This is a genomic window from Phytopseudomonas daroniae (assembly GCF_004327285.1).
GTDB classification, from domain to species: domain Bacteria; phylum Pseudomonadota; class Gammaproteobacteria; order Pseudomonadales; family Pseudomonadaceae; genus Aquipseudomonas; species Aquipseudomonas daroniae.
In genome coordinates this window covers 286,446-341,975 of the sequence record NZ_QJUI01000001.1, presented here as the reverse complement: position 1 = coordinate 341,975, position 55,530 = coordinate 286,446, and the positions used below count along the sequence as shown (strand labels likewise).

The 55,530-nt window shown below is 62.8% G+C and carries 55 protein-coding genes (2 of these 55 running past the window's edge); 27 read left to right on the top strand and 28 right to left on the bottom strand.

From position 1 onward, the window contains the following. Window positions 1–111 carry the 3' end of an ABC transporter permease subunit gene (locus tag DNK06_RS01520; protein ID WP_131178278.1) on the top strand. 765 nt of this gene lie to the left of the window's left edge, so the window shows 111 of its 876 coding nt (coding positions 766–876); its start codon lies beyond the left edge, outside the window; its stop codon occupies window positions 109–111. A gap of 229 nt (window positions 112–340) precedes the next feature. Here DNK06_RS01520 and DNK06_RS01515 read toward each other — a convergent pair whose 3' ends face one another. From DNK06_RS01515 to DNK06_RS01505, 3 genes are all read right to left on the bottom strand, one after another. After that, window positions 341–2,314 carry a BCCT family transporter gene (locus DNK06_RS01515; protein WP_131178277.1) on the bottom strand — a complete coding sequence of 658 codons (1,974 nt, stop codon included), beginning with the start codon at window positions 2,312–2,314 and terminating at the stop codon, window positions 341–343. A 224-nt stretch (window positions 2,315–2,538) separates the two neighbouring features. Continuing rightward, window positions 2,539–4,029 carry a YifB family Mg chelatase-like AAA ATPase gene (locus DNK06_RS01510; RefSeq protein ID WP_131178276.1) on the bottom strand — a complete coding sequence of 497 codons (1,491 nt, stop codon included), beginning with the start codon at window positions 4,027–4,029 and terminating at the stop codon, window positions 2,539–2,541. Window positions 4,030–4,057: 28 nt separating this feature from the next. Beyond that, the gene (locus DNK06_RS01505) at window positions 4,058–4,330 is read right to left on the bottom strand and encodes an accessory factor UbiK family protein (RefSeq protein WP_131178275.1); all 273 of its coding nucleotides are present in this window, start codon (window positions 4,328–4,330) and stop codon (window positions 4,058–4,060) included. A 400-nt stretch (window positions 4,331–4,730) separates the two neighbouring features. Here DNK06_RS01505 and glnK point away from each other — a divergent pair, with 400 nt between their 5' ends. The 5 genes from glnK to sutA all read left to right on the top strand — a co-directional run bounded on the left by glnK (window position 4,731) and on the right by sutA (window position 8,770). Beyond that, entirely contained in the window at window positions 4,731–5,069 is a 339-nt protein-coding gene (glnK, locus tag DNK06_RS01500) for a P-II family nitrogen regulator (RefSeq protein WP_003096476.1), read from the top strand. A gap of 38 nt (window positions 5,070–5,107) precedes the next feature. Next, window positions 5,108–6,424, top strand: a complete 1,317-nt coding sequence (locus tag DNK06_RS01495; protein ID WP_131178274.1) for an ammonium transporter — start codon at window positions 5,108–5,110, stop codon at window positions 6,422–6,424. A gap of 115 nt (window positions 6,425–6,539) precedes the next feature. Then, window positions 6,540–7,787 carry an ammonium transporter gene (locus tag DNK06_RS01490; protein ID WP_131178273.1) on the top strand — a complete coding sequence of 416 codons (1,248 nt, stop codon included), beginning with the start codon at window positions 6,540–6,542 and terminating at the stop codon, window positions 7,785–7,787. A 157-nt stretch (window positions 7,788–7,944) separates the two neighbouring features. Beyond that, a complete protein-coding gene (locus DNK06_RS01485) occupies window positions 7,945–8,370 on the top strand; it encodes a secondary thiamine-phosphate synthase enzyme YjbQ (RefSeq protein ID WP_131178272.1) in 426 nt (141 codons plus the stop codon). A 76-nt stretch (window positions 8,371–8,446) separates the two neighbouring features. Beyond that, complete coding sequence (gene sutA / locus DNK06_RS01480) at window positions 8,447–8,770, top strand: transcriptional regulator SutA (protein WP_131178271.1); 324 nt, start codon at window positions 8,447–8,449, stop codon at window positions 8,768–8,770. Window positions 8,771–9,005: 235 nt separating this feature from the next. Here sutA and DNK06_RS01475 read toward each other — a convergent pair whose 3' ends face one another. From DNK06_RS01475 to lptM, 6 genes are all read right to left on the bottom strand, one after another. Then, complete coding sequence (locus DNK06_RS01475; protein WP_131178270.1) at window positions 9,006–9,701, bottom strand: HAD family hydrolase; 696 nt, start codon at window positions 9,699–9,701, stop codon at window positions 9,006–9,008. Beyond that, window positions 9,698–10,603: a tyrosine recombinase XerC gene (xerC, locus tag DNK06_RS01470; protein WP_131178269.1), complete on the bottom strand. Its 906-nt coding sequence runs from the start codon at window positions 10,601–10,603 to the stop codon at window positions 9,698–9,700. Before xerC ends, DNK06_RS01475 begins: the two co-directional genes overlap by 4 nt. A gap of 72 nt (window positions 10,604–10,675) precedes the next feature. Then, entirely contained in the window at window positions 10,676–11,371 is a 696-nt protein-coding gene (locus DNK06_RS01465) for a DUF484 family protein (RefSeq protein ID WP_131178268.1), read from the bottom strand. Then, window positions 11,368–12,198 carry a diaminopimelate epimerase gene (gene dapF, locus DNK06_RS01460; protein ID WP_131178267.1) on the bottom strand — a complete coding sequence of 277 codons (831 nt, stop codon included), beginning with the start codon at window positions 12,196–12,198 and terminating at the stop codon, window positions 11,368–11,370. Before dapF ends, DNK06_RS01465 begins: the two co-directional genes overlap by 4 nt. Window positions 12,199–12,203: 5 nt before the next feature. After that, window positions 12,204–13,451 carry a diaminopimelate decarboxylase gene (gene lysA, locus DNK06_RS01455; protein WP_131178266.1) on the bottom strand — a complete coding sequence of 416 codons (1,248 nt, stop codon included), beginning with the start codon at window positions 13,449–13,451 and terminating at the stop codon, window positions 12,204–12,206. A 9-nt stretch (window positions 13,452–13,460) separates the two neighbouring features. Then, window positions 13,461–13,586, bottom strand: a complete 126-nt coding sequence (lptM, locus tag DNK06_RS01450) for an LPS translocon maturation chaperone LptM (protein WP_082045717.1) — start codon at window positions 13,584–13,586, stop codon at window positions 13,461–13,463. Between the two features lie 182 nt (window positions 13,587–13,768). Here lptM and cyaY point away from each other — a divergent pair, with 182 nt between their 5' ends. Together cyaY and rnk are read left to right on the top strand one after the other, a co-directional pair. Then, entirely contained in the window at window positions 13,769–14,101 is a 333-nt protein-coding gene (gene cyaY, locus DNK06_RS01445; RefSeq protein WP_131178265.1) for an iron donor protein CyaY, read from the top strand. A 205-nt stretch (window positions 14,102–14,306) separates the two neighbouring features. Next, window positions 14,307–14,714 (top strand): nucleoside diphosphate kinase regulator, encoded by a 408-nt coding sequence (gene rnk, locus DNK06_RS01440; protein WP_131178264.1) that lies wholly within the window; start codon window positions 14,307–14,309, stop codon window positions 14,712–14,714. 81 nt (window positions 14,715–14,795) lie between these two features. On the opposite strand, the gene DNK06_RS01435 is transcribed toward rnk, so the two are convergent. From DNK06_RS01435 to DNK06_RS01400, 8 genes are all read right to left on the bottom strand, one after another. Beyond that, window positions 14,796–16,487 carry an ABC transporter ATP-binding protein/permease gene (locus tag DNK06_RS01435; protein WP_131178263.1) on the bottom strand — a complete coding sequence of 564 codons (1,692 nt, stop codon included), beginning with the start codon at window positions 16,485–16,487 and terminating at the stop codon, window positions 14,796–14,798. After that, entirely contained in the window at window positions 16,484–19,270 is a 2,787-nt protein-coding gene (locus tag DNK06_RS01430; RefSeq protein WP_131178262.1) for a M16 family metallopeptidase, read from the bottom strand. Before DNK06_RS01430 ends, DNK06_RS01435 begins: the two co-directional genes overlap by 4 nt. Window positions 19,271–19,281: 11 nt before the next feature. After that, a complete protein-coding gene (locus DNK06_RS01425; RefSeq protein ID WP_131178261.1) occupies window positions 19,282–22,173 on the bottom strand; it encodes a TonB-dependent receptor in 2,892 nt (963 codons plus the stop codon). Window positions 22,174–22,323: 150 nt separating this feature from the next. Next, entirely contained in the window at window positions 22,324–23,310 is a 987-nt protein-coding gene (locus DNK06_RS01420) for a FecR family protein (protein ID WP_131178260.1), read from the bottom strand. Window positions 23,311–23,400: 90 nt separating this feature from the next. Then, the gene (locus tag DNK06_RS01415) at window positions 23,401–23,913 is read right to left on the bottom strand and encodes a sigma-70 family RNA polymerase sigma factor (RefSeq protein ID WP_207390014.1); all 513 of its coding nucleotides are present in this window, start codon (window positions 23,911–23,913) and stop codon (window positions 23,401–23,403) included. An 87-nt stretch (window positions 23,914–24,000) separates the two neighbouring features. Further along, complete coding sequence (locus DNK06_RS01410) at window positions 24,001–26,841, bottom strand: class I adenylate cyclase (protein ID WP_131178259.1); 2,841 nt, start codon at window positions 26,839–26,841, stop codon at window positions 24,001–24,003. Between the two features lie 110 nt (window positions 26,842–26,951). After that, window positions 26,952–27,197, bottom strand: a complete 246-nt coding sequence (locus DNK06_RS01405) for a TIGR02647 family protein (RefSeq protein ID WP_131178258.1) — start codon at window positions 27,195–27,197, stop codon at window positions 26,952–26,954. 160 nt (window positions 27,198–27,357) lie between these two features. Beyond that, the gene (locus DNK06_RS01400; protein ID WP_131178257.1) at window positions 27,358–27,633 is read right to left on the bottom strand and encodes a hypothetical protein; all 276 of its coding nucleotides are present in this window, start codon (window positions 27,631–27,633) and stop codon (window positions 27,358–27,360) included. Window positions 27,634–27,798: 165 nt separating this feature from the next. On the opposite strand from DNK06_RS01400, the gene DNK06_RS01395 reads away from it, so the two are divergent. The 8 genes from DNK06_RS01395 to DNK06_RS01360 all read left to right on the top strand — a co-directional run bounded on the left by DNK06_RS01395 (window position 27,799) and on the right by DNK06_RS01360 (window position 34,576). Further along, complete coding sequence (locus tag DNK06_RS01395; RefSeq protein ID WP_131178256.1) at window positions 27,799–28,596, top strand: IclR family transcriptional regulator; 798 nt, start codon at window positions 27,799–27,801, stop codon at window positions 28,594–28,596. Next, window positions 28,593–29,570 (top strand): 2-dehydro-3-deoxygalactonokinase, encoded by a 978-nt coding sequence (locus DNK06_RS01390; protein WP_131178255.1) that lies wholly within the window; start codon window positions 28,593–28,595, stop codon window positions 29,568–29,570. Before DNK06_RS01395 ends, DNK06_RS01390 begins: the two co-directional genes overlap by 4 nt. Further along, window positions 29,563–30,186: a 2-dehydro-3-deoxy-6-phosphogalactonate aldolase gene (locus DNK06_RS01385; RefSeq protein WP_131178254.1), complete on the top strand. Its 624-nt coding sequence runs from the start codon at window positions 29,563–29,565 to the stop codon at window positions 30,184–30,186. Before DNK06_RS01390 ends, DNK06_RS01385 begins: the two co-directional genes overlap by 8 nt. Before the next feature lie 61 nt (window positions 30,187–30,247). Continuing rightward, entirely contained in the window at window positions 30,248–31,264 is a 1,017-nt protein-coding gene (locus DNK06_RS01380) for a Bug family tripartite tricarboxylate transporter substrate binding protein (RefSeq protein ID WP_131178253.1), read from the top strand. A 66-nt stretch (window positions 31,265–31,330) separates the two neighbouring features. Next, entirely contained in the window at window positions 31,331–31,822 is a 492-nt protein-coding gene (locus DNK06_RS01375) for a tripartite tricarboxylate transporter TctB family protein (protein WP_131178252.1), read from the top strand. Window positions 31,823–31,824: 2 nt separating this feature from the next. Further along, window positions 31,825–33,363: a tripartite tricarboxylate transporter permease gene (locus DNK06_RS01370; RefSeq protein ID WP_207391058.1), complete on the top strand. Its 1,539-nt coding sequence runs from the start codon at window positions 31,825–31,827 to the stop codon at window positions 33,361–33,363. Beyond that, window positions 33,360–34,139: an SDR family NAD(P)-dependent oxidoreductase gene (locus tag DNK06_RS01365; RefSeq protein WP_131178251.1), complete on the top strand. Its 780-nt coding sequence runs from the start codon at window positions 33,360–33,362 to the stop codon at window positions 34,137–34,139. The genes DNK06_RS01370 and DNK06_RS01365 overlap by 4 nt, the downstream gene beginning before the upstream one ends. Next, complete coding sequence (locus tag DNK06_RS01360; protein WP_131178250.1) at window positions 34,136–34,576, top strand: GlcG/HbpS family heme-binding protein; 441 nt, start codon at window positions 34,136–34,138, stop codon at window positions 34,574–34,576. Before DNK06_RS01365 ends, DNK06_RS01360 begins: the two co-directional genes overlap by 4 nt. Before the next feature lie 53 nt (window positions 34,577–34,629). On the opposite strand, the gene DNK06_RS01355 is transcribed toward DNK06_RS01360, so the two are convergent. Beyond that, window positions 34,630–34,872 carry a DUF4282 domain-containing protein gene (locus tag DNK06_RS01355; RefSeq protein WP_131178249.1) on the bottom strand — a complete coding sequence of 81 codons (243 nt, stop codon included), beginning with the start codon at window positions 34,870–34,872 and terminating at the stop codon, window positions 34,630–34,632. Between the two features lie 189 nt (window positions 34,873–35,061). On the opposite strand from DNK06_RS01355, the gene DNK06_RS01350 reads away from it, so the two are divergent. Beyond that, window positions 35,062–35,727 carry a glutathione S-transferase family protein gene (locus DNK06_RS01350; protein ID WP_131178248.1) on the top strand — a complete coding sequence of 222 codons (666 nt, stop codon included), beginning with the start codon at window positions 35,062–35,064 and terminating at the stop codon, window positions 35,725–35,727. Here DNK06_RS01350 and DNK06_RS01345 read toward each other — a convergent pair whose 3' ends face one another. The 3 genes from DNK06_RS01345 to argH are packed head-to-tail and all read right to left on the bottom strand — an operon-like array spanning window position 35,728 to window position 38,193. Next, window positions 35,728–36,207, bottom strand: coding sequence for a GNAT family N-acetyltransferase (locus DNK06_RS01345; protein ID WP_131178247.1), 480 nt, complete (start codon window positions 36,205–36,207; stop codon window positions 35,728–35,730). A gap of 27 nt (window positions 36,208–36,234) precedes the next feature. Further along, a complete protein-coding gene (locus tag DNK06_RS01340) occupies window positions 36,235–36,798 on the bottom strand; it encodes a P-loop NTPase family protein (protein ID WP_131178246.1) in 564 nt (187 codons plus the stop codon). Then, a complete protein-coding gene (argH, locus tag DNK06_RS01335; protein WP_131178245.1) occupies window positions 36,799–38,193 on the bottom strand; it encodes an argininosuccinate lyase in 1,395 nt (464 codons plus the stop codon). A gap of 217 nt (window positions 38,194–38,410) precedes the next feature. Between argH and DNK06_RS01330 the strand changes: the two genes are divergently transcribed. The 10 genes from DNK06_RS01330 to DNK06_RS01285 all read left to right on the top strand — a co-directional run bounded on the left by DNK06_RS01330 (window position 38,411) and on the right by DNK06_RS01285 (window position 48,191). Further along, window positions 38,411–39,487: a sensor histidine kinase gene (locus DNK06_RS01330; protein ID WP_131178244.1), complete on the top strand. Its 1,077-nt coding sequence runs from the start codon at window positions 38,411–38,413 to the stop codon at window positions 39,485–39,487. Further along, window positions 39,484–40,230 (top strand): LytR/AlgR family response regulator transcription factor, encoded by a 747-nt coding sequence (locus tag DNK06_RS01325; protein WP_131178243.1) that lies wholly within the window; start codon window positions 39,484–39,486, stop codon window positions 40,228–40,230. Before DNK06_RS01330 ends, DNK06_RS01325 begins: the two co-directional genes overlap by 4 nt. Before the next feature lie 87 nt (window positions 40,231–40,317). Then, a complete protein-coding gene (gene hemC, locus DNK06_RS01320; protein WP_131178242.1) occupies window positions 40,318–41,256 on the top strand; it encodes a hydroxymethylbilane synthase in 939 nt (312 codons plus the stop codon). Next, window positions 41,253–42,026: a uroporphyrinogen-III synthase gene (locus DNK06_RS01315; RefSeq protein ID WP_131178241.1), complete on the top strand. Its 774-nt coding sequence runs from the start codon at window positions 41,253–41,255 to the stop codon at window positions 42,024–42,026. Before hemC ends, DNK06_RS01315 begins: the two co-directional genes overlap by 4 nt. 16 nt (window positions 42,027–42,042) lie before the next feature. Then, a complete protein-coding gene (locus tag DNK06_RS01310; protein WP_131178240.1) occupies window positions 42,043–43,188 on the top strand; it encodes a uroporphyrinogen-III C-methyltransferase in 1,146 nt (381 codons plus the stop codon). Continuing rightward, complete coding sequence (locus DNK06_RS01305) at window positions 43,185–44,459, top strand: heme biosynthesis HemY N-terminal domain-containing protein (protein WP_131178239.1); 1,275 nt, start codon at window positions 43,185–43,187, stop codon at window positions 44,457–44,459. The genes DNK06_RS01310 and DNK06_RS01305 overlap by 4 nt, the downstream gene beginning before the upstream one ends. A 327-nt stretch (window positions 44,460–44,786) precedes the next feature. After that, window positions 44,787–45,248, top strand: coding sequence for a sigma D regulator (rsd, locus tag DNK06_RS01300; RefSeq protein WP_131178238.1), 462 nt, complete (start codon window positions 44,787–44,789; stop codon window positions 45,246–45,248). Window positions 45,249–45,404: 156 nt separating this feature from the next. After that, a complete protein-coding gene (locus DNK06_RS01295) occupies window positions 45,405–46,643 on the top strand; it encodes an AlgP family protein (RefSeq protein ID WP_131178237.1) in 1,239 nt (412 codons plus the stop codon). A gap of 227 nt (window positions 46,644–46,870) precedes the next feature. After that, window positions 46,871–47,299 (top strand): phasin family protein, encoded by a 429-nt coding sequence (locus DNK06_RS01290; protein WP_131178236.1) that lies wholly within the window; start codon window positions 46,871–46,873, stop codon window positions 47,297–47,299. Window positions 47,300–47,309: 10 nt separating this feature from the next. Then, on the top strand, window positions 47,310–48,191 hold the full coding sequence (locus DNK06_RS01285; protein WP_131178235.1) for a phasin family protein: 882 nt from the start codon (window positions 47,310–47,312) through the stop codon (window positions 48,189–48,191). Between the two features lie 50 nt (window positions 48,192–48,241). On the opposite strand, the gene DNK06_RS01280 is transcribed toward DNK06_RS01285, so the two are convergent. The 7 genes from DNK06_RS01280 to hslV form a co-directional block, all read right to left on the bottom strand. Next, a complete protein-coding gene (locus DNK06_RS01280; protein ID WP_131178234.1) occupies window positions 48,242–48,865 on the bottom strand; it encodes a TetR/AcrR family transcriptional regulator in 624 nt (207 codons plus the stop codon). Window positions 48,866–48,870: 5 nt separating this feature from the next. Next, on the bottom strand, window positions 48,871–50,553 hold the full coding sequence (gene phaC / locus DNK06_RS01275; protein WP_131178233.1) for a class II poly(R)-hydroxyalkanoic acid synthase: 1,683 nt from the start codon (window positions 50,551–50,553) through the stop codon (window positions 48,871–48,873). 109 nt (window positions 50,554–50,662) lie between these two features. After that, window positions 50,663–51,526, bottom strand: a complete 864-nt coding sequence (gene phaZ / locus DNK06_RS01270; protein ID WP_131178232.1) for a poly(3-hydroxyalkanoate) depolymerase — start codon at window positions 51,524–51,526, stop codon at window positions 50,663–50,665. 68 nt (window positions 51,527–51,594) lie between these two features. Next, window positions 51,595–53,274, bottom strand: coding sequence for a class II poly(R)-hydroxyalkanoic acid synthase (gene phaC / locus DNK06_RS01265; protein WP_131178231.1), 1,680 nt, complete (start codon window positions 53,272–53,274; stop codon window positions 51,595–51,597). Between the two features lie 207 nt (window positions 53,275–53,481). Beyond that, entirely contained in the window at window positions 53,482–53,853 is a 372-nt protein-coding gene (locus tag DNK06_RS01260) for a gamma-butyrobetaine hydroxylase family protein (protein WP_131178230.1), read from the bottom strand. Between the two features lie 94 nt (window positions 53,854–53,947). Further along, window positions 53,948–55,285 (bottom strand): ATP-dependent protease ATPase subunit HslU, encoded by a 1,338-nt coding sequence (gene hslU, locus DNK06_RS01255; protein ID WP_131178229.1) that lies wholly within the window; start codon window positions 55,283–55,285, stop codon window positions 53,948–53,950. Window positions 55,286–55,310: 25 nt separating this feature from the next. After that, window positions 55,311–55,530 carry the 3' end of an ATP-dependent protease subunit HslV gene (gene hslV, locus DNK06_RS01250; RefSeq protein WP_131178228.1) on the bottom strand. 317 nt of this gene lie beyond the right edge of the window, so the window shows 220 of its 537 coding nt (coding positions 318–537); its start codon lies off the right edge, out of view — the gene reads right to left on this strand; its stop codon occupies window positions 55,311–55,313.

Below are 55,530 nucleotides of genomic sequence, written 5' to 3'. Positions count from 1 at the left end.
TGGTTCTTCGCCCACCGTGCGGAAGAGCGTCGGCGCAAGTCGATTCAGCAGGTCATGGAAGAAAGCCAGGCAACGATCGCCGCTCGCCCGGAGGCCAAGCCCGCTCATTGAGCCCGTTTGGTCGACAAGCAATGCCCGCCGTCTGCGTCAGCGGGGCGGGCATTGTCTTTTCTGAAGCGTGTCGGCAAGTACTCCACTTCCGTTGTCTGTAGGAACCGGGGGCGCCTACCTCTCTGGGTAGGGCAGGTCGCCGCCAGCTGGAGGCGCCTGGCGATAGGAATACCAAGCCAGAACGAAAACGCCCGGGTATCGGCCCGGGCGTTTTGTTTTGCGCGACGCCTTAGCGGGTCAGATGCAGGAAGTGCATATGGCGCTCGTATTGGTCGAGGATATCGCCGATCACTTCTTCGCGATTCCAGCCCATCACGTCGTAATCCTGACCGCCTTCGTCCAGGTGGACTTCGGCGCGGAAGTACTTGCGCTCTTCGTTGGTGTCATCGCGGGTGTCGCGCATCACGAAGCTTGGCTGGATCAGGGCGCGTGGGCGTACATGGTAATGGAAGTCCGCTTCGCTGCCATGGCTGACCGATAGTGTTACGCGGCCGTCTTCGCCGCTCTCTACGCTGGCTTCACGGCCCTGCTTGCGCAGTTCTTCAGCCACCTGCTGGCAGGCCGGAACGACGGTCTCGCTGATAAAGCGGTTCACATGGGAGCGACGTGGCAGCATGACCATGCTGCGCAGACGACGCTGCCAGCCGCCCGGGCTGGTACTGCTACGCGAGCTGAGCGAAACCTGATCGCGCAGGTTGCGCTTGGCCGCGTCCAGCTGCAGGGCGCGTAGCAGGCCCCACATCGATGCCATCAGCGCGACCACGAAGGGCAGGGCACTGGCGATGGTCGCGGTCTGCAGCGCCTTGAGGCCATCGGCCAACAGTAGCGAAGCGGCAACTACACCCATCAGCACGGCCCAGAAAATTCGCTGCCATACGGGTGTCTGATCTTGCCCTCCGGACGCCAGCATATCCACCACCATGGCGCCCGAGTCAGCTGACGTGACGAAGAACACCACGATCATCAAGACCGCGATCTGCGACAGGATCATTGATAGTGGGAAGTGCTCAAGGAACGCGAACAGCGCTAGAGCGCTATCTTTGTCTACGGCTTCTGCCAGGTCGGTGATGCCATCGACCATGATCATATGGATGGCGGTATCACCGAACACGGTCATCCACAGTAGAGTGAAACCAGCTGGCACGACCAGCACGCCGCTGATGAACTGGCGAATGGTGCGGCCACGGGAAATACGCGCGATGAACAGGCCAACGAAGGGTGACCAGGACAGCCACCAGCCCCAGTAGAACAGCGTCCAGCCGCCGATCCAGTCGGTGGGTTCATACGCGTAGAGGTTGAAGGTCTTGCTGACGATCTCCGACAGGTAGCCACCAGTGTTCTGCACGAAGGTCTGCAGGATGAACACGGTGGGGCCGAGCATCAGCACGATCAGCAGCAGGCCCACGGCCAGCAGCATGTTCAACTCGGAAAGACGGCGAATCCCCTTGTCCAGACCGCTGACCACCGAAATGGTCGCCAGGCCCATGGTGCAGATCAGCAGGCCGATCTGCACGGTTGTCGTGGTCGGTAAACCATACAGATGGTTGAGGCCGGTGTTGATCTGCAGCACGCCGTAACCCAGCGAAGTGGCTACGCCGAGCACGGTGCCGATCACCGCGAAGATGTCCACCGCATGGCCGATGGGGCCGTAGATACGGTCGCCGATCAGCGGATAGAGCGCCGAGCGCAGGGTCAGCGGCAAATTATGCCGGTAGGCGAAGTAAGCCAGGATCAGCGCGACGATGGCATAGATTGCCCAGGCGTGCAGACCCCAGTGGAAGAAGGTCAGTTTCATCGCCTCTTTGGCTGCTTGGACGGTCTGCGGGTCGCCCACTGGCGGGTCGATGAAGTGCATCACCGGTTCGGCCACGCCAAAGAACATCAGGCCGATACCCATGCCCGCACAGAACAGCATGGAGAACCAGGTGGTGTTGTTGTATTCGGGTTCGCTGTGGTCGGGGCCAAGCTTGATGTCGCCGTAGCGACTCACGGCGAGGAACACCACGAACAGCAGGATCAGGGCCACAGCCAGGATATAAACCCAGCTGGCGTTCTCGATGATCCAGGCCTGGGTAGCGCCGAACACGCTCTGGGCGTTGTCCTTGAACACGGTGCTGTAGATCACCAGGCAGGCGATCAGAAAGGTCGAGCCGAAGAATACCGGCGGGTTGAGGGTGGAGCGAGAAGACAGAGGTGCCTCCATTGAGCTAGCTCTCCTTGGTCTGAGTCAGTCCATGATGTACGCGCATACCTGTTCGAGCTTAGGCCAGATCAGGCAGACGAGCGGATGGCGATGCGACTCTGTTTATCGGATGGCCGCCAAGGGCGGAAGGCCAGGCAGTGTACCATCCCGATAGTCAGGTTCTTGAATGTGACAGCTATCGATAGGTTTGCTTGTCGTTTCGTTCAGCTTAATTTCTGCACACCTCACAAGTTGGTGCGGTATTGCAGGGCTTCTGCCAGGTGCTGGCGGCTGATCTCGGTGTGCGCCTGCAGATCCGCCAGCGTGCGCGCGACCTTGAGCACGCGGTGAGCGGAGCGCAGTGACAGGGTGAGGCGTTCGCAGGCGTGCTCCAGCCACTGGCGGTCGGTGTCGCCTAGCGCGCAGTGCTCGCGCAGCCCCGACAGGTCGAGAAAGGCATTGGCAGTACCCTGACGCCGCAACTGGATATCCCGTGCTGCCGCAACCCGCGCCGCAGCCGTGGCAGTGCTTTCGCCGCTGTCCTGCGGCGCATTGAGAGCCGTGCTTTCCCGCGCCACGGTGATATGCAGATCGATACGGTCGAGCAGTGGGCCGGACAACTTGCCGCGGTAGCGCTGGATCTGTTCCGGGCCACAGCGGCAGCGGCCGCTGGGATCGCCGAGAAAGCCACAGGGGCATGGATTCATTGCCGCAACGAGTTGGAACCTGGCGGGGAAGCTGACTTTGTCGCGAGCCCGGGCGATCACGATATGACCGCTTTCGAGGGGCTCTCTCAAGACCTCAAGGACGCGCCGATCGAACTCGGGTAGCTCGTCCAGAAATAATACGCCGTGATGGGCAAGCGTTATTTCTCCTGGTTGAGGACGACTGCCTCCACCCACCAGTGCTGGCCCCGATGCGCTGTGATGGGGATGCCTAAAGGGACGCTGCGGCCAGCTTTGCAAGGGCGTATGGCTGGCTACCGAACGAATCGCCGCCACCTGCAGCGCTTCTTCCTCGGTCAGCGGTGGCAACAATCCGGGGAGACGGCTGGCCAGCAGTGTCTTGCCCGTGCCGGGCGGGCCACTGAGCAACAGGTTATGACCGCCAGCGGCAGCGACCAGCAGAGCACGCTTGGCGGCGATTTGTCCCTGTACTTCGGCCAGATCCGGGTAGGGCTGAGCCTGGCGCAGCAGCCCCTGAGCCTGATACGGGGCCAGTGGTGTCTGGCCGTTCAAGTGGGCGACCAGTTCCAGAAGATGATCGACAGCCAGTACCGTAAGTCCTGATGCCAGGCTGGCTTCCTCGGCATTTTCCCTGGGCACCACAAGGGTGCGCCCAGCTTCTCGAGCCGCCAGGGCTGCGGGCAGCACGCCTTGCACCGGACGCACCGTGCCGGACAGTGCCAGTTCGCCAAGGCATTCGAGTGGGATGAGGGAGTCCGCCGGCAATTGGCCGCTGGCAGCCAGAATCCCCAGGGCGATGGCAAGGTCGAAACGGCCGCCGTCCTTCGGTAAATCGGCTGGCGCCAGGTTCAAGGTAATACGACGAGGCGGGAAATCCAGCGCGCAGTTGAGGATGGCGCTGCGCACGCGATCCTTGCTTTCCTTGACCGCTGTTTCCGGCAAGCCGACCAGCGCCAGGGACGGCAGGCCGTTGGCCAGGTGGGCCTCGACGGTAACGGCTGGGGCGTCTACGCCGACCTGGGCACGGCTATGGACTATGGCCAATGACATCGATCACTCCTTGATCGTGCCGAGCAGGTTACTCGACCGGTGTTTGCTGCGCTGGTGCGGTGCGCGACTCGATTTCTGCGACCTTGGCTTCCAGGGCCTCGAGGCGAGCACGAGTGCGGGCCAGAACCACCATCTGGCTATCGAACTCTTCGCGGCTGACCAGATCCAGCTTGCTGAAGGTGCCTTGCAACAGAGCCTTGAGCTGGCTCTCGATTTCGCTGCGTGGCAAGGGATTATCACCGCTGAGCAGGCGTGTGGCCTGGCTGCTGAGGGCGTCGAGCAGAGCTTTGGGTGGCAGCATGGGAACCTTCCGGAAACGATTGGCGGCAGTGTAGCACGGCGGTTTTTGTGAACGGGTCGAGGTGTTTGCACCAATAGCGTGCAGTGCGGGGTGCGGTTTGGCGCCGTTCTGGTGCGCTGACTGCTGGGGATATTTCCCGGTAAGCCCCTGCGCTCCCGTAACGTCCTGAAATGAGGCGCTTTGTCGGTATTGGCAAGCTTTCTGCTTAGTCGCTCATGACCCATGCACTGATGCGGTTCGGTTGTATCGTGCGGGCGGGGAATGTTTCGCCGGGAGCGGTTGGTGGTATCGGATCAGCCTGTGTTGGCAACCGATGCATACAAAAGCCAGACACTGAGCTTAGACTTGCGACGGGGTAAGAATTCCTGGGGCAAGTCCACCTTACACGGGAGAGAGTTTCATGAAACTAGTCACTGCCATCATCAAGCCGTTCAAGCTGGACGACGTTCGCGAGTCGCTGTCGGAAATCGGGGTGCAAGGCATCACCGTTACCGAAGTGAAAGGCTTCGGTCGTCAGAAGGGTCACACCGAGCTGTACCGCGGCGCTGAATACGTCGTCGACTTCCTGCCCAAGGTAAAGATCGACGTGGCCATCGCCGACGATCAGTTGGATCGTGTCATTGAAGCCATCACCAAAGCTGCCAACACCGGCAAGATCGGTGACGGCAAGATTTTCGTAGTCAACCTGGAACAGGCGATCCGCATCCGTACCGGCGAAACCGATACCGACGCGATCTAAGCTCCGCCCCCACCCCCATACGTCCCAGGAGTTAAATCATGACTCTGCGAAGAATCGCAGGGCTTGGAGCCCTTTCGTCCCTGTTTTTCCCGGGCCTGGCCATGGCCCAGGAAGCGACGCTGAATTCCGGTGACACGGCCTGGATGCTGACCGCCACCGCTCTGGTGCTGTTCATGACCATTCCCGGCCTGGCGTTGTTCTACGCTGGCATGGTGCGTTCCAAGAACGTCCTGTCGGTGATGATGCAGTGCTTCGCCATCACCGCGTTGATGAGCCTGCTGTGGTTCGCCTACGGCTATAGCCTGGCGTTCGACACCACCGGGATGGAAGCCGGCGTGACCAACTTCAGTTCCTTCGTGGGCGGCCTGGGCAACATGTTCCTCGGCAACCTGACCAAGGATTCGCTGACGGAAGCCTTCCCGGAAAGCGTATTCGTCACCTTCCAGATGACCTTCGCCATCATCACCCCGGCCCTGATCGTCGGCGCTTTCGCCGAGCGCATGAAGTTCTCGGCCATGCTGGTGTTCATGACCGTCTGGTTCACCCTGGTCTATGCGCCGATCGCGCACATGGTCTGGAGTGGCGACGGTGCGCTGATGTGGGACTGGGGCGTGCTGGACTTCGCCGGTGGCACCGTGGTGCACATCAATGCCGGTATCGCTGGCCTGATCGCCTGCATCGTGCTGGGCAAGCGCAAGGGCTTCCCGAGCGTGGCCATGGCACCGCACAACCTGGGCTACACCCTGGTCGGTGCCGCCATGCTCTGGGTCGGCTGGTTCGGTTTCAATGCCGGCTCCGCGGCCGCGGCTGACGACACCGCCGGCATGGCTATGCTGGTTACCCAGATCGCCACCGCCGCCGCTGCCCTGAGCTGGATGTTCGCCGAGTGGATCACCCACGGCAAACCGAGCGCGCTGGGTATCGCTTCCGGCGTGGTTGCCGGCCTGGTCGCCATCACCCCGGCTGCCGGAACCGTCGGCCCTATGGGCGCGATGATCATCGGCCTGGCCTCCGGCGTTATCTGCTTCTTCTGTGCCACCAGCCTCAAGCGCAAGCTGGGCTACGACGACTCCCTGGACGTATTCGGCGTGCATGGTGTCGGCGGTATCGTCGGCGCCCTGTTGACCGGCGTGTTCGCCGCTCCGGCACTGGGTGGCTTCGGCGAGGTGGAGAATATCGCGGCACAAGTGTGGATCCAGTTCAAAGGCGTCGCTTTCACCGTGATCTACACCGCCATCGTCACTTACGTGATCCTCAAGGTCATCGACGTGGTCATGGGCCTGCGTGTCAGCGAGGAAGAAGAGTCGGTCGGGCTCGACCTGGCTCAGCACAACGAGCGCGGTTACATCCTGTAAGTATCGCGGGCTCGCCGCTTCGGTCGCGAGCCTAAAGCACACGGAGTGCGTCCGGAGCCAACCCGGGCGCCTCGACCGAATAGCGCATAACAAGCGCGACGGCTAGAGGTGAAAAATGGACAACACAGCATTGGCGGCATTGCAGTACGGTTTCGATACCTTCTATTTTCTGATTTGCGGCGCCCTGGTCATGTGGATGGCGGCAGGTTTCTGCATGCTTGAATCAGGGCTCGTGCGCAGCAAGAACACCACCGAGATTCTGGCCAAGAACATCTCCCTGTTCGCCATTGCCTCGGTGATGTACCTGCTGGTCGGCTACTACATCATGTACTCCTCGGATGGCATGGTGTTTCCCAGCCTGGGCTTCCTGATCGGCGACGAGAACCTCGCCGAGGCGGTGACCGGTGAAGAAGATGCGCCCTATTACTCGGCGCGTTCCGACTTCTTCTTCCAGATCGTCTTCGCCGGCGCCTGCATGTCGATCATTTCCGGCGCGGTGGCCGAGCGTATGCGCTTGTGGCCTTTCCTGGCCTTCGCGGTGGTCATGACCGGTTTCATCTACCCGATCCAGGGCTCCTGGAGCTGGGGCGAGGGCTGGCTGGACGCGCTGGGCTATTCCGACTACGCCGGTTCCGGCATCGTGCACATGGCGGGTGCCAGCGCGGCTCTGGCCGGTGTCATCCTGCTCGGCCCACGCAAGGGCAAATATGGCCCGAACGGCCAGATCAATCCGATTCCGGGGGCCAACCTGCCGCTGGCGACCCTGGGTATGTTCATCCTGTGGATGGGTTGGTTCGGTTTCAACGGCGGTTCCGAGCTGAAGATCTCCGATATCGACTCGGCCAACAACGTTGCGCAAGTGTTCGTCAACACCAACATGGCAGCCGCCGGTGGCCTGATCGCGGCGATGATCGTCTCGCGCATCCTGTTCGGCAAGACCGACCTGACCATGATGATCAACGGCGCCCTGGCCGGCCTGGTGGCCATCACTGCCGACCCGCTGTCGCCGAGCGGCCTGCAGGCCACCCTGATCGGTGCCGTGGGCGGTGCCCTGGTGGTGTTCAGCGTCCTGGCCTTCGACAAGATCAAGATCGACGATCCGGTCGGTGCCATCTCCGTGCACGGTGTCGTGGGTATCTGGGGTGTGCTGGCGGTACCGCTGACCAATGCCGAAGCCAGCTTCGGCGCACAGATCATCGGTATCCTGGGCATCTTCGGTTGGGTCTTCATCACCAGCCTGATCATCTGGGCCGTGATCAAGGCGCTGTTCGGCCTGCGCGTGAGCGAGGAAGAGGAATACGAAGGTGTGGATCTTTCCCAGTGCGGGATGGAAGCCTATCCGGAGTTCACCAGCCAGAAGTGATCTGCTGGGTAGAGCCGCAAAGGTTTCGACCTTTGCGGCTCTACCGGAGCCTCATCGCGGAAAAGTGATGGTCGAACAACTGCAAAGGGCGCTCAGGCGCCCTTTGCTTTTTTGTACGGCACGCTAAAATGCGCGCGTTGAAAAGAGGGCGACGAACATGTGGCAGCAACGGCTGATCACCCTGCGTCCACGGCCACGAGGCTTTCATCTCGTTACCGATGAATTGCAGGATGCGTTACCGGAACTGGCGAGCTACAGGATGGGTCTGTTACACCTGTGGCTGCAGCACACGTCGGCGTCTCTGACCGTCAACGAAAACGCCGACCCGGCAGTACGCCGCGACTTCGAGCGTTTTTTTCGCCGTCTCATCCCTGAGGACACAGCGGGGTACGAGCACTGCGACGAAGGCCCGGATGATTTGCCGGCGCACTTCAAGTCGAGCGTGTTGGGCGTTCAGTTGCAGATCCCGGTGAGTCATGGGCGTCTGGCACTGGGCACCTGGCAAGGGATTTACCTTGGTGAGCACCGTGAGCAGGGTGGTGCGCGTCGAGTGCTGGCGACCTTGCAAGGTACGGCAAATTGAATTTTTCCCAGGCGTTCGGCAACGTTGGACGACTGGGCTATAACTAACCTGCTTTTCGCAAGTCATGAGGCTGAACATGAGCGACGAAGAACTGGAACAAGACGAGCTGGAAGGCGTAGACGAGGACGACGGCGAGGAGCTGGCGGCAGCGGATAGCGATGACGGCGATGACGACAGCGAATCCGACAGCGCGGCGCCTGCCAAGAAGGGCAAAGCCAAGAAAGCGGTCGAGGTTGACGAGCTGCCGAGTGTCGAAGCCAAGCAAAAGGAACGCGATGCCCTGGCTCGCGCCATGGAAGAGTTCTTGACCCGTGGCGGCAAGGTGCAGGAAGTGGAGCCCAATGTGGTTTCCGATCCACCCAAGAAGCCTGACAGCAAATACGGCAGTCGCCCGATCTGAGGCGAAAGCTGGTTGTATACGCAAAAGCCCGCCTGAGAAGGCGGGCTTTTGCGTATGGGGAGTGAGAAGCAAGTCGAAGGCGGAAGCGGACGGTCGATGATCCGTGTTAAACGAAGGATCAGGCCTTCGGCCCCGGATTACGCCGGGGGCTAATCCAGGCTACGTTCTGGTGAAATATCCGGGCTAGATCGTAGGATGGGTGAAACCCATCAACTGCCGATGGGTTGCACCCATCCTACGCCCAGCGCTCCAGCAGCATCGGTAATTCCCCCAGGCTGCGGATCTGTGCATCGGCCTCGTCGTCGCCGGCCCAGGCCTTGTCTTCGGGGTTGAACCATACGGCGCGCCATCCCGCCGCGCGCGCGCCGGCGATATCGTCACCTGGGTGGTCACCGATGTGCACGGCTTGTGCGGCCTGCATGCCGGAGCGGCTGAGTGCTTCCTGGAACGGTTTGGGGTCAGGTTTGCCGACCCCCAACTCTTCGGCACAAAGGATGAAGCTGAAGTAGTCTGCCAGCCCGAGTCGGCGCACATCGGCATTGCCGTTGGTGATCACACCCAGTTGGTACTGGTTGGCCAGTCGCTCCAGTGTGGTGACGGTATCGGCAAAAAAGGTGATGGCGTGACGCGCCTCGAGCATCGCCTGGAAGGCGCCTTCGGCCAGGTGCTGTGCTTCGTCCGCGGCATAGCCGACGCCTTCCAGGGCGTGGCGCAGGGTGCGGCGGCGCAACTCGCTAAGGCGGTATCTCAGGCTCGGTTCGCCTTCCAGCAGGCGGCCACGGGTTTGCCCCAGGTAATCCACCGGCTGGCTCGCCAGATTCGGTGCATGGGTGCTGATCCAGTCGCGCATGGCTGTCTCGGCACCCATGATCACCGGGCGGTTGTCCCACAGGGTGTCATCGAGATCGAAGGTGATCAGGCGGATGCTCATGAGTCCTGTTCCTTGCGGCGTTTGGCCCTTGGGTGGGCGCTGTCGTAGACCTTGCTCAGGTGCTGGAAGTCCAGGTGGGTGTAGATTTGCGTGGTGGCGATGTCGGCATGGCCGAGCAATTCCTGCACCGCGCGCAGATCCTGAGACGACTCGAGCATATGGCTGGCGAAAGAGTGACGCAGCATGTGCGGATGAATGTGCTGGCCCAGTTCGCTGATGCCCGCCTGGCGCACTCGCAGCTGCACGGCGCGGGCACCGATGCGTCGACCCTGGCGGCTGATGAACAGCGCACCATCCGGCGGGTTGGCCAGGGCGCGTAGCGGCAGCCATTGTTCCAGGGCTTCACGGGCCTTGCCGCCGACCGGCAGCTCGCGCACCTTGTTGCCCTTGCCGACCACTCGCACCAGGCCGGCAGGCAGGTCGAGTCCATCGAGACTCAGGGCGACCAGCTCCGAGAGGCGTAGCCCCGAGGAATAGAACAGCTCGAGCATGGCGTGATCGCGGCGGGCGATGAAATCGTCTTCCTGGGCGCCGTCGAGCAGTTGGCTGGCGCGATCCACATCCAGCACCTTGGGAAGCCTGCGCTCGCCCTTGGGCGGCGTCAGGCCACTGGCCGGATCGTGGCGGCAATGGCCTTCACGAATCAGGTAGCGATACAGGCCGCGGGTGGCCGAAAGCAGGCGGGCGAGGCTGCGGGCCGATTGGCCGTCCATGTGCAGGCGGGCCACCTGGCGACGCAGGCGCGAGGTATCGAGGGCTGCCCAGTCGCTGAGCTGTTCCTTCTCGCAATAGGCGAGCAGCTTGTTGAGGTCGCGGCGGTAGCCGTCCAACGTGTGAACAGACACCTGGCGCTCGCTGCGCAGGTGTTCGAGATAGGCTTCAAGATCAGCGGCAAGCTTCAAGCTTCAAGCTCCAAGTAAGGCGTGGATGACAGCGCACTTGCTTCAACTTGCAGCTTGTGGCTTGAAGCTGCTCTAGCGTACCGAGCGCAGTGGAGCGGAGAAACGTGGGAGCACTCGAGACAGAACTTCGGCGATATAACCGAGGAACAGGGTGCCCAGAGAGCTCTTGTAATGCTGCGAATCGGTACTGCCGATCGCCAGCACACCATGCAGACCCTGATAGGAAAGGCCGACCACCGCAGCCGAGCCGACCTGCTCGCCCGCTTCGCCGAACAGGAAGTTCAGTTCGTGTTCGCGCAGCACGCCGCAGATGGTCTTGCCGCCTGCCAGCAGGCCGCCGATGGCCTGATGAGCCTCCGCGTTGCTGACGCTGCGGCCGACCGGCAGCGGTGTGTCGCTGAACAGGATCAGCCCCACGAAGGGCACCTGGAATTCGCGGCGCAGGCTGTCTTCCACGCAACTGACCACTTCTTCGAGGCTGCTGGCGTCCATCAGGTCGAGTACCAGGCGACGGGTCTTGTCGAACAGCCGGTCGTTGTCGCGGGCCACGTCCATCAGATGCGACAGGCGCTGGCGCATCTCGATGTTGCGTTCGCGCAGCAGTTTGACCTGGCGCTCGACCAGCGACACGGTATCGCCGCGCTGGTGCGGAATGCGCAGCTCGGGAATCAGCTCATCGTGGTCGATGAAGAACTCGGGGTGCAGGCGCAGATAGGCGGCGACCGTTTCCGAGTCCAGGGGCTTGGGCGAATCCTGCTGGTCAGTCATAGGCGAACCTGTCCTTCGTACACGCGCACGGCGGGGCCGGTCATCATAACCGGCTGGCCGGGGCCTGCCCACTCGATGGTCAGCTTGCCGCCCGGCAGTTCCAGTTGTATGGGCGAGTCCATCCAGCCCTGGCGGATCGCGGCGACGGCCGCGGCGCAGGCGCCGGTACCGCAGGCCTGGGTTTCCCCAACACCGCGCTCCCAGACGCGCAGGCGTCCGCGTTGGCGGTCGATGACCTGCAGGAAGCCGACATTCGCCCGCTGTGGGAAGCGCGGGTGGTGTTCCAGTTTCGACCCCAATTCATGCACTGGCGCGTTGCCGACATCATCGACACGCAGTACCGCATGGGGGTTGCCCATGGATACTGCTGCCAACTCGTGGGCTTTGCCTTCGACCTCGACAGCGTAGCTCAGGGCTTCGGCGTCGGCCTGGAAGGGGATCTCCTGGGGCAGCAGGCGCGGCGCGCCCATGTCCACGGTGATCAGCCCGTCGGCGCGAACGCTGAGCTCGATGATGCCGCCCTTGGTTTCCACGCGGATGGTTTTCTTCACCGTCAGGCGCTTGTCCAGCACGAAACGGGCGAAGCAGCGCGCGCCGTTGCCGCACTGTTCCACTTCACTGCCATCGGAGTTGAAGATGCGGTAGCGGAAGTCGACGTCCGGGCTCTGTGGCGGTTCGACCAGCAACAACTGGTCGAAGCCCACGCCGGTGTGGCGATCGCCCCACTGTTTGGCGTGCTTGGGCTGGATATGGGCATGCTGGCTGACCAGGTCGAGCACCATGAAGTCGTTGCCGAGGCCATGCATTTTGGTAAAGCGCAATAACATCGGCATCACTCCGGCAGGCGGCTTTCGCCCACGAAGAGTTCGTCCAGAGTTTCCCGCCGACGCACCTCGAAGGTCTGCTCGCCGTCCACCATTACCTCGGCGGCACGGCCGCGGGTGTTGTAGTTGGAGCTCATGACGAAACCGTAGGCGCCGGCCGAACGCACGGCCAGCAAGTCGCCTTCGGCCAGGGTCAGGTCGCGCTCCTTGGCGAGGAAATCACCGGTTTCGCAGATCGGCCCGACGATATCGTACTGACGGCTGGTGCCCTCGCGCGGTTGTACCGGTACCACGTCCATCCAGGCCTGGTACAGGGCGGGGCGGATCAGGTCGTTCATCGCCGCGTCGACGATGGCGAAATCCTTGTGCTCGGTGTGCTTGAGGTATTCCACGCGGGTCAGCAGCACGCCGGCGTTGGCGACGATGAAGCGGCCCGGTTCGAATACCAGTGCCAGATCGCGGCCTTCGATGCGTTGGCGCACCGCCTGGATATAGTCGCCGGCCAGTGGCGGCTGTTCGTCGCGGTACTGCACGCCGAGACCGCCGCCCAGGTCGATGTGGCGAAGGTGGATGCCTTGCTCGGCAAGGCGGTCGACCAGCACCAGCAGGCGGTCGAGCGCATCGAGGAACGGCGGCAGGCTGGTCAGTTGCGAGCCGATATGGCAATCGACACCGACCACCGCCAGGTTGGGCAGCGCGGCGGCGCGGGCGTAGACCGCTTCGGCATCGGCGATGGCGATACCGAACTTGTTTTCTTTCAGGCCGGTGGATATGTACGGGTGAGTACCGGCGTCCACGTCCGGGTTGACGCGCAGGGAGATCGCCGCGGTCTTGCCGAGTTCGGCAGCGACCTGTTGCAGGCGCTCCAGCTCATCGGTCGATTCGACGTTGAAGCAGTGCACACCGACTTCCAGAGCGCGGCGCATGTCGTCACGGGTCTTGCCGACACCAGAGAAGACGATCTTGTCGGCGGCGCCACCAGCGGCCAGGACACGCTCCAGTTCACCGCGCGAAACGATGTCGAAGCCCGCGCCCAGGCGCGCCAGTACGTTCAGCACGCCGAGATTGGAGTTGGCCTTGACGGCGAAACACACCAGATGCGGCATGCCGGCCAGCGCATCGGCGTAGGCGCGGTACTGCGCCTCGATGTGAGCGCGCGAGTAGACATAGGTGGGCGTGCCGAAGCGCTGGGCAACGGCGGACAACGCCACACCTTCCGCGAACAGCGAGCCGTCGCGGTATTCGAAGGTGTTCATGAGCCGTCCTTATCTGTCTTGCGCAGGCGCGGACTGGGTATCATCCGGCAGGTACAGCGGGCCTTTCTGACCACAGCCGCTGAGCAGGGTGGTGACGGCGACGAGCGCGATGAGGGCAGTGAACAGCCGCTTCATGGTCAAATCCTTGTAATAAAGCATAATTGCACCAGAGTATACCGACCCCCCGGCATGTTGCCTATGCGGCGGGGTTCCCGTCCGGCGGGGCTTTGCCCTGGCATACTGACGTGCGCTGAACAGAACGCGGTCGCCCCTTCTGTTACGTTTGATGTTGCTGAATCTTTCATGAGGTAAGTGCAATGAGTTTGACCGAAGCCCGTTTCCACGACCTGGTCGATGCCGTGCAGCAGGCGGTGGAAGACATCTTCGACGACAGCGATCTGGATCTCGATCTGGAAAACTCCGCTGGCGTACTGACGGTGCGCTTCGAAAATGGCTCGCAGCTGATTTTCAGCCGTCAGCCGGCGCTGCGTCAGCTATGGCTGGCGGCTCGATCCGGTGGTTTCCACTTCGATTACGACGAGGGCAACCAGCGCTGGATCTGCGATACCAGCGACGAGTTGCTGAGCGAGATGCTCGAGCGCATCGTCGTTGAACAGTCCGGTGCCAGTCTTGAGTTCGATGAAATCTGAAGTCGCCGCTGAGCCGATCCTGGCCAGTTAGCGTGTTGCTTCGCCCTGTCAGCGGCGCTGCTGCCTGAGCGAAGCCGACAGGCCCTGAGGCTGCTCTTGTTTATTTGGGTGGCTGTGTTACGGTCGGCTCAATCTGTGCAAAACCCCGTCGTCTCGATGGGGTTTTGCTTTTTTTGGCGTCCAGCAAAGGAGACACGCACGCACCATGGCCAGCACACCGTCCATCACCATTACCCGCCTCGATCTGCAGCGCCTGGAGCAATTGCTCGACAGCCTCGATGATTTCGGCCCGATTGCCGAAGCCTTGCAGGCCGAACTGGATCGGGCGGAGGTGGTCGGCCACGATCAGGTACCGGCAGGCGTGGTGACCATGAATTCGCGCGTGCATTGCCGCGAAGAAGGCAGCGGCAAGGACTATCATCTGACCCTGGTTTACCCCCAGGACGCAGGCGGTGAGGGCAAGGTGTCGGTTCTTGCGCCAGTAGGCACTGCCTTGCTGGGTCTGAGCGTCGGCCAGCATATCGACTGGCCAGCGCCGGGTGGCAAACAACTCAAACTGACCCTGCTGGCGGTGGAGTATCAACCGGAAGCGGCGGGTGAGTACGACCGCTAGGATTCTTCGCGCCACCTGCCTCGGCCCTTTGCGGCGTGCCGAGTCCTTCCTGCGAGTGACCCGGGTCGAGTGCCGTTACAGTCAAGCCGGTGATAGCTCCAGCTTCACCGGCCTACAGGTCGCTGCGCATTCCTGCAGATCGATGCTGCGCTCGAACAGACGCTGTACCGCTGGCTGGTGGCTGACGCCGATCAGGGTGCAGTCGGGCAGGCGTTCACGCAGTCGCCCGAGCAATCCACAGGCTGCATGTTCGTCGAGCTGATTGGTGGCTTCGTCGAGGTACAGGGTATCCGGACGATAGAGCAGGGCGCGGGCCAGGGCCAGGCGCTGCTGTTCGCCACCTGAGAGCTCCCGGCCCCATTCTGTTTCTCGCTCCAGCTCATCAGTGAGATGGTCGAGTCCCACATCCTTCAGCGCGCCGATCAGCTCCAGAGCGTTGGGCGTCTGCGTCGCCGGATAGGCCAGCAACTGTTCCAGGCGGCCGTTGGCCAGGTACGGTTTTTGCGGCAACAGCAGGCTGCGTCCGCCCGGTAGTTGCCAGGTGCCGCGGTGATGAGGCCAGAGGCCCATCAGGGTGCGCAGCAGGGTGGTCTTGCCCAGGCCGCTGGCGCCCGCCAGACGCAGCCATTCACCAGGGCGAGCCTGCAGTGTCAGGCCGCAGAGCAACGGTTCGCCATCGGGACGCAGTACATCCAGTGCGCAGGTGTTGAGCGTCTCGCCATGACTGGGCTCAAGGGGTTCCAGCCGCTCCATGGCCTGCTGGAACTGGCCCAGACGCTGCACTGTAGCGCTCCATTCCATCAGGGTACGGTAGGAGTAGATAAACCAGCTCAGTGATCCGTGTACGGCGCCGAACGCCGTGCGGATCTGCATCAATCCGCCCAGGGTAATGGTCTTGGCCAGGAACGCGGGTAGGGCGATGAATACCGGCACGATATTGCTGACGCGCTCATAGCCGACTGTGAATGTCCCGAGCTTCAGCTCCCGGCGCATCAGGTCTCGCCAGTTGTCGGCGATGGCGGAGAAACGCAGCTCCAGGCTCTGCCGTTCGGCCTGTTCACCGCCGTACAGGGCGATCTGCTCGGCATGCTCGCGTTTGCGCAGTAGATCCGCGCGAAACGCCGCCTCGCTGCGTTGGCGCTCATAGTTGAGGTCGTGCAGTGGATGGCCCAGCCAGTGAGTGATCAGGGTGCCGATCAAGGTATAGATCACCACGGCCCAGACCAGATAGCCCTCGAGGGTCACGCTGTAATCGCCGAGGGTGAAGGTTTGGGTACCGGAGAGCTGCCAGAGGACACTGACGAAGGCGCCGATCTGCATCGTGTTGATGAACAGTGAGACCACCAGGCCGATGGTCTTGTCCGTCAGCAGGTGCACATCCTCGGCGATCCGTTGATCAGGGTGATCAGGTTCGCTGCTCAGCCCCAGTCGGTAGTAGCGACGGTCGCCCAGCCAGCGCTCGAGCATGTGATCGTTGAGATGCTGGCGCCAGCGCAGGATCAGCGCCTTGGTCAGCCAGTTCTTCGAAACGATCACCACGATCAACGCACCGATGGCCAGTGCGTAACTGCCCATGAGATCGAGCAGCGCGCTGCCGTTGAAGGTCGCCAGGGTGTCGTAGAACGTCTTGCTCCACGCATTGATGTATACGTTGACCTGCACGATGCCGATGCCCATGGCGAACACCGAAGCCAGCAGCAGCCAACCCGGCCAGCCGGCGCGGCTGGCCCAGAATGGGCGGGAGAGAACTAATAACAGACGCAGGGTTTTCATGATTCTGCGCCCTGCACGGGTAACACCTGCAGGTGTACTTCATTGCTTTCCGGGAAGAGCTGGCGCGCCAGTCGCTTCAGGGCAGCAGGCTCGAGCGCCGCAGGCAGTCGATGCTGCTCGCTCAGGTAGCGCGGGTCGCGCCACGCGCGCTCGCTGAGCATCAGGCGATGCAGCTGGGTGGTGGGATCCTCACGACGCAGTGCTTCCTGACGGGTCAGCTCCCGGCGCAGGGGGGCCACGTGCTTTTCGTCGATGACGTCGGGCAGGGCAGACAAGGTCTGTCGCGCCAGTTGCCATAGCTCATCGGCGCGTTGCGGGTCGCTGCTGAATCTCAGCTCGCTGTCGATGCGTTGATGCTCGGGGCTGAGTTCGCTGTCGAACTTCAGGCTGTAGATGCCAGCAGCCTCGCCGCGCAGGCGCCGTTTCAGCAAGCCATTGGCTATCTCGCGTAGTGCAGCGACCCGGGCGGCATCCGCCGGGCTCCATGGATAGGGCTGGAAGCTGCCCGCATAAAGGCTGGCGCGTGGCTCACGAGCGATGGCCAGGGTGGCCTTGCGCTGACCGGGCCGACGTGGGCTGGCCGTGCTGGCCAGTGGCTCACCACGCGGGATGCCCGCCAGGTAGCGGCTGATCAGTGTTTCCAGCTCGCTCTCAGGCAGGTCGGTCATCAGGTAGTAGGTTACCGGCGCAGCGGACTGGCGGCGCCATTCCGTCTCCAGCACCTGCCGATTGAGTGCGTCGAGCTCCTTGGCGGTGGGTTCCTGCCAGTCGTCCTGGCCCTGCTTGATTCTTCGCCAGGTCGCGTCCTGCTCGCTACGCACGTGATCTTGTCGGCGCAGCAGGCGTTCGCGCAGATCGGCGAGCGTCTCGGTATAGGCCGCTTCATCCAGATCGCTGCGGGTCTGCTGCGCCTGGTAGAGCGCCAGCAGGCTGGCCAGCTTGTGCGCAGCGGCACTGCCCTGCGCCTCCAGGCGTTGCGGGCCCTGAGTGAAGGACAACTGCACGGCTTCGCGTTGTTTCCAGGCTTTGAGTTGATCACCACTCCAGCCTGGCGGCGGCATCTGCAAGGCCAGTTGGTTGGCGATCTGCGCGCGCCAGGACTGTGCGCCCTGATACAGGAAGCCCGCGCTTGAGTCGACGCGCAACTGCGCCATGCCATCAGCGCCCTTGGCACGCAGCCACACCAGGCGGTCGCCGTTGCTCAACTGCCAGTGTTCGACCTTCTCGCGAGCGAAGCTGCGGCGTGTTCCGATACTGCCGGGCGGCGCGCTGCTTTGCAGGCTGGGAATGCTGAGCTCCTGCTGTGCCACGGGTTTCCTTGGGGGCTCCAGGTGAGTATTGGCCAGTTGCCACACCTGCAGCTCGACGCGCCCGACATCAGGTAGTTTCAGTTGCATGCCGCCTGGAGCGCTGAGTTGCAGCACCCGATCCGGGCTGTCGAGCCAACTGACGATGCGCCGTTGCAGCTCGCGCTTGCTGATGCGATCCAGATTGACGAGGGCGTTGCGAGCGATGACCACGGGCTCCTGCAGCAAGCGCTCGCCCAGGGTGGCGTCGTTGAGCTGCCGCACCCAGCCGTCGAAGTCCCGCGGCGCCGGCTTCGTCAGCATGCGCTCGGCGATCTGTCGCACCTCGTCCTTGACGGCTGTCACGTCTTCTTCGTGCAATCCGTGTTGCCGCACCCGCTCGAGTTCGCGCAACAGGGTTTGCAGTGCCTGCTCGTGGTGCTGGCCTTTGACGCTGGCGGCCACCGCCAGCACGCCGGTGCGTCGGCCAATCTGGGTTTTCACCGCAGTCAGGCTGCCGATGCCATCTTCCAGTGGCTGGCGGCGCAACTGGCGCGACAGTGCAGTGAGTGCCAGGCGATCCAGCAGGCGATCACGTCCTCCCGCGAGCGTCTGTTCGCGGATATCCAGCTGCTGGAAACGCATCAGCAAAGCGACCTGATTGCTGCCGCTCTGGCTGTCCTGCACGCGGAAGATCTTCAGCTTGTCGTCCAGCGGCAGTTCGAGGTGCTCGCGTGACGGGCGCTCGCCCCGTTGCGCCTGGCCGAAATGGCGTTCGATCTGCTTGGCCATTTGCCGGGGATCGAAGTCACCAACGACATTCAGCACCATGTTGTTCGGCAGGTACCAGCGCTGCTGGAAGGCTTTCAGTGTCGGCAACTGCGCCTGCTCGATGGCCTTGCGGTTGCCGATGGTGCGATGCGCCGGATAACGGGAGCCGGTGCGTTGCGCCGCTGCACGTTTGGCGTTCATGCGCTGCGCGACACCCAGGCCACCACGCCATTCCTCGATGACGATGGGTCGCTCGCGCTGCAGGTCGTCTGCCGTGAAATCGCCGGCGAAGGCCATCGTGGCCAGCGCTTTCAGCGACAGCTCGACACTGGCCGTACCGTCAGGCGGGCTCAGCAGGTATTGAGTGCGTTCGTAGTTGGTGACCGCATTGAAGTGGCGGCCCTGTTGCCAGCCGGCCTTCTGCAGGCGCTGACGCACATCCAGGGCTTCGCCGCCATGGCTGTAGAACGCCAGATGCTCGAGCATATGGGCGACGCCGACCTGATCGTCGGCCTCGTCCACCGACCCGGCGTGCACCGTCAGGCGTATATCCAGGCGGCCCTTCTGGATGTCGATGGGAATCAGGTTGTAGCGAAGACCGTTGGGCAGTTCGCCGCGGGTGACGATGGGGTGCCAGCGTAGTGGCGCGTGATCGGCGGGCGTATGGGCACAGGCACCGAGCAGCAGCGCCGCCAGTGCCGTGAAGAGGATTTTCACGATATGCATGGGGCGCGCTCTTAGAACTGATAGCCGACTTCGAGCCAGTACTGGCGACCGGTTTCGTAGCTCAATTTGCCGGTGCTGCCCACTACATCGTTGACATGGTTGGTCAGGTTGGTGACGTCCACCGCCATGTACAGGGCCTGCTCGCCCTGCAGCGGGATGTCCAGCTTGACCCTGGTATCCCAGGTGATGGCGGCTTTCGCGTCGCCAACGAGGTACTGTTCGTAGCTGGTGTCGTCGATGGTGATGGTGCCATCCCGGTAGATCTGCTCATACGCACCGCGATAACGGAAGAAGTTGCTCCAGGTCAGGTTCAATGCGGGAATGCTGGTGATGGTATTGAGGCGGGCCGTCCAGGGTCGATTGAAGTTGCTGGCGGGCAGTTCGCTGTAGGGCAGCAACTTGCCATCGAAATACACATCCTCGTCGTCCAGCCTGCTCGAGGTGAAGATGGTGTCATAGTCGGAGCTGTCGAAAGTACTCTTGGTCTGGTTCCAGTCGAAGGCGGCCTGCAGGCTGGTGACGGTGCCGGCCATGCGCAGATTCTGCAGCGGCGTGATGCTCAGGGTGACGGTTTCGCTCTCGCTGCGGGCGGCGTTGGTGTAGGTGTAGTAGTTGGCGATGGTGGTGCTGCCATCGCCGTCCACCAGGTCGAGGTCACGCGAGCGTGCCCGCACGATCTGGTCACGACCATCACGGTGTACGTACTTGAGGTCGAAGCGCATGCCGAGCATCTCCTGGGTCAGGCCGAGCATCCACTCGTCGTCGTAGGGAATGTCCAGCTTGCGGAAGCTGCTTTCGTCCACACCGTAGTTCACCAGTGCACTGAAGTCGGTAATGGTGTCGGCGCTGCTGGCGCCCCGGGTGGCCCGCCACCAGAGCGACTGGCGGCCGTCGGCCAGGCGATACTTGAACAGGTTGCGGCCGTAGTAGCGGTTGGCGCCGGCGCTGAACACTGTGCGCCCGTCGCCCAGCAGGTCATAGCTGGCCGCAAAGCGTGGCGCCAGGGTTTTCTTGTCCATGTAGTCGTCGCCATCCAGGCGCAGGCCGGGACGCAGGTTGAGCCGGCCGATCTGGATTTCGTCCTGCAGGAACAGCGCGTAGCTGGTCTGATCCAGCTCGATTTCGCCGGCCTTGACGTAGCTGAGCGTGCCGAAATACTGACGCTGGGCCACCCCCGCAGCATTGATGCTGATCGAGCAGTATTCGTCGTCGAGCAGGCCGTTGGCGGTCACGCAGCTGCTGCTGCCCGTGGCATTGGAAAGCCTGAGCACGCTGGCACCCCAGGAGTCCTCGGTGACCTCGTAGCGCGCCTCCTGGCGGCTCAGTTCCAGGCCACTGCTCAGGGTGTGAGTGGCGCCTAGGAAGTCGAGAGGTTGCAGCTCGGCCTTGAAGGCATATTCGAAACCGCGCTGCTCCTGTTCCAGGTCGCCCATGCCGCCTTCGAGGCTGGTGGCGGTGACGCCACGCGCCGGGTTGCCCCAGTTCTTTTCCTGCGACCAGCGCCACTGTTTCTTCACGTTGCTGTCGGCGTCCCGCGAACTCTGCACCTGCTTCCAGGACAGCTTGTGGGTCTGGATAACCTGATCGCCCTTCCAGATGGCCTGCAGTGCGGCACTCTGTCCGCCGGACTGGACGGTGAACCCCGAGTTCTTCTCGTTGGCCTTGAAGTATTCCGCCTCCGCTGGGGCGTCGATCAGGGTGAAGCTCAGATCCAGGCGCTCGTTGGGGATCCAGAAACCCTTGAGCATGTAGTTGTCGCTCTTCCGGGTCTGATCGCGCTTGACCTTGTCGTTCTGGCTCTGGTAACCATCGGCATAGGCATACAGGGGGATTTCCGAAGTCTTGCGTATCACGTTGCCGATCAGGCCGAAGTTTTCCGTGAGCATGCCCTCGAGCATCATCCTGGTGGTCAGCTTCTTGAATTCCGGCTGGTGAGTGTAGTCGCTGGACAACTCGAATTCTTCGGCGCTGATATCGTCGTCGCTGAGGTGGTATTCGGTCCATTCGGAGCGGGTCATGCTGGCCGAAATCTTGCCATGCAAGCCTTCCCGCGGGCGCCGGGTGATGGCATCGATCACCCCACCGTTGAAGCGTCCGTATTCGGCCGGCACGTTGCTGTCGTAGACGCGTACCTCTTCCAACAGGTCGGCATCGATGGCGATGCCGAAGGCATTGCTGGGGACGTCGTAGATGCCATTGACGTCCATGCGGCTGCCACTGCTGGCGGCGGGGTTGAGGTCGTTATTGATGCTGATGCCGTCGATCATGAAATTGTTCTGGTAGAACTTGGCGCCGTTGATGCTGATGTCTGCCGGGCTGATCTCGCCAGGGGTCTTCGAGCTTTGCTGGGTGGTGTCGAAACGCACGCTGGGGTGCATCCTGAGCAATGTCGTGAGGTCGCCATTGGCGCCGGCGAAGCTCTCGATGGCTCGTCGGTCGATGATCTCTTCGCCCTGATAGTGGCTTTCCGATTTCCCCAGCACCACGGTGTTGCCCAGCTCGATAGCACTGTCCTGGCTCGCCAGCTGATGGAGGATCACCACCTGTTGCTGGTAGTCCCAGCCCACATTGCTGCCGTCCAGCAACCGAGACAGTGCCTGCTCGCTACTCATCTGCCCACGCACGAGGTTGCCGCGCAGATGGCCGACCAGGCTCGGGTCGACGCTGACCTGCAGACCGCTCTGCTGGGCGAAGGCGATCAGTGCGTCGGCCAGGGGTTGGGCGTCGATAGCGAAGGTGTGCTGGCGTTGCAGCATCGCGCTGGCCGGTTCGGTCGCTTCCTGGGCATGGCTGGTTGCCAGGGGAAGGGCGCCATACAGGCTGAATAGGCCGAGGCTGATGGTCTTGCACAGTTTTCGAGTGCCTGTGGACGGGCGTTTGAGCCGGTGCGACTGCGTATTCATGGTCTTCCCCGAGCGGGCCGAACGGCCTCGTTGAAAGCTAATGCGAATCTCTATCGATTCGTGTTCAGGGCAAAGACGCGCGGGCTCGATGAATTTTCAGAAATTCATGAATTATTTTCTACGTTTCGAAAAAACGGCGGTCGAGCGCGCTCAGGGCTGGCGCGTGATTACCCGCAGCCAGGGCGTCCAGGTGCTGACCTGGCCCTGATAGGGTTGGATCACCGCGCGCAGAGCGGCGTCCGGATCTGCCAGGGCGTAGACGCCGGTGACGCGCTGCTCGCCAAGCGAGCTGTCGCGTAGTGCGACCTTGCCGGGCAGGTAAGGACGCAGCTCTTCCAGTACATCGGCGATCCGTGCATCGCGCACCACCAACTGTCCCTTCTGCCAGGTGGCGATCTGGCTGACGGGAAGCTTGTCGCGCGTTGCCTCGTGCTTCTCCGGTTGCCAACGCAAACGGTCGCCAGCACTCAAGGCACTAGCCAGTGTAGTGCCGTCTTCGGCCACGCGTACCGATCCGTGCTGCACCGCTACGGCGAGCCCGTTTCGGCGGATGGCGACGTTGAACGCCGTGCCGGTGACGGTAATCTGCAGCGCCTGAGCGCTTACGCTGAAGGGACGCGCCTTGTCCGGCGCCACGTCGAAGAACGCCTGGCCAGCCAGCAGATGCACCTCGCGGCGGTCACCGTAATAACTCACGGCAATCGCCGACTCGCTGTCCAAGTGTACGCGGCTGCCGTCCTCCAGTTCGACCGTGTGCTGCTGGCCGAGGCTGGTGCGGTAGTCGCTCTGGTAGGCGAGGTAACTGCGAGGGGCAATGAATACCAGCAGGCAGACGCCCAGAGCGCCTGCCAGCAGGCCCGGCCAGCGGCGCCGACGTGGCCGTGCTGGTGGTGCTGCCGGGTTTAGCGGTGCGTTGAGGTGTGGTAGGGGGTGTATTTCGGCAATCTCTGCGGGCGCAGCCGCCACTTGGGCCATTCCGGTGATTCGCCAGACCCGCTCAGCCTTGCGGTAAGCCTCGACATGGCTGGCGTCGACCGCCAACCAGGCAGCCAAACCACTGCGCAGATCGGCATCCTCCGGGTTCTGCTGGATGCGCAGCAGCCAGTCCAGTGCGGTGTGTCTGAGCGGGCCGGTCATGGTCGAGTCGGGGTCATGTAGAAAGGGGCCAGAGGTTCGCACAGTCGTATGCTCTGAGCAAATGACGCGTCAGCGTCAAGAATTTTCAGATCATCCATTGGCCTGCTCCAATCGATCGGCGCAATGGCACAGCGCCTGGTGCACCAATTGATGGGCCAGACCAACGGAGATGCCCAGGGTGACCGCGATGTGCTGCAGGGTATGGCCGTGCAGACGATGCATTTCGAAGGCTCTGCGCACGCGCTCCGGCAGCTCCGCCAGGGCAGCATTGACGATGCGCAATTCGGCGCTGCTGCTGGCCTGCTGCTCGGGGCCGGGGCTGTTATCGGAGAGCGTTTCGAGCAGGTTTTCGCTACCGGGCTGGCGTCGCTCGGTGGCGAGTCGGCGGGTCAGGTCGAAGGCCAGGTTGCGCACGATACGGTAGAGGTAGCCCACAGGCTGATCGATCACCGATTCGGCACGGTCGCGACTGTTGAAGCGCAACCAGGCCTCCTGCACCACGTCTTCCGCCTGGGCGCGGCAATTGACGAGGGACGCAGCATAGTCCACCAGAGCATTGCGGTGGGTGAGGTAGAGGTCGAGTTTGCTGGGCGGTAAGGACACGATGGGGCTGCCGGGAGCTGTGCACAGCGGGCGTGTCACAGCGAATGCGCATGTTATCCCATGCTGAGAATTATTATCAATAAGCGCTTAGAGGGCGAGCAGCGCACTGTTCAGTGCCTCTTCCAGGCTCGCCTTGTAGCGCAGGTAATGCACCACCGACGGTTGCCGGTCGCCCAGCAGGGCGGAAAGATCCAGGTCGGTGATGTAGCAGGGATAGCGCTCTGCCTCGCTGCGCTGGGCGAGGATATGCCGGGCCACGCTGCTGAACAGGTTGTCGCCATATTCGAGTTCGGAGAATTCCCGGTGGTTGCAGTACAGGCTGATGTAGGCGCGCTGGCCACTGCCGGGTTCGACGATCGCCTGCACATCGTAGAACGGCTGGCTCACTTGCGTCAGTGGCGCGGGCCGTTGTTCCAGGCGCTGAGCGCGCAGTGGCGCGTCGGGCAGTAGCTGCTGGTAGATGATTTCCAGTGGTATCTGCGGGCTTTCCAGAGCCAGTGCGGCGTTGCGCCGGTACAGTAGCGACTGCAGAAAACGCTGCAGGGGTGCCAGCAGGCTGGATTCGTCATGGAACGGCGCCTGGGTGCGCCACACCGCACCATGCTCGTCGAGCACGGTGATCTGCGCCTGGGGATCCGCTTCGTGCAGGCGATAGAACACCTGAATGCAGGCGGGGCGCCCCGCGCTGAGAATCAGTGCCAGATCCTCACCTTCCAGAGCATTGCGGTCGAGGCGTAGCGGGTTGTATTCGGTTCGATCCTGGGCCAGGTGTTCGAGCAGTGCCGGCAGGTCATCCAGCGTGGTGTGGCGAACCTGGCCAGGCGTCAGGTCGAGCAGGTGATAGCGTCGGGTGATCTGCAGCAGGTAGCGCTGGCGATCGCCACTGTCGAGGCCGGTGATCAGCTCGCGCAACAGTTCCTCGACACGTTCGACGATGGTCGCAGAGCGATTGCGGCAGAAACAGCGCACATGCAGCTTGGGGCGCCCACCGCTGGCGGGCAGCGCGTTGAGCAGATCGGCGAAGCAGTCGAGCAGGGCATTGGGGCCCTCGTAACGCTCCACCAGCAGCTCGTTCCAGCTGTTGAGGGTAATCTGGTCGAGCGTCAGTACCAGGTTCTCGCGCACGCCGGAGTAACCCAGCGGATCCGTGCGTTCGCTGATCATGTGCAGGTTCATCTGGCTGTGTTGCTTGAGCGGGTCGACGCCGACGTTGACCAGCAATAGCACTGCCGTCGGTCGACGGGCGCGCAGCAGGGCGCTTTCCGGCACGCTGCCCAGCGGCATGGGCAGTGCCTGCGCCAGGCAGTTGAGCAGGTGGCTGAGTTCGAACTCACTGAGGTCGCTGGCGCCCGGGTGCAGCGCCAGGTGTGTGCTGCTGTCGATGACGCCGTTGCGGTGGCACCAGGCGAGCAGTTCGATCAGGCTGCGGGCCTGTCGCAGCGGCGCGAAATCCAGCCATTCCTGAGAGCCTAGGCTGCCATTGAACAGCGCCCAGCGGTCGCCCTTCGGTGTGGGGCAGTGCACCAGTGTCAGGGTGTCTTCGCCGAGATCCGGAGCGATGCCCGGGTTGATGAATTCCACCTTGCCGGCCCGACGTTCGAACGCCGCATACAGACGGCGGCCGAGTACGGCCAGCTCACGGCTATCAGGCTCCGCGTCGCCGGCCTGATTGCGCGCGAACAGGGACAGGAAGCGGTAGCTGTAGTTGAGTTCGTTGACCAGCGCTTGGCGTTCGGCGCTCACCTGGCGGACTTTCCACTGGCTACGGCTGTCGAGCATCACCAGTTGGCGCTCACCCCAGCCCCACTGGGCGGTCAGGCGTTCCAGCAGCAGGCGTTGCCAGCTCTTGGCACGGTTGCGCGGCGGTTTGCTGATCTTTTTGTTGACCTTCAGATACAGGCAGCGGCGCACCAGTTCCAGGCGCTCGGACTCGCCGCGTGCTTCGAGGTACTCCTCCAGTCGGCGGTAGATCAGGACGTAGGGATCGAGTTCGTCGAGATCCAGCTGGCCGTCGTACACCGACTGCTTGAAGCGCAGCGACAGGCACTCCAGTCGTGGATGCTCGCTGGCGTAGACCTCGGTGAGCAGCAGCTTGAGCACGGATTTGTACGGCGACTCGATGCCCTTGAACAGCTGCCACATGCCGGCGCCGATGAACTCGCCGGAGGGCACATGGGCCAGGTGGCCGAAGTCGATGACATCCTCGGCGCGAATGAATCGTTTGCTCAGCAGGGTCGCGGTAAACCGCTGGTAGCGGTGTTCGTCGACGGCGGGCACCAGCCACCAGAGCGGTGTGCGGCCGCCCAGCCAGATCGCCGTTCGGTAGAACTCGTCGAGCAGCAGAAAGTGCTGGGTGGTGCCGCAGTCATCCGAGGTGAGCCGGACTTCACGCTCGCCAGCACGAAAGCGCTCCGGGTCGATCAGGAAGAAGTGCGCCTCGGTGCCCTGGCCGGCGGCCCAGGTTTGCAGCAGGTCGCACTTGCGGCGCAGCTCGCTACGGGCATCAGCGCTGAGGTCGCTGGCATGGCAGACCCACAGATCCATGTCGCTTCGTTCGGCCTGTGCCACGGTGCCCAGGCTGCCCATCAGAAACAGACCGTGGATCGGTGTGGGCGTCGGGCCACGGGCCGGCTTGTAGGCGAAGGAGCGGGTCAGGCGCTGTGCTTCGGCGAGCAGCTCGGCGCTTGGCTCGAAGCCGCTGAGGCCGGCGGGCGTCTGTGCGCAAACGTAACCGGGCAGCAGAGGATGATTGACGTGAAACAGCAGCGGCAGCAGCGTGAGCACCTGTTGCTGGCGGCTCGACAAGGCCTGCATGGCGCGCTGCTGGCGACCGTGATTGACGGCCATGAAGCGCGCACGCAACTGGCTGAGCACCTTGCGGTCGATGCCGTCGTCGATATTGGGGCGCAGGGGCGGATGGCGCGTCATGCTCGGGCTCGGCCGGGTGATGAGCAAGACTACAGTCGTGCAGTGCCCTGTCGCAATCGTTCGCAGGAGAGAGGCCTGCCACCATCAGGGCGGCAGGCGCTGGTTCGGGTTCAGGCGGGTTGTGGGACGCTGAGAATGGCCCGCAGACTTTGTGCGTGCTCGGCCGCTTCATGACCCAGGCGGGTCAGGTAGCCGCCATCGCTGAGGCTGATCAGCCCCTTGTCGTGCAGACGCTCGGCGGCGGCGACTACGGATGGTGCTGCATCGTGGTGGATCTTCAATCCCTCCTGACCGTTGTCCAGATTGAACAGCAAAAGGATTTCCAGTTCGGCGACCAGTTCGGCGGTAAAGGCCATGGTGACTCCTGCCTGTTATTGTCGTGCACGGCATCGGCCGTGGGCTCCGGGGGTGTCTGGCGCCCCGCAGGCCAAGTGTAGTCAAGCCGGCGTCGGTTCGCTGGGGCATGCAGCCATCGAGCGAAAAATCTTCTGGTGGCGGGCAGTGGCCGCTGCCGGCTCAGTTTTCCTCGGGCAGTGTCGGCAGCGCACGCAGCGCCTGCTCATAACCTTCGGCATCGAAGGGACGATCCTCACGCAACATGGTGTCCACTTCATGAGCGAGCACCATGGCCATCATCTGCACGATCTCCTCGCGTTCGTAGCCCACCAGCGTCAGCTTGTTCAGCACCGATTGGGCGAAGGCCGGCTCGCCGGATTCCAGCTGATTCTCGATGGCCTGAACCAGTGTGTGCTCGGTGAAGGTTGCGTCGTCGTGCTCGTCGGCAGTGCTCATGTCGCAGATCCATGTGGCTGGAAAGAGCGGCCAGTTTGACAGCGCGCGTACTGGCTGGCCACGCGAAATGCCGTACGGCTCAATTTATTCCTATAATATGGGAGTTTGTTTCGCATATTGAGAATTGCTGAAAAGCCGATTAGAGTCCATCGCCAGGAGAGTCCCATGCCCGATAAAAACAACAATCAAGCACCTACGGGTGCCCAGGCGCTGTTCAGAGGCCTGGCCGTGATCGACGCCGTTGCCCAGGGTGCCAGCAGCCTGGTCGACATCGGCACGACCATCGGCTGCACGCGCAGCACCACGCATCGCCTGATTGCCGCCCTGGTACAGGCCGGCTACCTGCGTGCCATTGGCGGCAATGCCGGTGGCTATCAGCTAGGCCCCAAGCTTATCGAACTGGGCTACAAGGCCCGTGCGCAGATGCCCCTGGCGAACGTCGCGCGGCCCTATCTGGAGGCGCTGGCGCGGCTTACCCAGGACACCGTGCACCTGGGCGTACGTGACGATGGCGACGTGCTCTACATCGAGAAGCTGCCCAGCAGTCGCGGCCTGGAAATGCGTTCGCGGATTGGCTTGCGCATGCCGTTGGCACTGACCGGCATCGGCAAGTCGCTGATGCTCGATCTGCCCGAGGCGCAGTGGCTGGAGCTCTACGAACAGGGCCTGCAGCGGCGCGCCGGGCAGTCTGGTCTGCGTGAGGAGTTCACCCCGTGGGAGGAATTCCGCGGCCTGATGAGTGGCTATGCCGAAAGCGGTTTCAGCTTCGATCTGGAAGAGAACGAGCTGGGCGTGCGTTGCGTCGCCGCGCCGGTTCGCGACGCCAGTGGGCAGATCGTCGCCGCGCTGAGTGTCGCCAGCGCCATTCCCTACATGCCGGAGGCGCGTCTGCATGAGTTGCGCCCGGACGTGATCGCCTGTGCGGTCGCCATTTCCCGTGAACTGGGCTGGAGTGCTTCATGACCGACCGCCTCACGCCGACGCTGATCGCCCTGGACTGGGGCACCTCTTCATTGCGTGCCTATCTGCTGGGTGAGGCTGGCCGGGTGCTGGCCACGCAGAGCCGGCCGTGGGGCATTCAGCACACGCCCGATGGCGACTTCGCCCGTGCTTATGAAGAGCTGGTCGGTGACTGGTACCGCCAGTGGCCGGGCTTGCCGGCGCTGGCGTGCGGCATGATCGGCAGCCGCCAGGGCTGGCACGAAGTGCCCTATGCACTGTGTCCGGCCAACGTCAGCGATCTGGTCGAGGGGCTGCTGGCCCTGGACACTGCCTGTGGCACCTTGCATATGGTGCCTGGCGTGCTCGAAGCCAGTGCGCTGCCCAATGTGATTCGCGGTGAAGAGACCCAGGTGTTCGGCGCTCTGCAACTGGCGCCCGAACTGCGCGACAACGCCTTGTTGGTGCTGCCTGGCACCCATAGCAAATGGGTCACGGTGCGCGACGGCGCGATCGACCATTTCACCACTCATATGACTGGCGAGCTGTTCGCGGTCTTGCGTGACCATTCGATTCTCGGCCGGCCGGCTCGTGAGCAGGGCAGTGAACGCAGCGATGAGGCTTTCTTTCGTGGCCTCGACGCGGCCCGGCAAAGCGCTGCGGAAGGTGTTTCCGGGCGCCTGTTCAGCACCCGCAGCCTGCTGCTCACCGAGCGCCTGACGGCGGGTGAAAGCCTGGATTACCTCTCCGGGCTGCTGATCGGCGAGGAGCTGCGCAGTGTGCTCGCCAGTATCAAGGAGGATGAGTGCCCACCGTTGGTGCTTATTGGTGACGCGCACCTTTGCGAGCGTTATCGCCTGGCCCTGACGCGCTTCGGTGTCGCCTCCGTGCGTACCCTGGAAAACGCCGGTGTCGCAGGCCTCTGGTACCTGGCCTGCGCCGCCGCCCTGGTCATCGCAACGCCTACCCCCGTTTCGAGGAGTGCCCTGCATGTCTGATACCTATCTGCAGCAACTGCCGCTGATCGCCATCCTGCGCGGCGTCACACCCCAAGAGATCGTACCGGTCGGCCTGGCGTTGTACGAAGCCGGCTTCCGGCTGATCGAGATTCCGCTGAATTCGCCGCAACCCTTGCAGAGCATCGGCTTGCTGGCGGCTGAGCTGGGTGATCGCGCGCTGATCGGGGCCGGCACCGTGCTCAGCACCCGGCAGGTCGAGGAAGTGGCGCAAGCCGGTGGGCGGCTGGTCGTATCGCCCAACTGCAACCCCGAGGTGATTCGTGCCACGCGCCATGCCGGGCTGTTCAGCTCGCCTGGCGTGGCCACACCAAGTGAAGGCTTCGCCGCGCTGGAGGCGGGCGCCCAGGTGCTCAAGCTGTTTCCCGCCGAGCAGTTCAACCCGTCGATCGTCAAGGCGTGGCGTGCGGTGTTCTCGCGGGACATACCCCTGCTGCCGGTCGGTGGCATCACGCCTGCCGGTATGGCGGCCTATGTCGAAGCGGGCGCCAGTGGTTTCGGCCTTGGCTCGGCGCTGTACAAGCCAGGCATGAGTGCAACCGAGGTCGGCGCGAACGCCGCAGCCTTCGTGACCGCCTGGAGAGCAACGCAACACTGAGATCCGCTGCACCCGATCAACATGACAGCCGTACTCGACAATAATAAAAGGAGAGCTCGTTATGCTCGTTAACCATGCACCTCGCATGTCGCATTCCTCCACCCTCGGCAAGCTGCTGAGCCGCGCCGGTTGCAAGCTGGCCGCACTGACCCTGGCGCTAGGCCTGGCCATGCCAGCGATGGCCGCCGAATGGCCGAGCCGTCCGGTGAGCATCATCGTGCCGGCTGGCGCGGGCGGTGGTTCCGACGGTACCGCGCGGATCCTGTCCAAGTACCTCAAGCAGGAGCTGGGGCAGCAGTTCAACGTCATCAACCTGGGGCAGGGCGGTGGCGTGGTCGGCATCCAGAGGATCATCAGTTCCAAGGCCGACGGCTACACCCTGGGCATTCTGTTCAACTATGCCCACTACAAGGAAATGGGTCAGGCCGACTTCAAGGCCAGCGATTTCACCCCCATCGGCCAGTACAACTTCGACCTGGCCGGTTTTCAGGTCAACACCGACTCCCCCTTCACCAGCCTGCGTCAGGCGCTCGATGCGCTGAAAGCCGATCCCGCCAAGTACACCATCGCCTGCGCCGGCGGTTGTGGCGGTTCGTGGCCGATGGCCGTGGCCGGGCTGCTGGATGCCTGGCAGGTCGACCTGCAGAAGATTCGCATGATTCCTGGTCAGGGCGCCGCTGCGGCAATGCAGGATCTGGCTGCCGGTGGCGTCGACTTCGTGCCGTGCTCGCTGCCCGAGGCCGATGCGCTGCTGCGTTCCAACAAGGTGCGCAGCCTCGCGGTATTCGGTTCCGAGCGTCAGGCCGCCTACCCGGACGTGCCGACTCTGAAAGAAGAAACCGGCCTGGATCTGGAGCTGGGTTCGTTCCGTGCCCTGGTAGCGCCTGCCGGCCTGCCGGACGACATCAAGGTCAAGCTCGAAGCGACCCTGGAGAAGATCTACAACGACCCCGAATGGCGCAAGGAAATGGAAGCCCGAGGTTTCCGTCCGCAATGGCGCAGCGCCGAAGCTTTCGGTGAGTACCTGGAACAGCACACTCGTGATGTCCAGGCGCTGATCGGCAAGCTCAACCCGTAATCGCCATGGCACTCGCCTGCCGCTAGGGCAGGTGGGTGCAGCGGCTGATCGACAGGAGCGCACAGCATGAAATTCAGTGATATCGCCCTCGGGGTATTTTTCACCCTGCTCGGCCTGGGTGTTCTGCTCAGCGGCCAGCAGATGAAAGTCTCGCCGTTCTTTCAATACGGTGCGGGTTTCTTCCCGTCCATCATCGGTGGCCTGCTGGCGCTCTGTGGCGTGATCCTGCTGGCCAAGGGCGTTCGTCTGGCGCGCAGCCAGGATGGCGGCGGCTTCTGGCTGGCGCAGGCCGGCCCGTGGCTGCGCGATCGCGAGCGGCTGATCAACATCCTGCTGGTGCCGCTGCTGGTGGGCGCCTTCATTACCGTCATCGAAACCCTGGGCTTCATTCTCTGCTCGGTGTTGCTGATCGGTGTGCTCTGCCAGCGTTTCAGCGGTCGACCACTGCTGTCCTGGGTCACCGCCGTGCTGGCGACCCTGTTCCTCTACCTGTTCTTCCAGCAGGTGATGAGCGTGCAACTGCCCATGGGCCTTCTCACCGATTATCTAGGGGGCTGACCGTGGACGCGATAATCAATGCCTTCGGCATGGTGATGACCTTCGAAGTCCTGGCGGTGATGATGGTCGCCGCTATCTACGGATTGTTCGTCGGTGCCATTCCCGGCCTTACCGCGACCATGGCGGTGGCGCTGATGGTACCGGTGACCTTCTTCATGGATCCGGTGCCGGCTATTGCCGCCATCGTCACCATGGCGGCCATGGCGATCTTCGCCGGTGACCTGCCTGCGGTGTACATGCGCATGCCGGGTACGCCCGCCTCGGCGGCTTATACCGAACCCTGCTATGGCCTGGCGCAGCGTGGCCTGGGCGAATACGCCCTGAGCATGAGTGCGATCAGCTCGGCCATTGGCGGCACTATCGGCGTGTTGGCGCTGATCCTGTTCGCGCCGTTCCTGGCCGAATTCGCCCTCAACTTCAGCTCCTTCGAATATTTCTGGCTGGCCTGCATGGGCCTGACCGCGGCCATCGCGGTGTCCGACAGTTCGCCCGTCAAGGGCGCCGTCTCGCTGCTGCTCGGTTTACTGGTGGCCAGCGTGGGGCTGGATCCGGTATCCGGCGAGGCACGCTTCACCTTCGGCAATGCCGATCTGCTCGGTGGCCTGGGTTTCATCCCGGTGATCATTGGCCTGTTCGCCGTGGCGGAAATCCTGCGCTTCTGCACCCGCAACAGCCGCGTCGGCAACTCCCGGCAGGCAGCGCTGGTGGCGCAGAAGCCGATGCTGCTGCAGGCGCTGCGCGATATCTTCAAATACAAGGCGGGCGTCGGTCAGGGCTCGGTAGTCGGGGTTCTGGTGGGGATTCTGCCGGGGGCGGGGGCCGATGTCGCTGCGTACATTTCCTACGCCATGTCGAAGCGCGCGGCGGCCAAGCGCACCACGCCGGACGAGGTCAGCATGGCCAAGATCGTCCCGGCCACGGCGGCCAACAACGCGGCGGTGGGTGGCAGTTTCATCCCGGCCACGGTGTTCGGCATTCCCGGTGATTCGCTGACCGCCATCGTCATCGGCGTGCTGTTCATGAAGGGGCTGAATCCGGGGCCGACGATCTTCACCGAGAACGCCGACATGATCAACGCGGTGTTCCTGGCGTTCCTGCTGGCCAACATCATGCTGATCCCCTTCGGCTTTCTCGCCATCAAGCTGTTCAAGCGCGTGCTGCAGGTACCGCAGAGCATCCTCATGCCGGTGATCCTGGCGTTCTCCATCGTCGGCGCCTTCGCCGTGGAAAACAGCCTGTTCGCCATCGTCACCATCCTGGCCTTTGGCATCGTCGGTTTCCTTATGGAGGAGAACGGTTTCCCGTTGGCGCCGATGATTCTCGGCATCGTCCTCGGGCCCATGTTCGAAGAAACCTTCATCACTTCGATGATGCGCGCCCAAGGCGATCTGATGGTGTTCTTCGAACGCCCGGTTTCCCTGACGCTGGCCATCATCACCCTGTCGCTGTGGATGTTGCCGCTGCTGCTGCGCCTATTGAAGCGTCGCGCCGGCCTCACCCCTCAATCTCCAGCCACTCCCAAAGAGGAATGCACCCAATGAACTTCAACGACCTGCGCGGCAAGCGCGTACTGATCACCGGCTCCACGCTGGGTATCGGCCTGGCCACTGCCCGTGCCTTCGCCAAACTCGGCGCCCATGTCGGCATCACCGCACGCAACACGCCGGCCAATCTCGACGCCCTGCTCAGCGAACTGTCGGCCGATGGCGGCCAGGCCGCGTTCTTTGCTGGCGACCTTGGCAAGACCGACGTCTGCGTGGCTACCGTCGCGGCTTTCGTCGAACGCTTCGGCGGCATCGACGTGCTGATCAACAACGCCGGTGCGCTGCTCGAGCGCCGTGGCCTGGAAAGCATCGACGACGCCTTCTTCGATGCCATGACCGACGTCAACCTGCGCTCGGCACTGATGGTCACCCGCGAAGCCATTCCCCATCTGCGTGCCTCGGCCAAGGCCAGTGGGCAGAGCGCTGCGGTGATCACCACTGGCTCGATCGCCGCTCATGGCGGTGGTGGCCCAGGCGCCAGCCTTTACGCGGCGGCCAAGGCCTGGCTGCACAACATCCAGCGCAACTGGGTGCGTGAATTCACCCCGGCCAATATCCGCTTCAACATCGTCTCGCCGGGCACCGTGGATACCGCCTTCCACGCCGACAAGGACGACGCCGCGCGCGCTGCGGTCAGCACCACCATCCCCATGGGCCGTTTCGGCACACCGGAGGAAATGGCGCCGTCGTATCTGTTTCTTGCCTCGCACGCCTGCAGTGGCTACATCACCGGCCAGGTGCTCGATGTCAACGGCGGGCAGGCCATGCCATGAGCGCGCCGGTCGCTTTCGCCCCAGGGGTGCTGAGCTATGGCACGCCTATCGGCCTGGAGCAGGCGAGGCATATCGCGGCGGCGGCAGAGTGGGAGGCGCGTGCCAATGGCTGGCCGATGGTGATCGCCGTGGCCGATAGCGGCGGGCACCTGGTGCTGTTGCACAAGCTCGATGAGGCTGCCCTGGGCAGTGTCGAGGTGGCGATCAAGAAGGCGTCCACCGCTGCGCTGTTCAAGCGTTCGACCAAGGGTTTCGAAGAGACCCTGGCCACCGGCGGTGCGGCATTACGCCTGTTGTCGATGCACAACGCCATTCTGCTGGAAGGTGGCGTGCCGCTGGTGCAGGGCGGCAAGGTCATCGGCGCTATCGGGGTATCGGGCATGCACCCGACCCAGGACGGGCAGGTGGCACTGGCGGGAGCCGCCGCGCTGGAGTAGCTACAGCGCCCGCGCATGCAAGGTGCGCGGGCGTACTGATACGTCAACAGACTCTAGTCGCGGTTGGCGATCTTCTGCAGGTTTTCGTGGATCTTGAACAGCACGATCATCAGCTCGCACCAGATACGCGCGGCGATGGCGCCACCGATCAGCGTGCCGAGGCCGCCGAGGAAGCTGCCGTAACTGCTGAACATCATCGTCAGGCCGCTGATCGCCACGCTGAGCAGCAATAGCCAGTAGACGAAAGTGATGATTTTCGGGGTGAGCATCGCGTCGAAGAAGAACAGATTCTTCATGGTGTAACTCCAGTCCATGGTGGGGGTTTCCGGGCGGTATCGGTGCCCGCATGCGGCGCAGCGAGCGCTCGAGGCGGCAGAGTAGCAGGCCAGAGCGGCTGCAGCCAGTTAGCGGGAAGTAGTCGTGGCAAAGCCTCGTGAATGGCGTTAGCGTGCTCATCCCGGCTGTCTATCAGAGGATACCAATCCATGCTCAGGCTTCATGGTTTCGCGGTCAGCAATTACTACAATATGGTCAAGCTCGCCCTGCTGGAAAAGGGCCTGCCGTTCGAGGAAGTGGAGGTCTACGCATCCCGTGATGAATCCTTCCTCTCCATCAGTCCGCGCGGCAAGGTGCCGGTATTGCAGACCGACGAGGGCTATATCAGCGAGACCTCGGCGATCCTCGAATACCTCGAAGCATTGGGGCAGGGCGTCGCACTGTTGCCTGAAGGTGCTTTCGCCCAGGCCCGGGTTCGTGCCCTGGCCAAGCACATCGAGCTGTACATCGAGTTACCGGCCCGTGCCTGCTATGCCCAGGCCTTCTTCGGTATGCAGGTAGACGCGGCGATCCTCAAGAAAAGCCGCGACGAACTGCTGGGCGGCATCGATTCGCTCAGGCGTCTGGGGGCGTTCTCGCCCTATGTGGCGGGCGACAGACTGACCCTGGCCGATCTGTACTTCCTGTACAGCATCGACCTGGCTGCTGCCGTTGCGCACAAACTGTTCGAGATCGACCTGCTGGCGGAACTCCCGCAAGCCAGGGCGCTGCTCGAGCGCTTTGCCAGCAGCCCCAACGTGCAGCGCATCGCTGCCGACAAGGAAGCGGCGGTGGGCCCTTTCATGGCCCACATGCAGGCGCGCTTGAAGGGCTGATCAGCCAGCGGCGAAACGGGTCAGTGCTTCGCCGGTGAGGCGGTAGCCGATCCACTCGTTCTGGGGGTTGGCGCCGATGGAGTCGTAGAAGTCGATGGCTGGCTGATTCCAGTCCAGCACTGACCACTCGAAGCGACCGCAGCCACGCGCCACCGCCAGTTTGGCCAGGTGGCGCAACAGCGCCTTGCCGGCGCCGACGCCGCGTTGCTGCGGGGTGACGTAGAGGTCTTCCAGGTACAGGCCGTGCTTGCCCAGCCAGGTCGAGTAATTGAAGAAGTACACTGCGTAGCCGATGGGCTCGCCGTCCCGCTCGCAGATCAGGCCGTGGGCGCTGCTGCCCTCCGCGAACAGGCTGTTCTCGATACCGGCGACGTCGGTCTTGACCTCGTGCTCGGCCTTTTCGTAGATGGCCAGATCGGTGATGAAGCGCAGGATCAGGGCGGCGTCTTCACGCACCGTGGGGCGAATGTTGAGTGGCATCTAGGTCTTCCAGAGGGAATGGATCGTTTATCGCGTTGTTGCGTCAGCTGGCAGGCTCGTCAGAAAGCGCTCGACGGCCTCGCGTGAATCCAGACGCAGATAATGGCGGTGAGCCGGTGCGTTGCGCATTTCGTCACCGTAACGTTGCCGGTAGGTGGCATGGCGCGTCCAGGCCCAGGCCAGAATCGACTGCTCGGGTTTGACGCTGAACAGATTGCTCCAGCGTTCGCGGTTGCCATTCCAGAGCGGCTTGCGCAACGCGATGCGTTTCAGGGTACGTGGCAGCAACTGACGCATCACCGCCGCCCTGGGCAGGTCAAGCCAGATCACCGTATCCGCCTGCTCCAGGATCTGCGGGCGTACCACGGAATAATTACCTTCCACTACCCAGCCGTCACCTTGCAGGGCATCGGCCACCGCCTGCTGGAACTGCTCCGCGGGCAATGGTTGCCAGTCAGGCTGGTGATACAGCGCATCCAGCTCCACATGGCGATAGCTCAGGCGCTGCGCTAACCGGCGCGACAGCGTGGTCTTGCCCGCACCGGAGCAGCCGACCACCGAGATACGCCGGCCGGGTGTCCAGGTTTGCATTCAGCGCGAAGCGAGCAAGGCTTTGCCGCGCTCCACGGCCAGGCGTACCTGGCGCGGTGCGGTGCCGCCGATATGGTCACGGGCGTTGACCGAGCCTTCCAGGGTCAGTACGGCGAACACCTCCTGCTCGATCTGGTCGCTGAACTGGCGCAGCTCTTCGAGGCTCATCTCGGCCAGATCCTTACCGCTGTCCACGCCGTACTTCACCGCATGGCCGACGATTTCGTGGCAGTCGCGGAAGGGCAGGCCCTTGCGCACCAGGTAGTCGGCCAGGTCGGTGGCGGTGGAGAAACCACGCAGCGCCGCCTCGCGCATGATGGCGTGCCTGGGCTTGATCGCCGGAATCATGTCGGCGAAGGCACGCAGCGAGTCGCGCAGGGTGTCGGCGGCGTCGAACAGTGGTTCCTTGTCTTCCTGGTTGTCCTTGTTGTAGGCCAGCGGCTGGCCCTTCATCAGGGTCAGCAGGCCGGTCAGCGCACCGAACACGCGGCCGGTCTTGCCACGTACCAGCTCGGGTACGTCCGGGTTCTTCTTCTGCGGCATGATCGAGGAGCCGGTGCAGAAACGATCCGGCAGATCGATGAACTGGAACTGGGCGCTGGTCCACAGCACCAGCTCTTCCGAGAAGCGCGACAGGTGCATCATCGCCACGGCGGCAGCGGCGCAGAATTCGATGGCGAAATCGCGATCCGACACACCGTCCAGGGAGTTGCCGCCCACGGCGTCGAAACCCAGCAGCTTGGCGGTGATTTCACGCTGGATCGGGTAAGTGGTGCCCGCCAGCGCGGCGCTGCCCAGCGGCATGCGGTTGGTGCGCTTGCGGCAGTCGACCAGGCGCTCGTAGTCGCGGCTGAGCATTTCGAACCAGGCCAGCAGGTGGTGGCCGAAGGTCACCGGCTGTGCGGTCTGCAAGTGAGTGAAGCCAGGCATGATGGTTTCGGCTTCACGCTCGGCCTGCTCCAGCAGGCCCTGCTGCAGGCGGGTGATCTCAGCGAGGATCAGGTCGATTTCGTCACGCAGCCACAGGCGGATGTCGGTCGCCACCTGGTCGTTGCGCGAGCGTCCGGTGTGCAGCTTCTTGCCGGTCACGCCGATGCGGTCGGTCAGGCGGGCCTCGATGTTCATGTGCACGTCTTCCAGATCGACGCGCCAGTCGAAGCTGCCGGCCTCGATCTCGCTCTGGATCTGCTTGAGGCCGTCGATGATCGCATCGCGCTCGGCATCGGTCAGCACGCCCGCCTTGGCCAGCATGGTGGCGTGGGCGATGGAACCCATGATGTCGTGGCGATACAGGCGCTTGTCGAATTCCACCGAGGCGGTGAAACGGGCGACGAAGGCGTCGACGGGCTCGCTGAAGCGGCCGCCCCAGGACTGATTGGTTTTTTCGATGCTCATGGTCTGACTCGGCTGTATGCAGGTGCGGACGGGCCGGAAGTTTCCGGCACGACGGAAAAGTCCGCTGATGATAACAGACACGTCGGCCTGCGCAGCGGCTCGGGCGAGTGTTGGCTGGATCACAATTTCATCAGCAGTAACGCATTTCGGTGGGTTATTTCGTCCGCTTGCGATGGGGTCTCTTGCCGGCTCCGAGGCGCGCGCGGAAACTGCGGCGATGAACAGGAATCGCAAGACCTCGCCCCCCACCGCCGCCGACGATTTCTTCGTGCCGGAACTGTGTCAGCCCGAGGCGCTGCTCAGCACCGTGCTGCTCGCGGAGTTGCTGGTGCTCGTGCTGGTGCTCGCCGAGCCGATGCTGCCCGGTTTCGACTGGGTGCGCCTGGCGCTGACCTCGCTGTTCGTGCAGTGGATCGTACTGTTGGCGTCGGCGCTGCTGTGCCGCTTGCGGCCGCTGCTCGCACGGCTGCAGGCCATGTGGGCCGGAGCGGCATGCTGCGCCCTGGTTGTCGGCCTGACCCTGGGTTGTACGGCGGTCGCCGATTACTACGACCTCGGCGGGCCGCTGCCCCACGATGGCGAGGTGAACCTCTATCTGCGGCACGCCTTGATCAGCCTGATCATGTCGGCGCTGCTGCTGCGCTATTTCTACCTGCAGAGCCAGTGGCGACGCCAGGAGCAGGCCGAATTGCGTGCGCGCATCGAATCGCTGCAGGCGAGGATCCGCCCGCATTTCCTGTTCAACAGTTTGAACAGCATCGCCAGCCTGGTTGTCACAGATTCTGCTAGGGCAGAACAGGCGGTGCTGGATCTTTCCGACCTGTTCCGGGCAAGCCTGGCCAGGCCCGGTAGTCTCGTAAGCTGGAACGAGGAACTGGAGCTGGCGCAGCGCTACCTGTCGATCGAGCACTATCGGCTCGGCGAGCGACTACAGTTGCAGTGGGAAGTTGATGATGTACCCGCTGATTTACCCATTCCCCAGCTGACTCTGCAGCCGCTGCTGGAGAATGCCTTGATCTACGGTATCCAGCCACGTATCGAAGGGGGACTGGTGCAGATATCAGCCAATTACATCGATGGCGTATTCCATCTCAGCGTCAGCAACCCATACGAGGACGGTGGCATGCCTCTGGCCTCGCGCGGAACCCATCAGGCGCTGGCCAATATCGACGCACGTCTTGCGGCACTTTTCGGTTCGCAAGCCAATCTCAGCGTGGAACGTCGTGATGGCCGTCACTACACCCGTCTACGCTACCCATGTGCAAGACCCATGCAGGAAGCCAGATCATTATGAATGTCTTGATCGTCGATGACGAACCCCTTGCCCGAGAGCGCTTGAGCCGCATGGTTGCCGCGCTGGAGGGTTATCGTGTTGTCGAGCCCTCTGCGAGCAATGGTGAAGAGGCACTCGCTCTGGTCGAGAGCCTCAAGCCCGATGTCGTGCTGCTCGATATCCGCATGCCGGGCCTCGATGGCCTGCAAGCCGCAGCCCGGCTCTGCGAGCGCGAAGCACCGCCTGCAGTGATCTTCTGCACGGCTCATGATGAGTTTGCCATAGAGGCGTTCGAGGTCAGTGCCGTAGGCTATCTGGTCAAACCGGTACGCCCCGAGCACCTCGAGAAAGCGCTGAAAAAGGCCGAGCGCCTCAACCGCGTGCAACTGGCTGCGCTCACCCGCCCTGCCGCGGAAAGCGGTGTCGGCCCGCGCAGCCATATCAGCGCCCGCACCCGCAAAGGTATCGAGCTGATCCCGTTGGATCACGTGATCTACTTCATCGCCGACCACAAGTACGTGACCCTGCGTCACGAGGGTGGCGAGGTGCTGCTGGACGAGCCGCTCAAGGCGCTGGAGGACGAATTTGGTGATCGCTTCGTGCGCATCCACCGCAACGCTCTGGTGGCCCGTGAGCGCATCGAGCGGCTGCAGCGCACGCCGCTCGGGCACTTCCAGCTCTACCTCAAGGGGCTCAATGGCGATGCGCTCGTGGTCAGCCGCCGTCATGTGGCGGGGGTGCGTAAGCTGATGAACCACATCTAGGATAGGGCGAAGGGTCGCAGGAGGCTTCGGGCTGGCGACCCGAGAGCCTGTTATCATCGGTGGCAATTGGTTTTCTGGAATTGTCCCATGCCCCGCGAAATCCGCATCGCTACTCGCAAGAGCGCCCTGGCCCTGTGGCAGGCCGAACACGTCAAGGCACGTCTCGAACAGGCCCATCCGGGGCTACAGGTGAGCCTGGTGCCGATGGTCAGTCGCGGCGACAAACTGCTCGACGCGCCGCTGGCGAAGATCGGTGGCAAGGGATTGTTCGTCAAGGAGCTGGAAACCGCGCTGCTGGAAAACCAGGCCGACATCGCCGTGCATTCGATGAAGGACGTGCCCATGGATTTCCCCGAAGGCCTGGGCCTGTACTGCATCTGCGAGCGCGAAGACCCGCGCGATGCCTTCGTCTCCAACCATTTCGACAGCCTCGATACGCTCCCTGTCGGCAGTGTGGTCGGCACTTCCAGCCTGCGCCGCCAGGCGCAACTGCTGGCTCGTCGTCCCGATCTGAAAATCCAGTTCCTGCGCGGCAACGTCAACACCCGTCTGGCCAAGCTGGATGCCGGTGAGTACGACGCCATCATTCTCGCCGCTGCCGGGCTGATTCGTCTGGGCTTCGAAGCGCGTATCCGCGACTCCATCAGCGTCGAACAGAGCCTGCCAGCGGGCGGTCAGGGAGCGGTCGGTATCGAGTGCCGGGTCGACGATATCGAACTGCAGGCGTTGCTGGCGCCACTCAATCACAGCGAAACCGCGCTGCGGGTCAGCGCCGAACGGGCCATGAACAAGCGCCTGAACGGCGGCTGCCAGGTGCCTATTGCCTGCTATGCGATTCTCGAAGGCGAGCAGCTGTGGTTGCGCGGCCTGGTCGGCGAACCGGATGGCAGCCGTTTGCTGCGTGCCGAGCAGCGCGGTGTCGCAGAGGATGCCGAGCGCCTGGGCGTCGAAGTGGCCGAAGCCTTGCTGGTTCAAGGTGCAGGCACGATCCTGCAGGCCATTTACGGCGAGGCCGCTGTCGAGTGAGTGGCTGGCGCCTGCTGCTGACACGTCCTGAGCAGGAATGCCAGGCGCTGGCCGCGGCCCTCGGCAAAGACGGCATCCGTGGCGTCTGCCTGCCGCTGTTGAGCATCGAACCTCTGCCGGAAACCCCGCAGCAAAGCGCAATCATCTGTGAACTGCACCGCTACACGGCGGTGATCGTGGTGAGCAAACCGGCTGCCCGTTTCGGCCTCGACCTGCTCGATCGTTACTGGCCGCAGCCCCTTTCCGATCAGCCCTGGTTCAGCGTTGGCGCAGGAACCGGGCAGATTCTCGCTGATTACGGGCTACCGGTATCCTGGCCGAGCGGCGGGGACGACAGCGAGGCCTTGCTGGCGTTGCCCGAGCTGCAGGCGGCTCTGCAGGAAGCCCTGTTTCCGCGGGTGCTGATCATTCGTGGCGAAGATGGCCGCACATTGCTCGCCGAGCGCTTGCAGAGCCAGGGCGTCGAGGTCGACTTTCTGCCAGTCTATCGTCGCGTGCTGCCGGATTACCCTGCCGCTACCCTGCAGAGACTATTACAGGTGGAACGCCTGAATGGGCTGGTGGTCAGCAGTGGGCAGGGCCTGATGCATCTGCGCCAGCTGGCGATGGATGACTGGTTACGGCTGGCGCAACTACCCTTGTTCGTACCGAGTCCGCGAGTTGCCACCATGGCCCGCGAACTGGGTGCGCTGAATGTTGTGGATTGTCGTGGTGCTGATACCGCGGCGTTGTTGGCGGCCTTGCGTGCGCAGGCTTCGCCCGACTTGTGAAGCAAAGGATGGATACGTGAGCGAAGCGACTACCCCGAAAGAGCAGGAGCAGCCTGTACAACCCGCCCTCGAATCTTCTCCGGTTGCCGGTGAAGCCAGGCCCGCCTCACGGGGCTCTGCACTGGCGGCGGTGGCCCTGTTGGTCGGTGCGATCGGCGTCGCTGTCGGTGGCTGGAGTGTCTGGCAACTGCGAACCCTGGAGACCGGAGCGCAGCAGCAGTCAGGCCAGCTAGAAGAGGCACGCAGCCAGACTCAGGCGCTGTCGCAACGTACCAACAGCCTGAGCGAGCGTTTCGAACAACTGCCGACGGTGCAGGAGCTCGAAGAACGTCGCCGTCTGGTCGCCCAGTTGCAGGGTGACCAGCAATTGCTCAACCAGCGTCTGGAAACCGTGCTCGGCGCCAGCCGTCAGGACTGGCGCCTGGCCGAAGCCGAGCACCTGCTGCGCCTGGCCAGTCTGCGGTTGTCGGCGCTGCAGGACACCAACAGCGCCACCGCGCTGGTGCAGGCGGCCGACGAGATTCTCCGCGACCAGGATGACCCGGCGGCGTTCGCAGCCCGCGAGCAGTTGGCCAAGAGCCTGGAGGCGCTGCGCTCGACCGACAACCCGGATCGTACCGGGCTGTTCCTGCAACTGGCTGCCCTGCGCGAGCAGGCATCGCAACTGAACTCGCTGAACCCCAAGTTCGTCGCCGATGGTGGTGTGCTCGGCGAACTGGCTGCAGACAGCGAGCCAGGCACCTGGTGGAGCCACGGCCTGCAGACGCTGTCGCAGTATTTCCGCCTGGATTTCAATGCCGATCAGAACGTGCGCCCGCTGCTCGCCGGACAGAGTCTGACCCAGGTGCGCCTGGCCCTGAGCCTCGCGCTCGAGCAGGCGCAATGGGCGGCGCTGCATGGCGAGACCCAGGTCTATCGTCAGGCGCTGCAACAGGCTGGCGAGGTGCTGGACGCCAACTTCAATCGTGACAACCCGGACAGCCGTGCCCTGCGCACGCGGGTCGGCGAGTTGGTCGACAAGCCCATCGAAATCGAGGTGCCCGAGCTGACCCAGTCGCTCAATGCGGTGCAGGCCTACATCGAGCACAAACATTCGGCACGTGAACGTCTGAAGGATGCGCCGAGCGATGAGGCACTCGGCAACGAGGAGGGGCGTCCATGAAGCGCGTTTACCTGCTGCTGCTCGCCCTGGTGGTGATCGGTGGGCTGGCGCTGCTTGGCCTGGCCATCTCCGAGCACAAGGGCTATGTGCTGTTCGCCTACCAGGGTTTCCGCTACGAATCGACCCTGTGGGCATTCGTGCTGCTGATCGTGGCGGTCTGGCTGGCGCTCTGGCTGTTGCGCCTGGTCGTTCGCGCGTTGCTGACTTCGCTCGGGCTGGTCAATCCATGGTCGCGCCTGCACCGTGAACGGCGTGTGCGCAGTGCATCCGAGCATGGCTTTCAGGAGCTGATCGAGGGTCGCTGGGCCAAGGCCCAGACACACCTGAGCCGGATTGCACGGAACGAGCCACGACCACTGATTCACTACCTCGGCGCCGCGCGCGCTGCCCACAATCTTGAGCACTACGAAGAGAGCGATGCGTTGCTGGCCGAGGCGCTGGAACGTCAGCCGAACGCCGAGCTGGCCATCGCTTTGACCCATGCCGAACTGCAGTTGGCGCGTGGGCAAGTCGAAACGGCCCAGGAAACCCTGCTGGTGATGCATGAGCGTCATCCACGCAACCCGCAGGTTCTGCGTCAATTGCAGCAGTTGTATGTGCTGCGCGGTGATTGGCATGCACTGTTGAAATTGCTGCCGGTACTGCGCAAGGAAAAAGCCCTGGGCCCCGCCGAGCTGATGGCGCTGGAGCGCCGTGCCTGGCGCGAGTATCTGACGGACATCGACCTGAACGCTGCCGATGAAAGCGCACTGCCTTCTCTGGCGCAGGCCTGGGAGCGACTGTCTCCCAACCTGCGCGGTGAGCCCGAGCTGCTTGCCGTGTATGCCGATCGCCTGCGCATGCTGGGGGCCGAGCCCGGTGCCGAGGAACTGCTCAACAAAGCGCTGAATCGCGAGTACGACAGCCGCCTGGCGCGCCTTTATGGTCTGCTGCACGGTCGCGACCCGGCCAGGCAGCTGCAGGCTGCCGAGGGCTGGCTGAAACAGCATCCCGATGATGCTGGGCTGCTGCTGACTCTGGGCCGGCTGAGCTTGCAAAACCAGCTGTGGGGCAAGGCCCGGGAGTACTTCGAGAGCAGCCTGACGTTCGAGCGTCATCCGGAAACCTGTGCCGAGCTGGCACGACTGCTCGCGCAGTTGGGTGAGGTAGAACGCAGTAACCGTTTGTTTCAGGAAGGCCTTGGTCTGCTCGACCGTCGCCTGAGCGGTCAGGTCGCCAGCGTTCCCGCCGTACCGCCCGCTGATCCGCAGTACGCGGGTGTCGGCAGCTAGTCGTTTTTCCCTGCGCCGGCCCCTGGTCGGCGTTTATGACGAGCTGTCTTGAAGGCTTGGGTGGTCGAGCATAACCTGAGTCGAAATGAGTGGTCGGACTGCCATGCGAATCATGCTAGTGTCCAGACTCGGCTGCGCGTTCAGGGATCGAGGCGTGATGCTTTCGTCGTTGTCGGTGCACGAGCAGGGCTCACACCAAAACGGCAGCAGAGGAATACTGCCGATAGGGCGGTCAGCCAGCTTCCGATTCGCAGTGGCGACAATTTGCTGAACGATAGTCGTTGCCCGAATGCCTATAGGAAATACCGATAAGGGAGGAAGATCACCATGCTCGAAAGTTGCCAGAATGCACAGGAGCGATGGGGCGGCGTACACCTGTTGATCGATCGCTGGTTGCAGGAACGCGCGGAACTGATCAAGGCCTACGCAGCCATCGATGATGTCAGCGACAAGGCCGTCATGCAGCGTTTCTGCGAAATCCTCGTCGACTACGTTTCCGCCGGGCATTTCGAGGTTTACCAGCAGCTCACCGAAGAGGCTCGAGCGTTCGGTGACCAGCGCGGTCTTGAGCTGGCCAAACAGATCTATCCGCGCCTTGAAGTGATCACTGAAGCCGCACTGACGTTCAATGATCGCTGTGATGAAGGCGATTGTGGTGACATCGAGGCAGTCAGTGCCGAACTCAAGCGCCTTGGTCAGATGCTGCACGAGCGTTTCGAGCTCGAAGACTGTCTGATCGAAGTGTTGCACACCGCCCACAAGCAGCAGGCTACCACCGCCGCTGTATGACATTCGGCGCCGCGACTTGTCGCGGCGCTGTTGTCTCCCTCATCTGTATGCAGATGTGCGTTACGAGCACGTTACGCATGTGCTTGCAAAGCGCCTCTGGCGGGCGCAAATTCACACGTCTAGTATGGCTTCAACTCATCCGCCAGGAGGCGCGTCATGTCGGCCACGAAAAACGTGAAAAAGAAATCGGTCACCACTCCTTTGCATTTGCTTCAACAACTGTCCGGAAGTTTGCTCGAGCATCTCGAAAGTGCTTGCTCGCAGGCCTTGGTCGATGCCGAAAAAGTGCTCGCCAAACTGGAGAAACAGCGCGGTGGTGCGCAGGAGAAACTGCACAAGGCACGCGGTAAACTGCAAGCTGCGGCTGCTGCAGGCAAGGCCAAGGCGCAGTCCAAGGCCAAGTCCGTTGTCGACGAACTGGAAGGTGTGCTGGATGCACTGCAGGCTCGCCAGAGCGAAACCCGTCAGTACATCGTTCAGCTCAAACGTGATGCGCAAGAGAGCCTGAAACTGGCGCAGGGCGTCGGTAAGGTTCGCGAGGCTGCCGGCAAGGTTCTGTCCAGCCGCAGCAAGACTGCCGCCAAACCAGCCGCTAAAACCGTCGCGAGACCTGCAGCTGCCAAGTCAGTTGCCAAAGCCGCTGCCGCCAAACCAGCCACTAAAGCCGCTGCGAAATCCGCTGCCGCCAAACCGGCCGCGAAAACCGCCGCGAAGCCGGCAGCCGCCAAATCGGCTGCTACCGCTGCCGCCAAACCAGCCGCTAAAGCCACAGCGAAACCCGCTGCCGCCAAGCCGGCCGCCAAAGCCGCCGCGAAGCCAGCAGCCGCTAAAACTGCAGCAAAACCCGCTGCCACCAAGCCAGCTGCCAAAGCCGCCGCGAAGCCAGCAGCCACCAAACCGGCTGCTACCGCTGCCGCCAAACCAGCCGCTAAAGCCGTAGCGAAACCCGCTGCCGCCAAGCCGGCCGCCAAAGCCGCCGCGAAGCCGGCAGCCGCCAAATCGGCTGCTACCGCTGCCGCCAAACCAGCCGCTAAAGCCACAGCGAAACCCGCTGCCGCCAAGCCAGCTGCCAAAGCCGCCGCGAAGCCGGCAGCCACCAAACCGACTGTTACCGCTGCCGCCAAACCAGCCGCTAAAGCTGCAGCAAAACCCACTGCCGCGAAGCCAGCTGCCAAAGCCGCCGCGAAGCCAGCAGCCACTAAACCGGCTACTACCACTGCCGCCAAGTCAGCTCCTAAAGCTGCACCGAAGCCTGCTGCCAGCAAACCTGCTGCGGCCGAAAAGCCTGCCGTCGCAGCATCCCCTGTCGCGAGCAAGCCAGCCAATGAGCCGACCGCGGCACCGACTCCTGCCGCTAGTCCTACCAATGGTGTGACACCGCCTAGCGCCAACTGATCCAGGTGCCATGAAGTCTGCGGACACTCCTGAATGGAGTGCCCGCAGACTGTCTTCAGCGAGTGCAAGGCTCGTGTCGATTCGACTGCTCCGTTCCCTTCTTCTTTGCGGCAACCCGGGTGTCATACGGTCGCGCCGATTAGTATGTGTATTCTAGTTTTCCTCGTTAGGGTGTTTTGCAAGCCTGTGCTGCACAGGCCATCTCCCATGTAACTGCGAGGTGCACCATGTCGAACGCTACCGTCAGGAAGAAAACGCTTGCCGATACCACACTCGTTGTCGTGAGCGACGCGCCGTCCTATGCCCGAAAGGTGTGGTTGGCCGGCTTGGGGGTGTACGCCAAGGCGGGGCAGGAAGGCCTCGATTACCTTCGAGAACTGATCCGCCTCGGCGCAGAAGCGGAACAGCGAGGCAAGAAGCAGGTCAATGAACAAGTCGAGGCGGCCAATGGCCAAATCGACGGAGTCAAAAGCAGAGTGTCCGTCGTGAAGAATAAGGTCGCCGCGCGCATCGAGAAGATCGAGCAGGCCTTCGACTCTCGCGTGGCAGGCGCCCTCAACCGGCTCGGCGTTCCCGCTCGACAGGATATCGAAGCCCTGTCTGCTAAGCTGGATGAGCTGAGTGCGTTGCTCGAGCATGTCGCGCGTACCAAATAAGGAGAGCAGGATGGCTGTCAAAAAGAAATCCGAGAAACAGACCGGCTCGTGGATCGGCGAGGTTGAAAAGTACTCGCGACAGATCTGGTTGGCGGGCTTGGGCGCATACTCCAAGGTCAGTAAGGACGGCACCAAGCTGTTCGACACTCTGGTCAAGGATGGCGAGAAGGCCGAGAAGACGGCCAAGAGCAACGTGGACAAGCAGACCGATGCGGTGAAGTCGTCGGTTGATTCCACGGTCGGCGGCGCCAAGTCCCGCGTCGATGAGGTCAAGGGCAAGGCGATTGGCAAGTGGGGCGAGCTTGAAGAGGCATTCGACAAGCGCCTGAACAACGCGATTTCGCGCTTGGGCGTGCCGAGCCGCAACGAGGTCAAGTCGCTAAACGACAAGGTCGATCTGCTGACCAAGCAGCTTGAAGCCCTGACGGGCGTTTCCACCAAGGTGGTTGCCAAGCCGGCTGCGAAGCCCGCTGCAAAAAGCACCGCTGCCAAAGCTGCCAGCAAACCCGCTGCGACCAAGGTTGCCGCTAAACCTGCAGCCGCCAGCAAAGCTGCAAGCAAGCCTGCGGCAAAACCGGCTGCCAAACCTGCCGCCAAAGCGGTAGCAGCCAAACCCGCGGCGGCGAAGAAAGCCCCTGCAGGCAAAACGGCAGCGGCCAAGCCCGCGGCGACCAGCAAGAGCCCTGCCAAACCTGCTGCCAAGCCAGCGCTGAAAGCGGCGTCGAAACCAGCCGCCAAGGCTGTGAGCAAACCCGCTGCGACGAAACCCGCGGTGAAGAAACCTGCGGCGACCAAGGCCGCACCGGCTACGCCTGCAACACCTGTCAGCACTCCGCTGCCGAATGCAGCGCCGCCGGCCGCCGCAACACCAACCTCGAGCAATCAGTCCTAAGGCTGTCCTGCGCGACGAAAACGCCCGACCCTGTGTCGGGCGTTTTCATTTCAGGCCGAGGCATCTCTCAGATAGCTGCGTGCCAATAACTCGGTGGTTTGACGGGCCCCGTCCTGTAGATGCGGCGCGACCAGCATCATCACCTGGTAAACCACCAGCCTGCTGTCGGCATGCTGGGCGACGATGCGTTGGTAATCCTGAGAGAACAGCAGGGTCAGTACGATCTGCTCTACCAGTTGTTCCAGGGCGTAGTCATCGCTGTCGAGCTCGTTCTGCTGCTTGAGACGCATCAGCAGGGTGGTGAGCGTGCGTCTGAGCTTGCCAAGCCACAGGCGCATGCCGTGGGCCAGTTTGGGCAGGCGGCCGCTGAGGTGGGAAAGATCCTGGAAGAGAAAGCGATAGGCCGACATGCCCTCGGCAATCAGATGCAGAAACAGCCAGTAGTCCTGGGCGTCGAGATCGGCCTCGGCGGGAGGTGCGAGCAGTGTTGAGAGCCTCGCCTGGAACTGTTCGAACAGTTCCAGGATCAGCGGCTCCTTGCCATGAAAGTGGTAGTACAGGTTGCCAGGGCTGATGCCCAGCTCGTTGGCGATTTCCAGCGTCGAGACGTTCGGCTCGCCCCGCTCGTTGAACAGCAGCAGGGTGGTTTCCAGGATACGTTCGCGGGTCTTCATCCCGATCAGCGCACCCGTACGTAAGTGCCGGGCGCGGCGTCCAGCGGTGGGTAATCGGCGTTGCCCAGGGGCATCTGGGTGTCGCGCTGAGCGCCGGAGCGTTGCTGGATCCACTCCAGCCACCGTGGCCACCAACTGCCCTGGGTCTGTTCGGCGTCATGGTGCCAGGCGCGTGGATCCAGACTGAGTTCGTTGCTCTTCAGGTAATTGGATTTGGGATTGCCTGGCGGGTTGAGGATGCTCTGGATGTGGCCTGCGTTGGAAAGCACGAACTGGCGCTCACCACCGAGCAGCAGTACCGAGCGGTAGACCGCGTCCCAGGGCGTGATGTGATCGTTGCGGCCGGCGACACTGAAGCTGTCGACCGTGACCTTGCGCAGGTCGATGGGGGTTCCACGGACGTCGAGTCCACCGCTGCGCACCATCGGGTTGTCTTTGAAAAAGTCGATCAGGTCGCCGTGAAACGCCGCAGGCAGGCGTGTGCTGTCGTTGTTCCAGTAGAGAATGTCGAAGGCTGGCGGCTGTTTGCCCAGCAGGTAATTGTTGACCCAGTAATTCCATATCAGGTCGTTGGGGCGCATCCAGGCGAATATCCTGGCCATTTCCCGGCCGTCCAGCACGCCTTTCTGGTAGGAGCGACGCTTGGCATTCTCCAGGGTCTGCTCATCGGCGAAAAGCATCGCGGGGCCATCGATCCGACTGTCCAGCAGACTAACCAGGTAGGTGCTGCAGCCAACCTTGCGCAACTGCTTTTTCGCCTGCAGGTGGCCCTGTAGCGCGGCGATGCTCAGGCCGCCTGCGCAGGCGCCGAGCAGGTTGACCGATTTGCTGCCGCTGATGGCTTGGCAGGCTTGCATGGCTTGCTCGATGGCTTCGGCGTAACTCGACAATCCCCAGTCGCGGTGGCGTACATCCGGGTTGCGCCAACTGATGATGAATGTGCGCAGGCCATTTTTCAGCGCGTACTGGACGAAGCTCTTGTCCGGGCTCAGGTCGAATACGTAGTACTTGTTGATTTGCGGCGGCACGATCAGCAGCGGCTTGGCGTACTGCTTTTCGCTCATGGGGCGATACTGGATCAACTCCAGCATTTCGTTGCGATATACCACCGCGCCGGGTGTGCTGGCGATGTTGCGGCCGATTTCGAAAGCTTGCCTGGTGACCTGGCTGGGCAGCCCGTCGTTGTTCAGCAGGTCATCGAACAGATGGCCGAGGCCTTTGATCACACTACCGCCACCGGTGTTGAACAGCTCCTTGAGCGCCAGTGGATTGAGCAGGCTGTTGGACGGTGAGAAGGCATCGCCGATCAGCGAGGAAATGAAGCGTGCGCGACTGCGCTCATCCGCGCTCAGATCGCTTTCATCGATCCAGCTATCCAGCTGTTTCTGCCAGGCCAGGTAGCCTTGCAGGCTGCGCCGGTAGAAGGGGTTGTGCTGCCAGGTCGGGTCGGCGAAACGCGCATCCTTGGGATTGACGCTATGCAGGTCGTCGCCGAGCAGGATGCGCCCGATCTGCCCGCCCAGTTGCAGGACGTGACGTGCGCTGTGCACCGGTTGCCTGAGGCCTTGCAAGGCAAGCGTGCGCACGGTGGAGAGCAGGTCGCGACCGCGCAGGCCGACCACGGCATTCTGTGCATTCAGCACATGGGGCGAATGGGGCAGACCCTCGGTACGACGCTTGTCTGGCATGGCAACACTCCGTTGTCTGGGCTCTGCTGATTGATCAATGGCAATGGCACCATCCGACTCTTCACAGTAGTACAGGAATGCCGACGCGTTACCTTTCCTGCCCTGGGCGTTACGGCTGGCCGCGAACCACCGTGACGTTTTGCGGGTGCATCACGGCGGGTTGCCGCTCCTCGGCGAGAAATTTCATGATGATCGGCGCCACCACCTCGGCCCGGGTCACCAGAAACAGGTGGCCGTCGTCGATCACGTGCAGTTCGGAGTTGGGAATGCGCCAGGCCAGCAGGCGCATGTTGAGCAGTGGAATGATCGGGTCATCGTCGCCGGCCAGCACCAGCGTCGGTTGGCGGATCTTGTGCAGCCAGTGGATGCTGGTCCAGCCCATGCCGGCGAACAGTTGCCAGTAGTAACCCAGCTTGCCGCCCGAGCGCACCTTGCTGGCATGGGCCAGGGCGAGCTTGGGATCGCGGCGGAAAGCGCCGCCGTAAATGTCTGCGGCGATATGCACGCCATAGGACGGTTGCAGGTAGCGGCGAGGGCTTGCCATACGCCAGAGCACCCTGGGCTTGCCCGGAATCATCACCGCGCCGGCGGACGTCGCCGCCAGCACCAGCTTCTTGCAGCGCTCCGGGTAATCGCGGGCGAATTGCTGAGCCAGGGCGCCACCCCAGGACACACCGATGACATTGACCTGGCCGTAGTCCAGGTAATCGAGCATGCGGGCGGCCAGCTTGGCCAGGCCGGGGAACCGGTAGGGGATGCTCGGTGTAGAGGAACCGCCTACGCCGGGAACGTCGAAGGCGATGATTTCCAGATCCTTGTCCAGCGCGCGGACGAAGGGCATCACCAACTCGAGGTTGGCACCGATGCCGTTGAAGATCAGCAGCGGCACCTTGTCGGGGCTGCCGGCCCGCACGGCGGTACGGATGGTCTGACCATCCAGGGCGATGGTGCGGAACACGAAGGATAGTGACATGTGGCAACCTCTGTCAGTGATCGTCGCCGGTGACCTCGCCCGGGCAGGCCATCGCGGTAACCTATCGTTCAGCGTTCGTGGACATAGGTGCCAGGCGCGGCCTCGCCGGAGGGATAGCGCTTGTTGCCCAGCTTGCTCGGTGCCTTCTTGCTTTCCCCGGAGCGAGCGACCAGCCATTTCTGCCAATGCAGCCACCAGGAATCGGTGTGCTTGGTCGCGTCTTCCTGCCAGGCCTTGGGGTCGGTCGGCATGTCGGGATTGGTCATGTAACGCGCCTTGGGATTGCCTGGCGGGTTGAGGATACTCTGGATGTGGCCGCTGCTGGACAGCACGAATTCGCACTGGCCGCCGAACAGCCGGGCCGACTTGTAGCAGGATGTCCACGGAGTGATGTGGTCGTTGCTGCCCGCCACCACGTAAGCGTCGCAGGTCACCTGGCCGAGGTCGACCGGTGTGCCGCACACTTCGAGGCCACCCGCGCGGGTCAGCGGATTGGTCTGGAACATCTCGATGAATTCGCCGTGCAAGGCGGCTGGCAGGCGCGTGGTGTCGTTGTTCCAGTAGAGAATGTCGAACACCGGCGGCTCGTTGCCGAGCAGGTAGTTGTTGACCCAGTAATTCCAGATCAGGTCATTGGGGCGCATCCAGGCGAATACCTTGGCCATGTCGCTGCCTTCCAGCACGCCGGCCTGATAGGAGCGGCGCTTGGCCGCTTCCAGAGTCTGCTCGTCGGCGAACAGCGCGAACTGGCTGTCGAGCCGGGTATCCAGCACGCTGACCAGCAGCGTCTGGGCATGAATCCTGTGTTCGCCCAGAGCTGCGTAATGGCCCAGCAACGAGGCGGTGGTGGCGCCGCCGGAGCAGGCGCCGAGCACGTTCAGGTCGGTGCTGCCGGTAATCGCGCAGACTACCTCGACGGCTTCCTTGAGCGCCTCGATATAGGTCGACAGACCCCATTCGCGCTGTGCCTTGGTCGGGTTGCGCCAACTGACGATGAAGGTCTGCACATGGTTGCGCAGCAGAAAGCGCGCCAGGCTTTTTTCGGGCGACAGGTCGAACACGTAGTATTTGTTGATCTGTGGTGGTACCACCAGCAACGGCCGCTTGAAGACCTGCTCGGTAACCGGACGATACTGGATCAGCTCCAGCACATCGTTGCGAAATACCACGGCGCCTTCGGTGGTGGCGACGTTCTTGCCAACCTCGAAGGCCTTCATGTTGACCTGGCTGGGCATGCCGCCGTTGTTCACCAGATCCTTGGCCATGTGCGAGAGACCGTCGAGCAGACTCTTGCCGCCGGTTTCGAAGAAGCGTTTGACCGCTGCCGGATTGGCCATGGTGTTGCTCGGTGCCATGGCTTCGGTCATCAGGTTGATGACGAAGTGGCCGCGACTGACATCCTGCTCGGACAGCGAGCTGTGTTCGACCCAGTCGTGCAACTCCTTGCGCCAGGCCAGGTAGGTTTGCAGGTAGCGGCGGTAGAGCGGATTCTGGCTCCATGCCGGATCGTTGAAGCGGCGGTCATTGTCATCGGGTTGCAGCTGCGACTGGCCGAGCAGCACATTCTTCATCTCGACGCCGAAGTGCGCTACATGGCGGGCGCTGTGCAGGGGCTGGCGGATGGCCTGGGTCAGTACCAGGCGGGCGGAAGTGAGCAGATCCCTGCCGCGTATGCCGATGACCGGGTTGAGCCCCATGGTGCTTTTCGACGGCTTGTACGTCAGGTCATCGTTCTGCTTTTCACTCATCGACAACGCTCCCTTTTCCCCACGACGGGCAGACGTTCCTTGCGGGCAACGGCGCTGTAGCTGTCGAGGTTTGCGGTGGCAGTGGTAGTGGCGTTTGCGGCATCCAGAGGATGGCGGGTGAACCTGAATTACTTTGCTCACCCGAGTTTAGACGTTAGCGCAAGTTGGGCCAGTAGCGGTGAGAGAGTAGCGTTGATCGCAGGTGCGTCAGAGCATCAGACGCACTATCGATTCGTCGGGGTCGCGGGATTTGCCGGCGGCAGCGAGGGCGGCTAGATAGTCACGCCACAGTTCGTCCTGGCGTAGCGCCAGTTGATGGAGGTAGTCCCAACTGAACAGCCCACTGTCGTGGCCGTCGTCGAAGGTCAGCTTGAGGGCATAATTGCCAGCGGGTTCGATGCCGATCAGCGCGACATTGAGTTTTCCCGTCTGCAGAATCGGTTTGCCATGCCCTTGCACCTCGGCCGATGGCGAGTGCACGCGCAGAAACTCGGCCGGCAGCTTGTAGCTGTCGTTGCCGTATTGCAGTTCCAGCGTGCGAGACGCCTTGTGCAGCTTGATCGAGGTGGGGATACGCATGCTAGCTCCAAGCCGCAAGTGGCAAGCTACAAGCTGGAGTCAAAAGCAGGCCGCTCTTGGCTTGACGCTTGTGGCTTACCGCTTGCCGCTGCTCTCAGAGGATATAGCGCGACAGGTCTTCGTCTTCCGCCAGCTCGCCGAGGTGGCTGTTGACGTAGGCCGCATCGATACGGATGACCTCGCCATTCTGCTGGCCAGCCAGATCGCCGGCACTGAAGGATACCTCCTCCAGCAGACGTTCCAGCAGGGTGTGCAGGCGACGGGCGCCGATGTTCTCGGTCTTCTCGTTGACCTGCCAGGCGATCTCGGCCAGACGCTTGATGCCGTCTTCGGCAAATTCCACGCCCAGGCCTTCGGTCTGCAGCAGTGCCACATACTGCTCGGTGAGCGAGGCGTGGGGTTCGCTGAGGATGCGTTCGAAATCTTCCGGCGACAGCGCCTTGAGCTCGACACGGATCGGCAGGCGCCCCTGCAGTTCCGGCACCAGATCGCTCGGCTTGCTGAGATGGAAAGCACCGGATGCGATGAACAGGATGTGGTCGGTCTTGACCATGCCCAGCTTGGTGTTGACGGTGCAGCCCTCGATCAGCGGCAGCAGGTCGCGCTGTACGCCTTCGCGGGAAACGTCGGCACCGCCAGCGTTGGCGCGCTTGGCCACCTTGTCGATTTCGTCGATGAACACGATGCCGTGCTGCTCGACGGCCTCAAGGGCCTTGGCCTTGAGTTCTTCCTCGTTGACCAGGCGCCCGGCTTCTTCTTCGCGCACCAGCTTCAGCGCGTCCTTGACCTTGAGCTTGCGGCTCTTTTTCTTGCCCTTGCCCATGTTGGAGAACAGGTTCTGCAGCTGGCTGGTCATTTCTTCCATGCCAGGCGGGGTCATGATTTCGATACCGGCGGGGCTGTCGGCCACTTCGATCTCGATTTCCTTGTCATCCAGCTGGCCTTCACGCAGGCGCTTGCGGAACAGCTGACGGGTATTGGAATCGCCCGACGCCGCTTCCTCGGCAAAACCATTGCGTGCCGGCGGCAGCAGGGCATCGAGAATGCGGTCTTCGGCGGCGTCTTCGGCGCGATGACGCACGCGCAGGATTTCCTGCTCGCGGAGCATCTTCACGGCGGCGTCGGCCAGGTCACGAATGATCGACTCCACGTCACGGCCGACGTAGCCGACCTCGGTGAACTTGGTGGCTTCCACTTTCAGGAAGGGCGCATTGGCCAGCTTGGCCAGGCGACGGGCGATCTCGGTCTTGCCGACCCCGGTCGGGCCGATCATCAGGATGTTCTTGGGCGTCACTTCGGCGCGCAGGTCGAGCGGCAGTTGCATGCGCCGCCAGCGATTGCGCAGGGCGATGGCCACGGCGCGTTTGGCGTCATCCTGGCCGATGATGTGGCGGTTGAGTTCGTGGACGATCTCGCGGGGTGTCATGGACATGAGCGGGCTCCGATCAGGACTGGGCTCAGATAGCCGAGTCCAGCTCCTCGATGGTCAGATTCTGATTGGTGAAGACGCAGATGGAACCGGCGATTCTCAAGGCGGTTTCGGCGATCTCGCGCGCGTCGAGCTCGTCGCTGCCTTTCTGCAGCAGCGCCAGGGCCGCGGCCTGGGCGAAGCCGCCACCGGAGCCCATGGCGATCAAACCGTGCTCGGGTTCGACCACGTCACCATTGCCGGTGATG

Bases quoted from the DNA above. Each gene is read 5' to 3' on its own strand.
- hemC (WP_131178242.1), top strand. From the start codon at position 40,318: ATGCCCCGCGAAATCCGCATCGCTACTCGCAAGAGCGCCCTGGCCCTG.
- lptM (WP_082045717.1), bottom strand. From the start codon at position 13,586: ATGAAGCGGCTGTTCACTGCCCTCATCGCGCTCGTCGCCGTCACCACC.
- lysA (WP_131178266.1), bottom strand. From the start codon at position 13,451: ATGAACACCTTCGAATACCGCGACGGCTCGCTGTTCGCGGAAGGTGTG.
- DNK06_RS01490 (WP_131178273.1), top strand. From the start codon at position 6,540: ATGGACAACACAGCATTGGCGGCATTGCAGTACGGTTTCGATACCTTC.
- DNK06_RS01345 (WP_131178247.1), bottom strand. From the start codon at position 36,207: ATGCCACTCAACATTCGCCCCACGGTGCGTGAAGACGCCGCCCTGATC.
- DNK06_RS01290 (WP_131178236.1), top strand. From the start codon at position 46,871: ATGTCGAACGCTACCGTCAGGAAGAAAACGCTTGCCGATACCACACTC.
- DNK06_RS01305 (WP_131178239.1), top strand. From the start codon at position 43,185: ATGAAGCGCGTTTACCTGCTGCTGCTCGCCCTGGTGGTGATCGGTGGG.
- DNK06_RS01295 (WP_131178237.1), top strand. From the start codon at position 45,405: ATGTCGGCCACGAAAAACGTGAAAAAGAAATCGGTCACCACTCCTTTG.
- sutA (WP_131178271.1), top strand. From the start codon at position 8,447: ATGAGCGACGAAGAACTGGAACAAGACGAGCTGGAAGGCGTAGACGAG.
- DNK06_RS01515 (WP_131178277.1), bottom strand. From the start codon at position 2,314: ATGGAGGCACCTCTGTCTTCTCGCTCCACCCTCAACCCGCCGGTATTC.
- DNK06_RS01385 (WP_131178254.1), top strand. From the start codon at position 29,563: ATGTCTGATACCTATCTGCAGCAACTGCCGCTGATCGCCATCCTGCGC.
- DNK06_RS01475 (WP_131178270.1), bottom strand. From the start codon at position 9,701: ATGAGCATCCGCCTGATCACCTTCGATCTCGATGACACCCTGTGGGAC.
- DNK06_RS01375 (WP_131178252.1), top strand. From the start codon at position 31,331: ATGAAATTCAGTGATATCGCCCTCGGGGTATTTTTCACCCTGCTCGGC.
- argH (WP_131178245.1), bottom strand. From the start codon at position 38,193: ATGAGCATCGAAAAAACCAATCAGTCCTGGGGCGGCCGCTTCAGCGAG.
- glnK (WP_003096476.1), top strand. From the start codon at position 4,731: ATGAAACTAGTCACTGCCATCATCAAGCCGTTCAAGCTGGACGACGTT.
- dapF (WP_131178267.1), bottom strand. From the start codon at position 12,198: ATGTTATTGCGCTTTACCAAAATGCATGGCCTCGGCAACGACTTCATG.
- DNK06_RS01280 (WP_131178234.1), bottom strand. From the start codon at position 48,865: ATGAAGACCCGCGAACGTATCCTGGAAACCACCCTGCTGCTGTTCAAC.
- hslU (WP_131178229.1), bottom strand. From the start codon at position 55,285: ATGTCCATGACACCCCGCGAGATCGTCCACGAACTCAACCGCCACATC.
- DNK06_RS01485 (WP_131178272.1), top strand. From the start codon at position 7,945: ATGTGGCAGCAACGGCTGATCACCCTGCGTCCACGGCCACGAGGCTTT.
- phaC (WP_131178231.1), bottom strand. From the start codon at position 53,274: ATGAGTGAAAAGCAGAACGATGACCTGACGTACAAGCCGTCGAAAAGC.
- DNK06_RS01380 (WP_131178253.1), top strand. From the start codon at position 30,248: ATGCTCGTTAACCATGCACCTCGCATGTCGCATTCCTCCACCCTCGGC.
- DNK06_RS01435 (WP_131178263.1), bottom strand. From the start codon at position 16,487: ATGAAAACCCTGCGTCTGTTATTAGTTCTCTCCCGCCCATTCTGGGCC.
- DNK06_RS01425 (WP_131178261.1), bottom strand. From the start codon at position 22,173: ATGAATACGCAGTCGCACCGGCTCAAACGCCCGTCCACAGGCACTCGA.
- DNK06_RS01330 (WP_131178244.1), top strand. From the start codon at position 38,411: ATGAACAGGAATCGCAAGACCTCGCCCCCCACCGCCGCCGACGATTTC.
- phaZ (WP_131178232.1), bottom strand. From the start codon at position 51,526: ATGTCACTATCCTTCGTGTTCCGCACCATCGCCCTGGATGGTCAGACC.
- cyaY (WP_131178265.1), top strand. From the start codon at position 13,769: ATGAGTTTGACCGAAGCCCGTTTCCACGACCTGGTCGATGCCGTGCAG.
- DNK06_RS01340 (WP_131178246.1), bottom strand. From the start codon at position 36,798: ATGCAAACCTGGACACCCGGCCGGCGTATCTCGGTGGTCGGCTGCTCC.
- DNK06_RS01495 (WP_131178274.1), top strand. From the start codon at position 5,108: ATGACTCTGCGAAGAATCGCAGGGCTTGGAGCCCTTTCGTCCCTGTTT.
- rsd (WP_131178238.1), top strand. From the start codon at position 44,787: ATGCTCGAAAGTTGCCAGAATGCACAGGAGCGATGGGGCGGCGTACAC.
- DNK06_RS01350 (WP_131178248.1), top strand. From the start codon at position 35,062: ATGCTCAGGCTTCATGGTTTCGCGGTCAGCAATTACTACAATATGGTC.
- DNK06_RS01405 (WP_131178258.1), bottom strand. From the start codon at position 27,197: ATGGCCTTTACCGCCGAACTGGTCGCCGAACTGGAAATCCTTTTGCTG.
- DNK06_RS01510 (WP_131178276.1), bottom strand. From the start codon at position 4,029: ATGTCATTGGCCATAGTCCATAGCCGTGCCCAGGTCGGCGTAGACGCC.
- DNK06_RS01260 (WP_131178230.1), bottom strand. From the start codon at position 53,853: ATGCGTATCCCCACCTCGATCAAGCTGCACAAGGCGTCTCGCACGCTG.
- DNK06_RS01420 (WP_131178260.1), bottom strand. From the start codon at position 23,310: ATGACCGGCCCGCTCAGACACACCGCACTGGACTGGCTGCTGCGCATC.
- phaC (WP_131178233.1), bottom strand. From the start codon at position 50,553: ATGCCAGACAAGCGTCGTACCGAGGGTCTGCCCCATTCGCCCCATGTG.
- DNK06_RS01410 (WP_131178259.1), bottom strand. From the start codon at position 26,841: ATGACGCGCCATCCGCCCCTGCGCCCCAATATCGACGACGGCATCGAC.
- DNK06_RS01365 (WP_131178251.1), top strand. From the start codon at position 33,360: ATGAACTTCAACGACCTGCGCGGCAAGCGCGTACTGATCACCGGCTCC.
- DNK06_RS01390 (WP_131178255.1), top strand. From the start codon at position 28,593: ATGACCGACCGCCTCACGCCGACGCTGATCGCCCTGGACTGGGGCACC.
- DNK06_RS01325 (WP_131178243.1), top strand. From the start codon at position 39,484: ATGAATGTCTTGATCGTCGATGACGAACCCCTTGCCCGAGAGCGCTTG.
- DNK06_RS01360 (WP_131178250.1), top strand. From the start codon at position 34,136: ATGAGCGCGCCGGTCGCTTTCGCCCCAGGGGTGCTGAGCTATGGCACG.
- DNK06_RS01465 (WP_131178268.1), bottom strand. From the start codon at position 11,371: ATGACTGACCAGCAGGATTCGCCCAAGCCCCTGGACTCGGAAACGGTC.
- DNK06_RS01400 (WP_131178257.1), bottom strand. From the start codon at position 27,633: ATGAGCACTGCCGACGAGCACGACGACGCAACCTTCACCGAGCACACA.
- DNK06_RS01285 (WP_131178235.1), top strand. From the start codon at position 47,310: ATGGCTGTCAAAAAGAAATCCGAGAAACAGACCGGCTCGTGGATCGGC.
- rnk (WP_131178264.1), top strand. From the start codon at position 14,307: ATGGCCAGCACACCGTCCATCACCATTACCCGCCTCGATCTGCAGCGC.
- DNK06_RS01505 (WP_131178275.1), bottom strand. From the start codon at position 4,330: ATGCTGCCACCCAAAGCTCTGCTCGACGCCCTCAGCAGCCAGGCCACA.
- DNK06_RS01430 (WP_131178262.1), bottom strand. From the start codon at position 19,270: ATGCATATCGTGAAAATCCTCTTCACGGCACTGGCGGCGCTGCTGCTC.
- DNK06_RS01355 (WP_131178249.1), bottom strand. From the start codon at position 34,872: ATGAAGAATCTGTTCTTCTTCGACGCGATGCTCACCCCGAAAATCATC.
- DNK06_RS01395 (WP_131178256.1), top strand. From the start codon at position 27,799: ATGCCCGATAAAAACAACAATCAAGCACCTACGGGTGCCCAGGCGCTG.